39 protein-coding genes and 1 riboswitch are annotated in these 41,116 nt (G+C 42.7%); of the genes, 27 read left to right on the plus strand and 12 right to left on the minus strand.

Annotation, left to right across the window (positions count from 1 at the left end):
- Positions 1 to 21: 21 nt before the first annotated feature.
- Both AS888_RS26595 and AS888_RS01625 read right to left on the minus strand, forming a co-directional pair.
- Positions 22 to 147 (minus strand): hypothetical protein, encoded by a 126-nt coding sequence (locus AS888_RS26595; protein ID WP_260320080.1) that lies wholly within the window; start codon positions 145 to 147, stop codon positions 22 to 24.
- A 407-nt stretch (positions 148 to 554) separates the two neighbouring features.
- Entirely contained in the window at positions 555 to 1,667 is a 1,113-nt protein-coding gene (locus AS888_RS01625) for a mechanosensitive ion channel family protein (RefSeq protein WP_260320081.1), read from the minus strand.
- A 183-nt stretch (positions 1,668 to 1,850) separates the two neighbouring features.
- Between AS888_RS01625 and AS888_RS01630 the strand changes: the two genes are divergently transcribed.
- Positions 1,851 to 2,939, plus strand: a complete 1,089-nt coding sequence (locus AS888_RS01630; protein ID WP_260320082.1) for an undecaprenyldiphospho-muramoylpentapeptide beta-N-acetylglucosaminyltransferase — start codon at positions 1,851 to 1,853, stop codon at positions 2,937 to 2,939.
- 54 nt (positions 2,940 to 2,993) lie between these two features.
- The gene (locus AS888_RS24815) at positions 2,994 to 3,137 is read left to right on the plus strand and encodes a DUF2639 domain-containing protein (RefSeq protein WP_081092263.1); all 144 of its coding nucleotides are present in this window, start codon (positions 2,994 to 2,996) and stop codon (positions 3,135 to 3,137) included.
- Positions 3,138 to 3,182: 45 nt separating this feature from the next.
- On the opposite strand, the gene AS888_RS01635 is transcribed toward AS888_RS24815, so the two are convergent.
- The 4 genes from AS888_RS01635 to AS888_RS01650 all read right to left on the minus strand — a co-directional run bounded on the left by AS888_RS01635 (position 3,183) and on the right by AS888_RS01650 (position 6,105).
- Complete coding sequence (locus AS888_RS01635; protein WP_061140467.1) at positions 3,183 to 3,866, minus strand: LrgB family protein; 684 nt, start codon at positions 3,864 to 3,866, stop codon at positions 3,183 to 3,185.
- Positions 3,841 to 4,233, minus strand: a complete 393-nt coding sequence (locus tag AS888_RS01640) for a CidA/LrgA family protein (RefSeq protein ID WP_061140468.1) — start codon at positions 4,231 to 4,233, stop codon at positions 3,841 to 3,843. Before AS888_RS01640 ends, AS888_RS01635 begins: the two co-directional genes overlap by 26 nt.
- Before the next feature lie 186 nt (positions 4,234 to 4,419).
- A complete protein-coding gene (locus tag AS888_RS01645) occupies positions 4,420 to 4,974 on the minus strand; it encodes a GNAT family N-acetyltransferase (RefSeq protein WP_061140469.1) in 555 nt (184 codons plus the stop codon).
- Between the two features lie 351 nt (positions 4,975 to 5,325).
- The gene (locus AS888_RS01650) at positions 5,326 to 6,105 is read right to left on the minus strand and encodes an undecaprenyl-diphosphate phosphatase (protein WP_061140509.1); all 780 of its coding nucleotides are present in this window, start codon (positions 6,103 to 6,105) and stop codon (positions 5,326 to 5,328) included.
- A 210-nt stretch (positions 6,106 to 6,315) separates the two neighbouring features.
- On the opposite strand from AS888_RS01650, the gene AS888_RS01655 reads away from it, so the two are divergent.
- The 5 genes from AS888_RS01655 to dapF all read left to right on the plus strand — a co-directional run bounded on the left by AS888_RS01655 (position 6,316) and on the right by dapF (position 10,908).
- Positions 6,316 to 6,636 (plus strand): DUF4870 domain-containing protein, encoded by a 321-nt coding sequence (locus AS888_RS01655; protein ID WP_061140470.1) that lies wholly within the window; start codon positions 6,316 to 6,318, stop codon positions 6,634 to 6,636.
- Positions 6,637 to 6,819: 183 nt separating this feature from the next.
- The gene (locus AS888_RS01660) at positions 6,820 to 7,614 is read left to right on the plus strand and encodes a hypothetical protein (protein WP_061140471.1); all 795 of its coding nucleotides are present in this window, start codon (positions 6,820 to 6,822) and stop codon (positions 7,612 to 7,614) included.
- A 90-nt stretch (positions 7,615 to 7,704) separates the two neighbouring features.
- A complete protein-coding gene (locus AS888_RS01665; protein WP_061140472.1) occupies positions 7,705 to 8,280 on the plus strand; it encodes a beta-class carbonic anhydrase in 576 nt (191 codons plus the stop codon).
- Positions 8,281 to 8,434: 154 nt separating this feature from the next.
- Entirely contained in the window at positions 8,435 to 9,736 is a 1,302-nt protein-coding gene (locus AS888_RS01670) for an NCS2 family permease (protein WP_061140473.1), read from the plus strand.
- Between the two features lie 185 nt (positions 9,737 to 9,921).
- Positions 9,922 to 10,908, plus strand: coding sequence for a diaminopimelate epimerase (gene dapF / locus AS888_RS01675; RefSeq protein WP_061140474.1), 987 nt, complete (start codon positions 9,922 to 9,924; stop codon positions 10,906 to 10,908).
- A 268-nt stretch (positions 10,909 to 11,176) separates the two neighbouring features.
- On the opposite strand, the gene ligD is transcribed toward dapF, so the two are convergent.
- The gene (gene ligD, locus AS888_RS01680) at positions 11,177 to 13,018 is read right to left on the minus strand and encodes a DNA ligase D (protein WP_061140475.1); all 1,842 of its coding nucleotides are present in this window, start codon (positions 13,016 to 13,018) and stop codon (positions 11,177 to 11,179) included.
- Positions 13,019 to 13,170: 152 nt separating this feature from the next.
- Here ligD and ku point away from each other — a divergent pair, with 152 nt between their 5' ends.
- From ku to AS888_RS01735, 11 genes are all read left to right on the plus strand, one after another.
- A complete protein-coding gene (gene ku / locus AS888_RS01685; RefSeq protein WP_061140476.1) occupies positions 13,171 to 14,010 on the plus strand; it encodes a non-homologous end joining protein Ku in 840 nt (279 codons plus the stop codon).
- A 400-nt stretch (positions 14,011 to 14,410) separates the two neighbouring features.
- Complete coding sequence (locus AS888_RS01690; protein WP_061140477.1) at positions 14,411 to 15,061, plus strand: MOSC domain-containing protein; 651 nt, start codon at positions 14,411 to 14,413, stop codon at positions 15,059 to 15,061.
- 110 nt (positions 15,062 to 15,171) lie between these two features.
- Positions 15,172 to 15,270, plus strand: a riboswitch (SAM riboswitch).
- 103 nt (positions 15,271 to 15,373) lie between these two features.
- Positions 15,374 to 17,221, plus strand: coding sequence for a bifunctional homocysteine S-methyltransferase/methylenetetrahydrofolate reductase (locus tag AS888_RS01695; RefSeq protein ID WP_061140478.1), 1,848 nt, complete (start codon positions 15,374 to 15,376; stop codon positions 17,219 to 17,221).
- Entirely contained in the window at positions 17,214 to 20,663 is a 3,450-nt protein-coding gene (gene metH, locus AS888_RS01700; protein ID WP_061140479.1) for a methionine synthase, read from the plus strand. Before AS888_RS01695 ends, metH begins: the two co-directional genes overlap by 8 nt.
- Positions 20,664 to 20,762: 99 nt before the next feature.
- On the plus strand, positions 20,763 to 21,527 hold the full coding sequence (locus AS888_RS01705; protein ID WP_061140480.1) for a polysaccharide deacetylase family protein: 765 nt from the start codon (positions 20,763 to 20,765) through the stop codon (positions 21,525 to 21,527).
- A 77-nt stretch (positions 21,528 to 21,604) separates the two neighbouring features.
- Entirely contained in the window at positions 21,605 to 22,372 is a 768-nt protein-coding gene (locus tag AS888_RS01710; protein ID WP_260320083.1) for a dioxygenase family protein, read from the plus strand.
- 339 nt (positions 22,373 to 22,711) lie between these two features.
- A complete protein-coding gene (locus AS888_RS01715; RefSeq protein WP_311316456.1) occupies positions 22,712 to 25,591 on the plus strand; it encodes a 2-oxoglutarate dehydrogenase E1 component in 2,880 nt (959 codons plus the stop codon).
- A gap of 1 nt (position 25,592) precedes the next feature.
- On the plus strand, positions 25,593 to 26,879 hold the full coding sequence (gene odhB / locus AS888_RS01720; RefSeq protein WP_061140482.1) for a 2-oxoglutarate dehydrogenase complex dihydrolipoyllysine-residue succinyltransferase: 1,287 nt from the start codon (positions 25,593 to 25,595) through the stop codon (positions 26,877 to 26,879).
- A 234-nt stretch (positions 26,880 to 27,113) separates the two neighbouring features.
- On the plus strand, positions 27,114 to 27,869 hold the full coding sequence (locus AS888_RS01725; protein WP_061140483.1) for a DeoR/GlpR family DNA-binding transcription regulator: 756 nt from the start codon (positions 27,114 to 27,116) through the stop codon (positions 27,867 to 27,869).
- Positions 27,866 to 28,786 (plus strand): 1-phosphofructokinase, encoded by a 921-nt coding sequence (gene pfkB / locus AS888_RS01730; protein ID WP_061140484.1) that lies wholly within the window; start codon positions 27,866 to 27,868, stop codon positions 28,784 to 28,786. Before AS888_RS01725 ends, pfkB begins: the two co-directional genes overlap by 4 nt.
- A 4-nt stretch (positions 28,787 to 28,790) precedes the next feature.
- A complete protein-coding gene (locus tag AS888_RS01735) occupies positions 28,791 to 30,683 on the plus strand; it encodes a PTS fructose transporter subunit IIABC (RefSeq protein ID WP_061140485.1) in 1,893 nt (630 codons plus the stop codon).
- Between the two features lie 151 nt (positions 30,684 to 30,834).
- Here the strand turns inward: AS888_RS01735 and AS888_RS01740 are convergent, their stop codons facing one another.
- Entirely contained in the window at positions 30,835 to 31,248 is a 414-nt protein-coding gene (locus AS888_RS01740) for a hypothetical protein (RefSeq protein WP_061140486.1), read from the minus strand.
- A gap of 108 nt (positions 31,249 to 31,356) precedes the next feature.
- Complete coding sequence (locus AS888_RS01745; RefSeq protein WP_061140487.1) at positions 31,357 to 31,725, minus strand: VOC family protein; 369 nt, start codon at positions 31,723 to 31,725, stop codon at positions 31,357 to 31,359.
- A gap of 176 nt (positions 31,726 to 31,901) precedes the next feature.
- Between AS888_RS01745 and AS888_RS01750 the strand changes: the two genes are divergently transcribed.
- From AS888_RS01750 to AS888_RS01760, 3 genes are all read left to right on the plus strand, one after another.
- The gene (locus tag AS888_RS01750; protein WP_061140488.1) at positions 31,902 to 32,306 is read left to right on the plus strand and encodes a secondary thiamine-phosphate synthase enzyme YjbQ; all 405 of its coding nucleotides are present in this window, start codon (positions 31,902 to 31,904) and stop codon (positions 32,304 to 32,306) included.
- Positions 32,307 to 32,329: 23 nt separating this feature from the next.
- Positions 32,330 to 32,902 (plus strand): GNAT family N-acetyltransferase, encoded by a 573-nt coding sequence (locus AS888_RS01755; RefSeq protein WP_061140489.1) that lies wholly within the window; start codon positions 32,330 to 32,332, stop codon positions 32,900 to 32,902.
- Positions 32,903 to 32,994: 92 nt separating this feature from the next.
- Positions 32,995 to 33,594, plus strand: a complete 600-nt coding sequence (locus AS888_RS01760; protein WP_061140490.1) for a cell wall hydrolase — start codon at positions 32,995 to 32,997, stop codon at positions 33,592 to 33,594.
- Positions 33,595 to 33,663: 69 nt separating this feature from the next.
- On the opposite strand, the gene AS888_RS01765 is transcribed toward AS888_RS01760, so the two are convergent.
- The gene (locus tag AS888_RS01765) at positions 33,664 to 34,251 is read right to left on the minus strand and encodes a DUF2087 domain-containing protein (protein WP_061140491.1); all 588 of its coding nucleotides are present in this window, start codon (positions 34,249 to 34,251) and stop codon (positions 33,664 to 33,666) included.
- Between the two features lie 153 nt (positions 34,252 to 34,404).
- Between AS888_RS01765 and trhA the strand changes: the two genes are divergently transcribed.
- Together trhA and AS888_RS01775 are read left to right on the plus strand one after the other, a co-directional pair.
- Positions 34,405 to 35,049, plus strand: a complete 645-nt coding sequence (trhA, locus tag AS888_RS01770) for a PAQR family membrane homeostasis protein TrhA (RefSeq protein WP_061140492.1) — start codon at positions 34,405 to 34,407, stop codon at positions 35,047 to 35,049.
- A 117-nt stretch (positions 35,050 to 35,166) separates the two neighbouring features.
- A complete protein-coding gene (locus tag AS888_RS01775; protein ID WP_061140493.1) occupies positions 35,167 to 35,655 on the plus strand; it encodes a YusW family protein in 489 nt (162 codons plus the stop codon).
- 282 nt (positions 35,656 to 35,937) lie between these two features.
- Here the strand turns inward: AS888_RS01775 and AS888_RS01780 are convergent, their stop codons facing one another.
- Positions 35,938 to 36,510: a biotin transporter BioY gene (locus AS888_RS01780; RefSeq protein ID WP_061140494.1), complete on the minus strand. Its 573-nt coding sequence runs from the start codon at positions 36,508 to 36,510 to the stop codon at positions 35,938 to 35,940.
- Between the two features lie 260 nt (positions 36,511 to 36,770).
- Positions 36,771 to 36,971 (minus strand): hypothetical protein, encoded by a 201-nt coding sequence (locus AS888_RS26265; RefSeq protein ID WP_155645349.1) that lies wholly within the window; start codon positions 36,969 to 36,971, stop codon positions 36,771 to 36,773.
- A gap of 297 nt (positions 36,972 to 37,268) precedes the next feature.
- Here AS888_RS26265 and AS888_RS01785 point away from each other — a divergent pair, with 297 nt between their 5' ends.
- From AS888_RS01785 to AS888_RS01805, 4 genes are all read left to right on the plus strand, one after another.
- Positions 37,269 to 37,790, plus strand: a complete 522-nt coding sequence (locus tag AS888_RS01785) for an NfeD family membrane protein (protein ID WP_061140495.1) — start codon at positions 37,269 to 37,271, stop codon at positions 37,788 to 37,790.
- A gap of 17 nt (positions 37,791 to 37,807) precedes the next feature.
- A complete protein-coding gene (locus AS888_RS01790; RefSeq protein ID WP_061140496.1) occupies positions 37,808 to 39,340 on the plus strand; it encodes a flotillin family protein in 1,533 nt (510 codons plus the stop codon).
- A 655-nt stretch (positions 39,341 to 39,995) separates the two neighbouring features.
- The gene (locus tag AS888_RS01800) at positions 39,996 to 40,220 is read left to right on the plus strand and encodes a hypothetical protein (protein ID WP_061140498.1); all 225 of its coding nucleotides are present in this window, start codon (positions 39,996 to 39,998) and stop codon (positions 40,218 to 40,220) included.
- Positions 40,221 to 40,551: 331 nt separating this feature from the next.
- A complete protein-coding gene (locus AS888_RS01805; protein ID WP_061140499.1) occupies positions 40,552 to 40,992 on the plus strand; it encodes a cell wall hydrolase in 441 nt (146 codons plus the stop codon).
- Positions 40,993 to 41,116 lie beyond the last annotated feature (124 nt).

The following is a 41,116-nucleotide window of genomic DNA, read 5'->3' on the forward strand; positions in this document are numbered from 1 at the left end:
TGGCTTTTAGCCTGCGGTGTCTCACCTCGACACGCATTTCCCGCAGGAGTCTCGCACCCTCCGTTCCACTTCACTCTGCGTGAATACGAAAATGGCAGCCTGCTTGCTCCCCGTTTGATGATTTGGATGATGAAGGTTTCGTTTCACTGCAAGTGCTCGCTTTCCGCGGGCAGTCCGTGAGCCTCCTCGTCTTTTAGCCTGCGGTGTTTCACGTCGACACGCATTTCGCTCAGGAGTCTCGCACCCTCCGTTCCACTTCACTCTGCGTGAATACGAAAATGGCAGCCTGCTTGCTCCCAGTTTGATGATTTGGATGATGATCGTTTCGTTTCACTGCGAGTGCTCGCTTTCCGCAGGAGTTCTGTACCTCTTCAAGAATGACTCGGTAATATCATGACTTTTAAAAGATTATCTATGCGAATTAGAAGACGGCAAAAGTGAGTATCACTCTTTCATATCCCATATTCAAAAAGCCAAAAGGTTTCGGAATGAGACTTCCGAAGCCTTTTGGCTTACAAGAGCTACGACTTGCCGATTTAGGGCAAGTCTTTTTGTCAGTCGCGCATCGATTCAAATTCGTTCATTGCTTCTATATTTGAGTCTTTTTGGAGAATGAAGGCTTGGGAAGGAATGGCGATTTGGACTTCTTCCCGTTCGAGTATCTCCATTATTTTAAAGTTGACGTCTTCCTTGATGGATAAATATCCGCCAAAGTCAGTTGCATTGGTAAAGAAGTAAAGATAGAGATTGAAACCGGAATGACTGAATTCATCAAATTTGACGAGTATCGTTTCCGGATGCACCTCTTTGTGCTCAATCAGCATAGTCTCGATGTCTTTAATGACATTTTCCAGCTTTTCCTTTGGGGTTGTAACGTTCACACCCAAATGGAAGGCAATTTGGCGTTTCCCCATCTTGGACCAGTTGATGATCGGTTCGTTCGAGAGGGTCGCATTCGGTACGGTAACGAGCGCCTGGGCAAAGGTCCGCACTTTGGTGCTTCGGAACGTGATGTCTTCAATCGTGCCCTCCACACTGGGGGTTTTGATCCAATCGCCTATGGTGAATGGCTTCTCGGTAACGATGACGATTCCTCCGAAGAAATTGCTGACGGTATCCTTGGCAGCAAGAGCGAAAGCTAATCCGCCCAAGCCAAGTCCTGCAACAAATCCGTCGACATTGAATCCCCATTCTTCCGCAATGATGGATGCTCCAAAAGCGATGATGATCAATTTAATGATTTTTGTGAAAAACGGCAGGACAATTTGGTCAACTTCCAGGCCGAATTTGCTTACAAGCTTCGGAAATAAAATGGTCAAGATCGAACTGATATTGAAAATCGTCCAAAAGAATAGGAAAACAAAAAACGATCTGTAAATTTTTGATTTAAGTTCATCCGAAGGTGAGTCAATCGGAAAATAGTTCAAGGAAATAATGACACCGATTAATACGATAAGCCATCTTACCGGCCTTTCCAAAGCGAGCATTAAGTTGGCGGCAAATTCAATTTTTCGTTTTTCAGCAATTCGAAGAAAGAATTTGAATATATATGTAGTGAATACTTTCCGAAGTAAAAGAAAGATTAGGAAGATGCCGATTGTAATTCCTAATTGGGTCCAGGCATCGATTCCATCGAATTGATTTAGTGATTCAGAAACTTCTTGCAATGTATTACTCCTCCAATGTATCTTGTAGTATTGTAGAATACTAAGATTATAATATATCCATGCTGAAAAAGGAAAAATTATTGATGATTGAAGAGAGCGCGATCCACATAAATGCTTTTTCAAGTTATTAATGGCAAGGATATATGGTAATATGGATGCAAAGTGACTTTTTAAGTTTGGAAGGTGGAAATATTGACTAAGAAAATAGTGTTTACCGGTGGCGGTTCTGCCGGTCATGTATCAGTTAATGCAGCAATCATCCCAGAATTCCTCAAGCAGGATTGGGATGTTACCTATATTGGTTCAAAAAAAGGCATCGAAAAAGATATTATCGAAAAGGAATTTCCCGAGGTGCGTTATGAAACGATTTCCGTTGGGAAATTCCGTCGGTATCTTTCCATTGAAAATATGAAAGATCCTTTCAGGGTCATAAAAGGGATTTTCGATGCAAGGAAAATTTTAAAAAAGGAAAAGCCCGATTTCATCTTCTCTAAAGGTGGATTCGTTTCCGTTCCCGTCGTTTTGGCAGGAAGGATGCTGAGGATTCCGATCGCCATACATGAATCGGATTATACTCCTGGCCTTGCGAATAAAATTGCCATGCCACTTGCATCAAAAATATTCACGACCTTCCAGGAAACCGAAAAAGGCCTTCCACATGATAAGGCGATGTATCTGGGGGCTGTATTGCGGGATGGAATTTTCAAGGGAAACGCTTCTGCCGGCAAGGCATTCTGCGGGTTTACAAGCAAAAAACCGGTGTTGCTCGTCATGGGCGGCAGCCTTGGGGCAGTGAAAATCAATAACTTGATCACTGATAATCTCGATGTCTTATTAAAGGAATACCAGATCATTCACATTTGTGGAAAAGGACATGTGAAAACGGAATTGAAACAACCAGGATACGCACCATTCGAATTCGTCCATGAGGAGTTATTCGACCTTCTGGCGGCTGCAGATGTGGTCGTGTCAAGGGCTGGATCCAATTCAATTTTTGAATTCCTTGGTTTGCAAAAGCCGATGCTGTTGATCCCCCTAAGTGCCAATGCATCACGTGGAGATCAGATCCTCAATGCATCCAGCTTTGAAAAACAGGGTTTTTGTAAGGTCCTTCAAGAAGAAGAGTTGAATGACCGGGTTTTCAAAGACACACTAGCAGAATTGGTCGATCAATCCAATGCATATCAGGAGAAAATGCGTCAAAAACGTCCATTCAAGACTGCTTCAGAAATGTATGATTTATTACTTGAAGTCATGACAGCAAAAAAATAAGTATCAATCCCCTCCTTGAAGCATATCTATTTCTTGAACAGAGGAGGGGGCAGTATGGCTTATGAATATTCCAAGGGGTGGTTCATCCAGCAATTAAAAGCCGGAGGGATAAGCTATCACCCAATCGAGAAGAAAAAGCTCGAGCTTTATAAAACACATATTTTAAGGCGTTTATACGAAGACCTGAAGAAGAATTAACCATAAAAATAACCGCAACGTCATTGGCGTTGCGGTTATTTTTATTTAAAGGAAATGGCTGATGACAGGAAAGAAGCATGAAATCAGGATACCTGCAATCGCCATGGCCGCACCGGCAACAGCTCCGGTAAACTCGCTCTCCTGAGCCGCTTGCGCCGTTCCAAGACCATGAGCGATGGTCCCATATGCGATACCGCGGGCAAAGGGCATGGTAATGTTCAATTTATCCATCATTTTCGGAGCGATCATCGTTCCCAGCACACCGGTCAAAATGACGAAGGCTGCCGATATATTGGAATCACCGCCATAAAGCTCGGTGATTTCCACCGCGATTGGCACGGTTATCGACTTAACCGCCAAGCCTTGAAGGATGAATTGCGGTAGTGAAAAGGCCTGTGCAATGGTGAAGGCGATGGCCAAGGTGACCATAAGGCCCAATATCATCCCGCTAATCGCCGGTATCGCATATTTAACGATTATCCTTCTATTTTTATAAAGCGGAACAGCCAAGGCGACGGTTGCAGGGCCGAGGAAATAGGAGATGATATCCTTTGCTGGGGAATAATCATCAAAATCCAAACCGGTGGCCAATAAGATGAGAATGATGGTGATAGTACTGAAAAATACAGGCGTTGTAAATGGTGATGGGCGTTTGGCATATAATTTCCGTCCCATATAATAGGCAAGGAGAGTTATCAGGATGCTATAAGGTGTGATTAGCGCTGTCATGCTGATTGACCTCTCCTCTATGAGAAAATTTCTGAACGGTCCATGCGGAAACGATGAATCCGAAAATCAAGCTGACTCCAAGTGTGAGTGCCAAAGGCAAACCGAATTCAATAAATAGCCATCCCATGGTCATTAAACTGATGGAAATGGGAATAAAGAAAAAGGCGAGGTGCTTCACTAAGAATCCTGAAGCCAGTTCAATCCACTCGACCTTTAAAACCTTCGTTTGTAATAAAATGAATAATAAAATCATGCCGATGACATTGCCAGGGATGGGTAAATGAAATAAGTCAGCCAAATAATAGCCGAGCTTGCAAATGACGAGCAGCACGGTAAGCTGCACGGGAAAAGCCAATATTTTTTTCATGATTAAATCCTTTCAATGACGCTTTGAATATATCGTTGAATTGGTCAATTGTATTCATTATAAAAAAATATCCCTAAAAAGAATAGGGAATTCCAACATTCTTTTCGGTGCAGCTCTTGAAAACGGGAAAAAGAGCTATCCAAATTTGGAAGCTCCCATCCTATATATGAAAAGATTAGAAAATTTTTATGCTTCGAGTAATTGCTGTTCGTCATCATCATGCTGCCTAAGGATATGAAAGGTGTATAAATCTTTAGGGATTTCGAACAAATCGAAGATATCTCCTTCATGATTGATCTGATCATAAAGAGACTTTCTTGTATCATTGGCATTGACGGCATAAGGCAGCTTTTCAGCAGCTTTGATCGAACGGATATTCTTTTTGCGGATTCGCATGAAGACCGTCTCCAATCCGAGCTCAAAGAAAAGCTCTTTAAAGAAAGCGTCTTTTGCGATTGCATTATATCCTTTTCCATGATAAGACTTGCCAAGCCATGTGCCTAAGAAACCTGCACCATTTTCAATGTCGTATAAAGAAATGCAACCGATCGGATTTTCCCATTCGTCCAGGATCGTTCGTGAAATCAGTTCCCCAGCTTCTTCTGCCTCGATCGTTTGCTTAGTAATGAATACATATTCTTCATATGAATCTACTTTATGGCGCACGAAAGGGAAGACATCTGGATGCGTCATTTGTTCATAAAGAGAAAAACAATCTGAGAAATCTCTCTTTTTTAACATTTCCGTCCCTCCGTTTGAGGGCAGTTTTTATGCGTAGTCGCTGCCCACCCTCGAAATTTTTTAAGTCGTTCATCAAAAAATTTCGGGGTGGGAATCGAACCCACTAGAACCGGAAACCGGTGGCGCACCATTTGCCTTCCCTATTTTTATTGTCAGAAATTATATAAATCTAAAGAAGCTTACGAAGGTATAATACTAAAAAAAAATCGGTTTGGGAATAGGTTTTTTGCCTTTTTTTTTCGTCAAATTCCAACTTTTTTTCGACGTGAATAAATAGCGGGCAAACGCCTGTATTTCTCCCTTGAAAATGCGGTTTTTCACCTGTTTTTCAAGGAGGAAATGATACAATCCTTAAAACTTTCCTGTGTACTGCATGCATAAAATGATGGCTCCAAGCGCCCATACGTAAATGGAGAATATTTTAAGCGACCGTTTCTTTAGGAAGTCGATCATCCATACCACTGCGATATACCCAAAGATAGCTGCTGCAAGGGTCCCGACAAAAAGGGCAGTAAGGGGAAGCCGCTCAACCTCCCCTGTAAAAATGGGCTTCATCTGAAATACAATGCCGCCAGTAATGGCTGGAATCGAAAGCAAAAAGGAAAAATAGGCGGCAGTGGCCCTATCCAACTTGCAAAAAAGCCCGGCAGCTATCGTAAGTCCTGAACGCGAAAGCGCAGGCATGATCGCAGCAGCCTGGAAGGTTCCGATGATCAAAGCATCTTTGACGGAAATTTCATGGAGTGATTTTCCGCCCTTTCTGATTCCGTCCGCTACCCATAAAATCAATCCAGTCGCTAAAAATTCCCAGCCGATGGTCACACCTGTTTTTGAAAGGCCATCAAACCAATCGCTGAGTAAAAGGCCGGCAATCACTGCAGGGATTGTCCCGACAATGAGGACCAAGGTCAGTCTGGAAAAAGGATTTTTCAAAATGGAGAGGATATCATTCTTATAAACCACCAATAATGCCAGCAACGTTCCGATATGAAGCATGGTATCTAGAAAAATGCCTGCTTCATCAAGATGGAATAAATGCCTCCCCAAATATAAATGTCCGGTGCTCGATATAGGTAAAAACTCCGTCAGGCCTTGAATGACCCCAAGGATGAAGGCCTGGAATTCGTTCAGCAAATTCATCACTCCATTCCTGAAAATATCGGAAATTCCATTATTTTATCTTTATGCACCAGCTGGTTGAACATGTCCGCATATTTTGTCGTTGAGGATTTAGCAAAAAAGGTTCTCTCCTTTACTTTTCTTCGAATAAAATGAAAAGAAAATGAAACCAATCCTCATTTGATTCGTAATTATTCTTATAAGAGAGGAGGAGAAGACACTATGCCTACTAAAGATGAAAGAGTGTTTGCTGCCCTTATATATGTGATCAGCTTTTTCACAGCATTTATCGGTCCTTTAGTGATTTGGTTACTGAAGAAAGACTCATCACCGTTTGTGGATTATCATGGAAGGGAATATTTGAATTTTTTCATTTCCTACACCATTTATTCGATCGTAGCAGGGATCCTGACGATAGTCTTGGTTGGATTCTTGCTATTGCCGGTTATCGGCATCGCGTTAATCATATTCACGATCATTGCTGCCATTAGGGCTTATGAAGGAACGGATTACCGGTTCCCGCTGATTTTTAGGATACTATAGTAAGAGATAGAAGGATTCCGTTCATAACGGAATCCTTTTTGCGCCTGGAATAGGCAGATTAAAAAAGGGAATCGATCATCTGAAAGCGAATTAAGTGAACGAAGGGGATTGGTTGGCTGGCGCCTTGGAATGCTAGGTAGGCGGAGAAACTTTCTTAGTGAGGAGTGTGGAGCTGAATAGTATATGAATATACGAGAATATTATCAAAAGATGAGCCATTCCAATTTTCATGCTTCCTCGATATCTCTTGGGTTGGCCGTTATCTTTTTCATTGGCCATGTTGTCGGTTTGATCCCTGGCCCTATTATCTTGATTACGGCTCCGTTCATGTTAATTAGTATTGCCCTATATATCGTCCATCGAATATATGAAAGTCGAATCAAGGAATTGCCTCGTGATCTATATGGCACGAATCCCGGCTTATTGGATGCCGAACATATTTTGCTGACATTCTTGCCGGCACCGACATTGCGTTTGCTTCTATTTGCACCTGATGGTAACCTGATGGGCGAGATCCGGGATAGGAATATGAAGTGGTTCATGTGGATGGTACCTAATTTCTTGTCGATGCTCTTGGCCAAACGGTATGATCTAGTCAATCCTGAGGGTCACGTACTTGCCGAGTATCATATCGGGAGGGGGCTATTCAATGAAATGGCGATCATGGATGAAGAAGGGAGCCTCATTGGCTCCTATCAAGAAAAAAGGACCTTTATGAAAAACGAGGGAATGATCTACAAGGAGGATGGGACGGAATGGATGCCCATTGACACGCCGGGAAGTTTAAATTCATTTGAGATTGCAACGATAGATGGGAAAAAAATCGTAACCTACCAAGAAGGATGGATGCCTGTTGAGTGGGGAAGGCGATTTAAGACAAATACGCCTATCCTTACCTTTTCATCTCCTGTAGAAAAAATCCCCAGATTAATCATCTTCGGGTTTTGTGCCGCCGCCTTAAATCATCGTTCAAATTGACTACGACCATACCCTTTAGTAAATCTATTAAATATTTGATATAATAAAAGGGAAATACTTTTGCATAATTACATAAAAAGGGTGGTAAATATGAGTTTACTTAATGAGATTCTGGATTACAATGAACAATTTGTAGAAAAAGGGGAATATGTTAAGTATAAAACTGATAAGTTCCCTGAAAAACGAATGGTCATCATAAGTTGTATGGATACAAGGCTCGTGGAGCTACTGCCAAAATCGATGAATGTTAAAAATGGCGATGTGAAAATATTGAAGACTGCCGGGGCAATCGTCTCCCATCCGTTTGGAAGTGTGATGCGGAGTATCCTAGTTGCCATTTATGAGCTTAAAGCGGATGAAGTATTGGTCATACCTCACCATGATTGTGGGATGGCTTCCGTCGACGCGGATTCTGTCGTCGAAAAGATGGTCGCACGTGATATTCCGAAGAACACCATCGATACACTGGGAGCGGCTGGAATCGATATCCGCACCTGGCTTCGTGGATTTGATGATGTTTATGAAAGCTGTAAAAACAGTGTGGAAATCATAAAAAGCCATCCGTTGATCCCTAAAAACATACCTGTACACGGACTCATCATTTCCCCTGATACAGGGAAGCTGGAAGTGGTAGTCGATGGGTATGCTGCTGTAGAAGAAAAGTAATAGAGAGCTTTGTAACTGCCGGAACTATTTTCGGCAGTTTTCTTTATTTTTAACAATTCTATTTATTTTTTTCCGTAATTTTGATAAAATCGCCAAGTGTAGTTTGTCACTTAAACAAACGGGTGGGCGAGGGACAATTTAATAAGGATACAACATGAAGAAATTAAATTTGGAATCCCTTTTCCATTTTTCTAGCCATGGAACGAATGGAAAACGAGAAATCCTTGCCGGAATGGTAGGGTATTTTACGATCGTATATATCCTCATCGTGAATTCCCTGATCTTATCGGAAGCGGGCATACCGATTAATGGTGCGGTCATTGCCACCATCCTTTTATCCGCCGTAAGCTGCATCATGATAGGAATTTGGGCGAATGTCCCGATCCTCCTCGTTCCAGGAATGGGCGTGAATGCACTATTTGCTTATACGATGGTCCAAGGAATGGGTTTATCCTGGCAATCAGCGCTTGGTGCTGTATTTATCTCTGGAGTTATTTTCGTGATCATTGCTTTTACTAAATACTCCAGGTTAATCAGTGATTCTATACCAAGTTCGCTGAAAGATGCCATATCAGTTGGCCTAGGCTTATTCTTGATGCTGATTGGTCTTGAAAAGGGCGGGATTATCACGGAAGGTTCAACCTCCATCATTGCACTGGGAGATTTAAGCAACCCAGCTGTATGTGCTACGGTGCTGACCTTTTTGCTGGCAATTACGCTTTTCATCAAGAATGTGCCTGGTAATTTCATGATCACCATCCTGGCAGGCAGTCTTATTGCCTACTTGTGCGGGACGATTCAATTATCTGATATCCATTTTTCAGGGATGGATACAGCTTCTTATAGCGATCTTTTCTTTTCATTATCGTTCATGGAAGCGGACCGGATTGAGTTTTGGATAAGTGTCTTTGCGATGACGATGGTTCTTGTTTTTGAAAATATCGGTCTCGTACACGGACATGTAGACAGTATCAATCGCCAGGATGCTTATAAAAAGTCGCTTAAGGCGACAAGTGTTTCCGTTCTGTTATCAGGTATTTTCGGTTCAAGTCCTACCGTTGCAACAGTTGAAACGGCAGCTGGAATTGCATCTGGAGGCAGGACCGGATTGACCTCGGTTGTAACAGGCTTGCTTTTCATCCTTTCATTGCTATTTATCCCAGTGATAAAAGTGATCCCGGATAGTGCCATTGCGCCGATCTTGATCATCATTGGCATTTTGATGCTAGGGAACATTAAAAGATTGGATTTCAGCGATCTTACCGAGAGTGTACCTGCAATCATGATCATTACGATCATTCCATTCACGTACAGTATTGCTGATGGAATGGCATTCGGTTTCATTCTCTATCCATTCTTGAAGCTTGTAACCGGAAAGGCGAGAGAAGTTTCAGCCCCGATGTATGTGAGTGCGGCCATGTTTATCGTCTATTTCATCATCGGTTTGATCGGTTAATACTTTTGGAAGAGCGGTTGGAAAGGAGGATTTCTCCTGTCGGCCGCTCTTCCTTGCATAGTACATAATATTGAGGGATCGGATGATTTTTTTACTTTTCGCGATGACACATCGATTGTGAAAATGCTATGATATAGAATATTTAAAAAAATGATAATGACATGCATATTTAAGGAAGTGACAGGATGATTATTGAAGGGCTAAAAAGCCATGGCTCAGGAAATGATTTCTTAATCATTGATGAATTGACCACGAACTTGACGTTTACTGAACAAGAAAGAGAAAACTTAGCGAAGGCCCTTTGCAATAGGGGGAGACTTGGAGCAGACGGTATTTTGTTTGTGATGAAAAGTGAACAGGCTGATTGCCGGATGCGTGTCTTTAATGCCGATGGATCGGAAGCATCCATGTGCGGTAATGGACTTCGCTGTGTGGCAAGATATGCAAATGATGTGTTAGGACTCGACAAAATGATCGTCGAAACGATGAAAGCAAATTTACTCGTTGAAAAAACGGATGATATTTATAAGGGGATTCCAACGTTCAAGGTTGAAATTTCCCCCGTCAGTTTCAATGTTAAGGATTTGCCGCTCATCATTGAAAAAGAAACGCTGCAAAACGAACCATTGCCAGAGCTTCATTCTTCCCTTTTGTTTTCGGCATTGGCGGTTCCCAATCCGCATTTGATTACCCTTGTAGATAAGGCCATTTTACAAAGCGATCTGCAAGAGGACCTTTCCGTCAAGGTCAATCAACCGAATGAGCTTTTCCCTGATGGCGTCAATGTCAGTTTTGTCAAAGAACTCGAACCAGGCAGCATTTACGTAAGGACCTTTGAACGTGGAGTGGGCTTCACCAATGCTTGTGGAACGGCGATGTCAGCATCTAGCCTAGTAACCTGCTTTGCTGGATTGAATGAATTGGAGCGCGAAATTTCCGTATACAATAACGGCGGAAAAGTTAAATGCGTCGTGCACCATGATACAGAAAATCAAACCTATTTAATCGACCTAATCGGGAACGCAACCTATGAATTCAAAGTATCACTTGAAATAGACAAAAATCATCCCGAACAATTTGAAATACTCGAAAAAGACGAATTCGAAGAAGAAGCAAGCCTATATGCCAAACTGCAAGATGAAGTTCAAACCTATTTGCAAACTGCATTATAGACAAGACAAAAAGGATGCGAATCAATGGATTCCGCATCCTTTTTTTTGAAACGTAATCTTGAGCGAGTAGCTCTTTCAAGTGGCTCCAATAATGCCCAAACTGGCAAGTAAAGCACCCAAATTCGCAAGTAAAGCACCGAAATTTACGAGTATAGCACCCAAACTCGCAAGAAACCGCTCCCAATCGTGAGAAACCGTCCGAAAATGAAGAGAGAATGCCGTAAACTTACGGGTAAACACCCCAATTTTACAATTATAAGCGCCGATGCTAGTCTTTCTTTTGCTTGAGAAAGGCCAATACATCCTGGAAGGCAGTGCCATTATCGACATGGCGATATTCCCTGAAAGCACAGCCGTCCCTTTTGATACGGGTCGGGACGGTTAGGATGGTAAAGTTTTTTAGCTGGAGGTCTTCGTCCACTTCTTCCCAAAACAAAGGTGTAGCTACGCCTGCAAAACCATTCCCTCGTGGCGAATATGGCACTATGATGGTTTTTCCTTCACTGTGCTGGATAAAGTCCAAGTAAAGTCGATTATGCCGGTTCACTTTCAATCTTTCCATCGTAAAATCATTGGGGTGGGAACTTGTAAGGTAATGGCCGAGAAAATCGGTGAATATGCGTGTCTCTTGGTAAGTGAATTGGTCTTCGGGCAGCGGGATGTGTACCTGAAGCCCTTTGTTGCCGGACGTTTTAACAAAAGCTTCCATTCTTAATGAGTCCATCACCTTTTTTATTTCTTGTGCTGCCTTTATTGCTAGTGAAAAGTATTCGATCGAAGGAGGATCCAAGTCCAAGACGATTTCATCAGGTTTTGTTTTCCCCGCTTTTTGAAACGGGGCATGGAATTCCAAAGCCAGTTGGTTACCAAACCAAAGTAGCGTTTCAACATCGTTGCATAGCATATATTCAATATCTTCGTCCTTGAACGTTTTAATGAAGCCCGGCGCATAGTCAGGCTTGTTTTTCTGGAAAAATCTATCTTGATCGAGCGTGCCATGAGGATACCTGATCGTAGTCAATAGTTTTTCCTTTAAGAAAGGTAGGAAGAAAGCGGAAACTTCACGCAAGTATTGGAGGTATTCCACTTTAATCACGTCTTTGCCAGCCGTTGTCCATAATGGCTTATCACGGGAGGTTATTTGAACGGTTTCTGGAAAGGTATACTGGCTTATTACGAATTTCTCCCATGTGCATTCTTTTGGATCCAAGTTCAGAAGCCATTGGGAAAATTGGGGCTCGCGCAATTCATTTTCTTCATAAACATGTAAGCATTGCACTTCGATGCATATCGAAGGTTGGATATAAAAAAATTGGGCGTCCTCTCCAGAGGCATTTCGCTTGATTAAATCATGCAGGATCCCTTTATTTTGGGCACTCAGACCATTTTTGACGCTGCCAATTTTCATTACTTTTCCATCCTTGTATACCCCGAGGGAAACGTATCCATTTTCTTTATGCAATGCCGTGATGAAACAGGAAATGTCCTTCCAATTCTTCACTTTAATCCAGGCGGTGGTTCGCTTCCCTTCTTGCCAGGTTCCCCGTATTTCCTTTGCAACCACTCCCTCGCCATCCAAAAGGATTACTTCATTCATCGCGACATTCAAAGAATTGAAGCTCTTAATTATTTGTACTAAAGCTTTATCTGCTGGGTCAGGAGGACTAGGGAGGCCAAGTTCTTTTCCCATCTTCACCATCCATTCCCTGCGCTCTTCCATGGATTGATTTCTGATGTCCTTGCCCTTTATGCGCAGCAGATCGAACGCTATATAACGGCATGGGGAAAAATGAGCATTTTCAGAAATCAATAATGGGTTACGCAGGCGGCCACGCCATTGGATTTGAAAAAAGTCTGCTTTTGCTTGATTCGTCAGCCAGACCAATTCTCCATCCAACTGCAACGGTAGATACGCTTCAAGTTCCATTTCTTTTATGAATGTAACGATTTCCGGGAATAACGTGGATAATTCCTTCTCGTTTCGACTCTTGATGCTTATCGTATCGGAGTCAATCGTTAAGATGGCCCTAAAGCCGTCATATTTGACTTCATAACGCCAATCGTTAGAGACGGGCGCTTCCGGGTAATAAGTGGGCAGCATCGGTTTCATTTTGAAAAACACCTTCCGCAAATAAATGATTAACATTATTTTGCCAAAAAAACAACGGGTTAGAGTTGGCAAATTTTTTTTCGGTTTTTTTTTTACAAAGGGGAATAATAACTGTGTTCTCAAAATTAAAAATAAGTTATGAGGTGACCCATATGCATACAATGTGGAAGGGGAGCATATCATTCGGTTTGGTGAACATTCCGATTAAACTTCATGCGGCTACGGAAGATAAGGATATATCTTTACGGACACTGCACAAGGAATGTCATTCACCAATCAAATATGAAAAAGTGTGTCCGGTTTGCCAGAAAGAAGTGGGTAAAGATGATATTGTCCGCGCTTTCGAATATACAAAAGGAAAGTTTGTCGTTTTGGAGGACAATGAACTGGAACAGCTAAAAAAACAGAATGAAGAAAAAGCAGTGGAAATCGTGGATTTCGTGAAAATAGAAGAAATAGATCCGATCTATTTTAACCGCAGTTATTATATGTCCCCCAATGATGGGGGGATTAAGGCTTATTCCCTTCTAAGACAGGCACTTAAGGAATCCAATAAGGTGGGGATCGCCAAAATCATCATTCGCTCAAAAGAGCAAATGGCAGTCATTCGGGTCGTTGATAATACCCTTGTGATGGAGACGATTCATTATCCGGATGAAGTCCGCTCCGCAGCCGATGTTCCGAACATCCCTGCAAATGATGCGATCGTAAAAAAAGAAATTGATACGGCCGTGCTTTTAATCGATCAATTAACGTCGACTTTTGAACCAACCAAATACACGGATGATTATCGCACCGCTTTACTCGAACTGATTGAATCAAAGAAAACGGGACAGAAGACGATTGCAGCCAAAACGTCGGAACCGGCAGCAAACAATGTAACCGATTTAATGGAGGCGTTGCAAGCTTCCATTGACCGGACGAAGCATGAAGAACCGGAGAAAAGAACCACCCGTAAGAAGGCGGCAACGAAAAAAAAGAAACAAGCATAATACTAAAAAGCCAAGCGGAGTAGGAATGCGTCGCTTGGCTTTTTATTTGGGTTTTCGTTTAAGTGGAGATCGATGCAGGGCAAAAAAAATCGCTCCCTTAAGAGCGACAATGAGGAATTCAATCGTGAAATCAACATATAGGCGAACCGTTGTAGTTTTCGACTATATATTGTGTTCATATTCTATCATATTTAATTCTGAAATAGCAACAAAATTACGATAACTTACTGATGATTTTTTCTGGAATTCCATGATATTTCAACCAATTGAAAGCATGGGAACCGTTTTCGGTTTTTAAGTTTGGGATATTCTCCTATTCTTCTATAGAATCAAATGGATTTTTAGTATAATTTATTCATATAAGGATGGTATATACTAAATGAGGATAGGGAGACGAAGAATGGAAAACAAGAAAATAGTTTCACTTCAAGTCAGTAAGCCCAAACAAGAAACATTTGCGAATGTCAACATTTTTTCTGCCATGAATAAACAAGCAGTGGACACCGTGACTGTAACGAAATCTGGCCTAATGGGTGATGGGGTAGGCAATGAAAAGTTTCATGGAGGCCCTGATCGAGTCGTATGTTTTTATCCCTATGAACACTACGCATTATGGAATGAGAAGTTCAATAAAAGGCTTGATATTCCCGCGTTTGGTGAAAATGTAACCGTTGCAGGGATGACAGAGGATGCTACCTATATTGGTGATATTTATCAAATAGGCGATGCGATCGTCCAAATTAACCAGGGAAGGATCCCATGTTCGACGATTTCCCATTTTAACCGTGAGGCCGGGCTTTTGAAAATAGTTATGAAAACGGGTTTCACTGGTTATTTTGCAAGAGTGATCAAAGAGGGGACCATAAAGAAACAAGATGAAATTTTGTTACTCGAACGCCAGCAGGAAAAAATCACGGTTCAATTCGCAACTGAGGTGATCCTTCATGGACGGGACGGGGAGGAAGGAGCGAGTGCATTACTTGCTGTGGATTCACTCGCGGACGACTGGAAACAAAGGGCCGTAAAGCGCATTCAGGCTGTGCAGGACTGAATGAATTGTAGGGAAAATGAAAAAATGCGCGGTAAGGTATTGAAATTAACAGATTATTAAGGTAAATTAAATATAAATAAATTTTAAAATTTTATGAAAATTATATATCGATCTTATCGAGAGAGGTGGAGGGACTGGCCCGACGAAACCTCAGCAACCAGCTTAGGCAAAGGTGCTAAATCCAGCAAGCGGAGCTTGATAGATGAGGAGAATGTTCCAAGAAACCTTCTTCTTTGAGAAGGTTTTTTTTCTTTTCTCTCATACGCTTAGAATATGACAAAAACAGAATTGTTTTTGAGAGAGGGTGTAATAATGAATTTTCGTAAAGAATTGAAAGAAAGAATGCTGGTTGGAGAAGGGGCGATGGGGACTTTATTATACTCCTATGGCATCGATCAATGTTATGAGGAATTAAACTGTACGAATCCCGGTCAAATAGAATCGATCCATCGTGCCTATTTGGAGGCAGGTGCCGACATCCTACAATCGAACACGTATGGTGCCAACTTCAATAAGTTGAAGCGACATGGACTAGAAGATGAGGTAAGCAAGATCAATCGTCAGGGAGTCATCCTTGCCAAAAAAGCGGCAAAAGGCAAGGCCTATGTCTTCGGTACGATCGGGGCCCAGCGGAGTATAAGAAAATCGGATTTAAGCATGGAGGAAATAAAGCGAGGCTTTCGTGAACAACTTTACAGCCTGCTGATGGAAAGCCCGGATGGGATTCTCCTGGAAACCTTTTATGACCTCGAAGAACTGGAAACCGTGCTGGAAATCGTAAAAAAAGAAACGGAACTGCCAATCATCGCAAATGTTTCAATGCATGAATTGGGCAATCTCCAAAATGGGATCCATTTGAATGAAGCCTTTCAAAAACTCGAGCAATTGGGAGCCGATGTCGTCGGCGTGAATTGCCGACTTGGTCCGCACCATATGATTCGTGCCTTGGAAGAAGTGAGCCTGCCAAAGCATGCTTCGATTGCCATCTATCCAAATGCCAGTCTCCCGGATTATGTGGACGGCAGGCTCGTCTATAAGGCAGTGCCTGAATATTTCGGTTCGAGTGCCCTGGACTTACGTAAGCAGGGTGCCACGATCATAGGCGGATGCTGCGGTACGACTCCTCTGCATATTCAAGCTGTGAAGAATGCAGTTGGAAGCCTGGTTCCCGTGAAAGAAAAATTAACGAAACCCCGTGAAATAGAAATAATGGAGATCAGTGATAGAGAAGGAGAACTTCCTCTATATGAAAAGGCCAAAACAGAAAGGACGATCCTTGTTGAACTCGATCCACCGAAGAAGCTGGGAATAGAAACTTTCATGGTCGGGGCGAAGGCTTTGAAAAGTGCAGGGGTCGATTCGATTACATTAGCGGATAATTCACTTGCTTCCCCGAGGATATCGAATGAAGCGTTGGCAAATCTACTGAAAGATCAATTGAATGTGAAACCAATGGTACATATAACATGTCGTGACCGTAATTTAATCGGCCTGCAATCCCATTTAATGGGCCTGCAGACGGTAGGCTTGAATGAGATATTGATCATTACCGGCGATCCATCCAAGATCGGGGACTTCCCTGGAGCCACTTCGGTTTATGATTTATCCTCCTTTGACTTGATAAGCATGGTCAAACAATTTAATGAAGGCCTTTCCTATTCGGGTCAAAGCTTGGGCCAACGGGCAAATTTCAAAATTGCCGCCGCATTTAATCCCAATGTGAAGTACTTGGATAAAGCGGTGCAGCGTATGGAAAAGAAAATTGCCTGTGGTGCTCATTCCTTTTTGACACAGCCCATTTATTCAGTCCAACAGATGGAAGAAGTTCATGAAGCGACCAAACATTTGGAAACGCCGATTTTTATCGGTATCATGCCCTTGACAAGCACGCGGAATGCCGAATTCATCCACAACGAAATCCCAGGCATCAAATTGCCTGACAATGTCAGGAGAGCGATGGCATTAGCCGGGGATGATCCTGTAAAGGCAAGGATAGAAGGCGTGAGCATTGCAAGGGAGCTAGTGGACGCAGCAAGGGATAAATTCAAGGGAATCTATTTAATCACCCCATTCCTTCGTTATGAAATGACAGCCGAACTTACCAAATATATAAGGAAAGCCGATAGTAAACAAACATCAGAGGTGGCAGTGCATGAATAAAAAAGCGATACAAGAACAGTTGGATTCCAAAATTCTCCTGCTTGATGGAGCGATGGGAACCATGCTTCAGGCAGAGAATTTGACGGCAGCGGATTTCGGAGGCGAGCAGTTCGAGGGATGCAATGAATATTTATCGCTGACGCAGCCGCAACTCATCCAATCCATCCACGAAACTTATTTGGCAGCAGGTGCAGATATCATCGAGACAAATACTTTTGGTGCGACAAGCATCGTTCTTGATGAATACCAAATAAGCACGATTGCATACAAACTTAATAAAATTTCCGCAGAGCTTGCCGTCAACGCTTGTGAAAAGTATTCAAAGGATAGCTGGCCAAGATATGTAGCAGGCTCGATGGGGCCCACGACAAAAACCCTATCGGTAACAGGGGGAACGACTTTCGATGTTTTAACCGACTCTTACGAAGAGCAGGCACTCGGTCTCTTGGACGGCGGTGTCGACCTTTTATTGGTGGAAACGTGTCAGGACATGCTTAATGTCAAGGCGGCCTTTTCTGGAATAAAAGCCGCCTTCGCCAAAATCGGAAAAGAAGTCCCGGTGATGATATCCGGTACGATCGAACCGATGGGCACTACACTTGCCGGCCAGTCGATAGAAGCTTTCTATTTATCGGTCGAACATATGAAACCTATTGCTGTCGGCTTGAATTGTGCGACAGGACCGGAGTTCATGATCGATCATATCCGGACGCTTGCAGAGATTTCAAATAGTGCCATCAGCTGTTACCCGAATGCCGGCCTTCCGGATGAGGAGGGACATTATCATGAGTCACCGGTTTCCCTTGCGGAGAAAATGAAGCAATTTGCCGAAAAAGGCTGGGTCAATATCATCGGAGGGTGCTGCGGTACGACACCTGAGCACATAAGGGAGCTTTCCAAGGCGCTCTCCGGCCTGCAGCCCCGCGTAAAGGCTGAATCTGCTCATGGCCACGCCGTATCAGGCATAGAGCCGCTCATTTACGATGAGTCAATGCGTCCTTTATTCGTAGGAGAGAGAACGAATGTAATCGGATCAAGAAAATTCAAGGAGCTGATCCGTGGAAAACATTACGAGCCAGCAGCCGAAATAGCACGAGCCCAGGTGAAAAAAGGTGCACATGTCATTGATATTTGTCTCGCAGACCCGGATGGCGATGAGCTCGGCGATATGAAGGAGTTCGTGGAAGAGGTCGTCAAAAAGGTGAAGGTGCCCTTGGTCATCGATACGACGGATGAAGCCGTCCTTGAGCAAGCATTAAAACATTCACAAGGAAAATCGATCATCAATTCCATAAATCTTGAAGATGGTGAAGAACGTTTTGAAAAAATCGTACCATTTATCCATCAATATGGTGCCGCCGTCGTCGTCGGAACCATCGACGAAACGGGGATGGCCGTCAATGCTGAACGGAAAATCGAAGTGGCCACACGTTCTGTCGACTTGCTTGTCAATAAATATGGTCTAAACAAAAGTGATATCATTTTTGACCCGCTTGTATTTCCTGTCGGTACCGGAGATGAGCAATATATCGGATCTGCATTGGAAACGGTGAAAGGAATCAAGGCAATCAAAGATAAGTTTCCGGAATGCTTGACGATACTTGGCATCTCGAATGTTTCATTCGGATTGCCCGCACGGGGCAGGGAAATCCTGAATGCCGTTTTCCTTTATCATTGTACAAAAGCAGGCCTCGATTACGCTATCGTGAATACGGAAAAGCTTGAACGCTTCGCCCTGATACCTGATGATGAAGTGAAATTGGCTGAAGCCCTCCTTTTCGAGACATCCAGTGAAACCTTGGCCACCTTTACTGAATTTTACCGTGGCAAAAAAGCGGAGAAGAAGGATGATGGTGTCGTCCTGCCATTGAACGAGCGGTTAGGCAACAATATTATCGAAGGGACGAAGGAAGGCTTAATTGAAGACTTGAATAAGGCCATAGAGCGCGGCGATGCTCCACTGGAAATCATCAATGGCCCATTGATGGCTGGAATGAGTGAAGTGGGGCGATTATTCAACGACAATCAGCTTATTGTCGCGGAAGTGCTTCAAAGTGCAGAGGTGATGAAGGCGGCAGTGTCTCATCTTGAGCCGCTGATGGAGAATTCCGAAGATAGCGCGAAGAAAGGGAAGATCCTTTTAGCGACTGTCAAGGGGGATGTGCATGACATCGGCAAAAACCTAGTGGATATCATTCTCTCGAATAATGGGTATGAGGTCATTGATCTTGGTATTAAGGTTGCGCCACAGCAAATCATTGAAGAGGTCCGGAAACATGAACCAACGATCATTGGACTATCAGGCTTACTAGTGAAATCGGCACAGCAAATGGTCTTGACGGCCCAGGATTTGAGACAAGCGGGCATAGATACCCCAATCTTGGTTGGAGGGGCTGCCTTGTCCCGTAAATTCACCGATTTTAAAATATCACCAGAGTATGGCGGTCCTGTGCTATATTCCAAGGATGCGATGGATGGGTTGGCGGTAACGAATATTTTGCATGATACGAACAAAAAAGTCGTGTATTTGGAGGAGCTTGTCGAGAAACGAGAAAAATCGAAAGCAAATGCCGCCATTGCTGCCACGCTGGAAAGACCGGAGCGGAGGCAATCGACAGCTGCCCCTTTAAGCAACGTTCCTGTTCAAAAGCCTCGTGATACGAAGCGTCATGTTCTGAAAAACTATCCATTGGATGTCATCCAACCTTACATTAATCGGCAAATGCTGATTGGACATCACTTGGGATTAAAGGGTAAGGTAGCTGATCTGCTTAAGCAAGGGAATGAAAAAGCCGTACAGCTGAATGACCTCGTCGATGAATTGATTGAATTTCTAAAAGCGGAACCGGATTATGGGTTGAATGCCATATATCATTTTTTCCCTGCCCAAAGTGATGGGGACAGGCTCTTGATATATAATCCCGATAATCATCTGGAGGTATTGGAAACGTTCGATTTCCCGCGTCAGGACACGAATCCTCATCTTTGTTTAGCGGATTTCGCCAAGCCCGTCTCATCGGGGGAAATGGATTTTGTTGGCTTTTTCCTCGTTACAGCCGGTAAAGGAATCAGGAAATGGGCAGAAAAACTGAAGCTTGAAGGTGACTTCCTGAAAAATCATGCCCTGCAGTCACTTGCACTCGAAACGGCCGAGGGTTTTGCCGAAAGGATACACCAATTGATGCGCGATGATTTAGGGATAAGCGATCCAATTGATATGTCCATGAAAGAGCGGTTTGCAGCCAAGTATACCGGACAAAGATTTTCATTCGGTTATCCCGCTTGCCCCAATCTCGAAGACCAGGAGAAGCTTTTCCGCCTCCTTCAGCCAAGTGACATTGGTGTTGAATTGACCGAGGGATGCATGATGGAGCCAGAGGCTTCCGTTTCTGCGATCGTCTTCGCTCATCCGGAAGCACGATACTTCAATGTCGATCGTTAAATGCATGGATAAGGCAGCGGTATTTTTTTCCGCTGCCTTATTGCGCATGAAACCCCTCCGTTAGTACATCTTAAGGGTCAAGAGGAAGGGGAGCGAACGATGAAGAATCTGCTTGGTTTTTTTGTTTCGGTGGTATGTTTTTTTATTATATGTATGCTTTTGCCTGGTTCAGGGGCGCATGTCCATGCATATGTCCCCGAAGAGATGACCCCGCTCGTTAAAAGTAAACAAAACCAGAAAATCGCTTATTTAACTTTTGATGATGGACCTTCATTGAATACGATGGATATCTTGGATATCTTGGATCGTTATCATATTAAGGCCACATTTTTCGTGATGGGCAATGAAGAACCATATGCAAAAAAAGGATACGAGGAAATGAAATCCCGAGGACATGCGATTGCCCTGCATTCCTATACACATGATTATTCAATCGTCTATAAGTCGCCAGAAAGCTTCTTCCAGGATTTGAATCGACTTGAAGCAAAGCTGCACAAGGAGTTCGGCATAAAAAGCCGTATTGTCCGCCTGCCTGGCGGCTCGAATAACCTTCTGCGGCACCAGGCTGCAACAAGGCCCATCATAAATGGAATCCTGCAACAATTATCGGAAAAAGGATATATATATGTCGATTGGAATATCGATTCGACGGATGGCATCAGTCCATCGATAAGTGAACAGCAAATTATTTCTTCAGTACAAAAAGGGACGAAAGGTCAAAAGCATGTTAATATCTTATTGCATGACATCAATAGTATGAAAAATACCGTGAAGGCATTGCCGGATATAATCGAATACCTTAAAAAAGAAGGCTATTCCTTTGATACGATTGATGAGACAACCCCGAAAATACAATTTAAATGATGAACACTTGGTTCATATATAGTAAATTAGGGATGGGGTTAAGAGATTTTATTGCGAAAGGATTTATCGTTTTTATGATGCCATCATTGTTTTTATCACATGGTACACCGTTATTGGCTTTGGAAAAGAATAGCTACACCGCTTTTTTGAAGGATTATATGAAGGCTATGAATAAACCTGCTGCGATCGTTATTTTGTCTGCACATTGGGAAAGTGGAGAGCAGATGATTTCGGCAGTGAGGAAGCATCAGGTCATTTACGATTTTGTTGGTTTTTCCGAAGAAATATTCAAAATAACATATCCTGCTCCAGGGTGTTTGGAACTGTCCGATCGGATATTGACCTTATTGTCGAGGATAGATATATGGGGGGAACTTGATGATAGGCGCCCTTTGGATCATGGGGCATGGGGTCTGCTGCACATCATGTATCCGGAAGCCGATATTCCGGTCGTATCGTTATCCATCAATCCTGAACTTCCATTAAATAAGCAATATGATATCGGAAAAGCTTTGGGGGAACTGAAAGAGGAAAATGTCCTTATCATCGGAAGCGGTGGTATCGTACATAATTTTTCCCATATTCAGAAGGATATGAATGTAGCGGAGGGCTGGGCCATCAATTTTGAGAACTGGGTCGAAGGGAAAATCAGGAATTGGGATTTGGAAGCTCTGTTTAATTATGAACAGAAAGCCCCGTATAGCCTGGATGCGGTGCCTACCAAAGAGCATTACATACCTTTGATCATCGCAATGGGGGCAGGAAATGAGCATAAAAAGGCGGCTCTGCTGCATAGGAGCTTTCAATACGGAAATTTGAGTTTAACAGCTTGGAAGTTTGATTGATTATAGTGGTTTTTCGCCTAGTAATATATACCCGCCAACGATCAAATATACAAAAATACATAAATCTTTTTTTAGCGAAAAAAGATTTAAATGAGCAAAAAAGTCAATTAAAGGCGCATATTGGCGAATTAAACAGAAATATAGTATCAAAAAGGTTGCATAAAGTCGTTTAACCTTTGGATATTTCGACAAAAACATGTTAATATAACATCTGAAAACGTTTTATCCTTTAAAATTTTATTATTCATTGACCAAAGTTATTTAATTATCATTTCATATATTTGGGGAATAGTTAGAAGATAGAAATTTGGGGATGGATAAAACGAATTGAAAAAAACTATGAGAGAAATTTGGGGGTTTACAAAAATGACCATCAAGGATGCTAAGGCATACGACCCATGGAAAGCTTTTTCAGGTCCAAACCTTGGGTATGTCATGGAGCAATACGATCTATTTCAAGCCAATCCGGAAGAAGTAGATCCGGAGCTGAAAAACTTTTTTGAAGTATCAGGTCCTCCTTCATTCGATGTATCAGCAGAAACAACAATCGGAAGTGCACCAATCGCACAAGCTGGAGAAGTTCTTCCAATGAAGAAAATTATGTCTGCAGTGAAGCTAGCGGAAAACATCCGCGCTTACGGACATCTTGCTGCAAACATTTATCCTTTAAAAGAAGAAGCACTGGATACAGAACAAATTCACTTTGAAAAATACGGCTTAACTGCAGATGATTTAAGAAAGATACCGGCTGACCTTATTTGTCCAGAATCACCAAAGGACGTAAAAGACGGTTACGAAGCCGTACAATACTTAAAACAACTTTATACTAAAACGATAGCCTTTGAATTTCACCATGTTAATGACTTGGAAGAAAAGCAATGGCTTACAGATATGGTCGAATCCGGAAGCATGTTCCCGGAAGTGACTAAAGAGAAAAAAGAACTGTTACTGAAGCGGCTGAATGAGGTGGAAGGGTTTGAAAAATTCCTTCACCGCACATACGTTGGGCAAAAACGTTTCTCTATAGAAGGACTAGATATACTAGTGCCGATTTTAGATGAAATGATTTCACAGACGGTTCAAAATGGAACGGGCAATGTAAATATAGCCATGGCTCACCGCGGACGCTTGAATGTGCTCGCACACGTCCTAGGAAAGCCATATGAAGTCATCTTCTCGGAATTCCAACATTCGCCTAATAAAGATTTGGTTCCTTCTGAAGGTTCTACAGGGATTAACAATGGGTGGACAGGTGATGTTAAGTACCATTTAGGTCTTGATAAGCAGATCACCAAAGCCAACATACAAAAAGCAAGGATCACTCTTGCCAATAACCCAAGCCACTTGGAAGTAGTCGGTCCAATCGTGGAAGGGTATTCCCGTGCGGCACAAGAAGACCGTTCGGCGAAGGGATTCCCAGTACAGGACATTTCCAAATCGCTGGCAATCCTGATTCATGGTGATGCAGCGTTCCCTGGTGAGGGAATTGTACCAGAAACATTCAACTTAAGCCGTTTACGCGGTTATCAAGTTGGCGGCGCCATCCATATCATCGCCAATAACATGATTGGTTTTACAACGGAAAGTGAAGATTCGCGTTCAACTAAATATGCCAGTGATTTGGCTAAAGGCTTTGAAGTGCCGATCGTGCATGTGAATGCAGATGATCCTGAAGCATGTATGGCTGCCGTTAACCTTGCCAACCAATACCGCGAGAAATATAAAAAAGATTTCTTGATCGATTTGATTGGTTACAGACGTTTCGGCCATAACGAAATGGATGAGCCACTGGTGACTCAACCTGAAATGTATGCCTTGATCCATAAGCATCAAACGGTTAAAGACCTTTATAGCAATAAGTTGGTTCACTCTGGTGAGTTCACGGAAGAAGAAGTGAAAGCTATCGCTGAGCAGGTGGATACAAGACTTGCTGACGCCTATGCGAAAATTTCCGGAAACAAACCGGAAGCTTCCAAAGAGTGTAACCCTCCTGGCATTATCGAAAAAGGACTTCCGACGATCGAAACCGGTGTTCCGAAGCAAGAACTGGTTTCCATAAACGAAGAACTTGTTCAGTGGCCGGAAGGATTCACACCTAATAAAAAACTAGGAAAGATTTTATCACGCCGCTTGGATTCCTTTGCTGCTGAAGGTAAAATCGATTGGGCTCATGCCGAGACGCTGGCTTTTGCGACCATTTTGAATGACGGTACGCCAATTCGTTTGACAGGACAAGATTCAGAGCGCGGAACATTCGCACAGCGTAATATCATGTTACATGACAGTGTGAATGGAAAGACTTATTCACCACTTCACACACTTGAAACGGCCAAAGCTTCTTTCGCTGTTCATAACAGCCCGCTTACTGAAACGGCCGTTCTGGCTTATGAATATGGGTATAATGTATTCGCACCTGAAGCACTTGTACTATGGGAAGGCCAATTTGGAGATTTCGCCAATACTGCACAAGTCATCTTTGATCAATTCATCGCTGCCGGCCGTGCAAAATGGGGTCAAAAATCAGGACTTGTCATGCTGCTTCCGCACGGATATGAAGGACAGGGACCAGAGCACTCAAGTGCACGCCTTGAACGTTTCCTTCAATTGGCGGCTGAGAATAACTGGACCGTTGCCAATTTAAGTTCGGCAGCCCAATACTTCCATATCCTTAGAAGACAGGCCAAGATTTTGGATCAAGAGCAAGTACGCCCGCTTGTCATCATGACACCGAAGAGCATGCTTCGTAATCAAGTGATGGCTTCCGCAGCTGCAGAATTCAGCGAAGGCTCGTTTGAATCGTTCGTAGAAACGAAGACATTAGGCAAAAAACCTAAATCGGTTGAACGCATTGTCTTCGCATCAGGTAAGTTGGCGGTTGAACTTCGTGAAAAAGCGGCAGCTGAAAAAAATACGGATTGGCTGCAAATCATCAGTATCGAAGAGATTTATCCATTCCCGTTCACTGGTGTTCAAGAAGCATTGAAAAAATATACGAATCTTAAAGAAATCTTCTGGGCTCAAGAAGAACCAAAAAATATGGGAGCTTGGACATTTGTCGAACCACGCCTTAATGCAGCGGCACCTCGTAACCTTTCCGTAACATATATAGGAAGGAAGCGCAGATCAAGCCCGGCTGAGGGAGATCCACTTGTCCATAAAAATGAACAACAACGGATTATGACTCAAGCAATTACACGCAATAATGAGGGGGAGAAATAAAATGGCTGAAGTAAAAGTACCTGAATTAGCAGAATCAATTTCTGAAGGATCTATTGCGCAATGGTTAAAACAACCCGGTGACCATGTTGAAAAAGGAGAATATGTCCTTGAACTGGAAACGGATAAAGTAAACGTAGAAATCATTTCAGATTATACGGGTACACTTTCTGAACATTTAGCAGAAGAAGGCGACACTGTCCAAGTTGGACAAGCGATCGCCATCGTCGATGAGAATGGATCAGCTGCAGCAGCTCCGAAGGCGGAAGCTCCAAAAGCAGAAGAAGCTAAGGAAGCTAAAGCCGAGCCAGCCAAAAAGGAACAAGCCGCTCCTGCTCAAGAGGCTCCGAAAGCAGAAACGAAGGAAGCAACATCCACTCAACAAGTTATTGCTTCACCAGCTGCAAGGAAATTGGCTCGTGAAAAAGGGATTGACTTGACTCAAGTGCCTGTAGCCGACCCGCTAGGCCGTGTACGTGTACAAGATGTAGAAGCTGCAAGCAATGCACCAGCAGCACCTACAGCACCGGCAGCGGCAACAAATACAGCGCCAGCAGCTAAACAACCAGCAGCACCTGTTGAAGTGAATGATGACCGTATTGAAGTGGTTAAGATGACTCGCCGTCGTCAAACCATTGCCAAGCGTCTAGTTCAAGTACAATCCGAAGCAGCCATGCTTACAACTTTTAACGAAGTCGACCTTTCTGCAGTAATGGAATTGCGCAGCCGCCATAAGGATTCTTTCGTGAAAGCGAATGATGTTAAACTTGGCTTCATGTCATTCTTCACTAAAGCAGTCATTGGCGCCTTGAAAAAATATCCGCTATTGAATGCAGAAATCAAAGGCGACCATATCCTGAAAAAGAACTTTTACGATATCGGTGTAGCTGTATCGACTGATGAAGGTTTAGTCGTTCCCGTTGTTAGGGATGCAGACCGCAAAAGCTTTGCTGAAATCGAAAAGAACATTTCGGATTTGGCTGTTAAAGCGCGTAACAATAAACTGGGTCTTTCTGATTTATCAGGTGGGACTTTTACCATCACAAATGGCGGGACTTTCGGTTCCCTATTATCAACACCGATCTTGAATGCCCCTCAAGTCGGGATTTTAGGAATGCATACAATTAAAACGCGTCCTATCGCTGTTGGAGAGCAAATCGAAAACAGACCGATGATGTACCTAGCATTATCTTACGATCACCGTATCGTTGACGGTAAAGAAGCAGTCGGCTTCTTAGTGGCCATCAAAGATATGCTTGAAGATCCTGAGCAACTTTTACTTCAAGGATAATAAATGAAATTATGTAAAAAACCTCTGTCAATATGACAGAGGTTTTTTCGCGAAAAAAAATAACTATATATTTTCATAGGTAAGAAATATGCATGCGTGGTTTATAACAATAACATGAAGGTTTGTGGATGATTTTAGTGTATAGTTGAATGAAATTGAATAATTTTAAACGTTTTTGATTGATTCTTTAAACGTTTTCATATATGATGATGGTATTAAAGCGAGGTGGATGGAATGTTAACGACTGAAAGACATGAATTCATCATATCAATTCTAAAAAACCAAGGAACGGTAAAGCTTCAGGAACTTGTCGATCAGCTGCACGCATCGGAGTCGACGATTCGAAGGGATCTAGTGCAGCTAGAAGAAATGAAGTTGTTGAAACGTGTGCATGGCGGGGCCTCCTTGCTACAAAGAAAGGGCCTTGAACCGACAACGGTGGAAAAGCAAAATAAAGCAACGGCTGAAAAGCGGCTAATTGCAAATCGGGCGTCCTCTTTCATCGAGAAAAATGATTGCATTTACCTTGATGCAGGTACGACAACGGCAGAAATGATTCCCTTTTTAAAAGAGAAGAATGTTACGGTCATGACAAATGGCCTTATGCATATTCCAAAACTGATCGAGCTGCAAATCAAAACCGTCCTAGTGGGCGGCACAATAAAATTTTCGACAAATGCAGTTATCGGAAGCAATGCTGGACAATTTTTGAATGAATACAGATTTGATAAATGTTTCTTGGGAATGAACGGCATCCATCAAGAGATGGGTTTCACAACCCCGGATCCGGAAGAAGCCCAATTGAAGAAGCTGGCAATCAGTCTCTCTAATGAAACGTATGTGCTTTGTGACAGCTCTAAGCTGAATGAGGCGACGTTTGCAAAGGTTGCTGATGTAAGCGATGCCATCATCATAACGGATGGGAATGATGAAGAGGCTGTTGCTCAACTGCAAAAAAATCCAAAGGTAAAGGTTGTGACCATTAAATGATTTATACAGTTACGCTCAATCCATCCATTGATTATTTGGTAGAGGTGGAAAACTTTCAAATAGGGAATGTGAATCGGACTTCTTATGATGCGAAATTCCCCGGGGGGAAAGGGATCAATGTTTCGCGTGTTCTTAAAAGGCTTGGAAATGTTACGACGGCCTTAGGCTTCATCGGCGGTCAAACGGGTGAGTTCATCAAACGATTTTTAAAGCAAGAAGAGATTTATACGGATTTTACGGAGATTGCGGGAGATACGAGAATTAACATTAAATTGAAAACGGGAGTCGAGACTGAAATAAATAGTCAGGGGCCCATCATTTCAAAAGGGAATTACCGGCAATTATTCAGCCAGATCGAGCAGTTGAAAAATGATGATATCCTCATTTTGTCTGGCAGCATTCCTTCAAGCGTCCCTGCCGAGGTATATGAAGCAATGGCAGAGACTTGTTCTGCTAACGCCATTAAAGTGGTGGTGGATACAAGCGGCAAGGAATTACTGAATGTCCTTCCTCATCGGCCCTTTTTAATCAAACCCAATCATCATGAACTGGGCGAGCTATTTGGTACAGAAATCAGAACAGTTGCCGATGCCGTTGAGTATGGGAATAGATTGGTGGAAGAAGGGGCCCAGAACGTGATCGTTTCCATGGCGGGAGCGGGTGCGGTGCTTTGCTCGAACGGACAGTGCTACTCGGCAAATGTGCCAAAGGGAAAAGTCATCAACTCGGTAGGTGCCGGTGACTCCATGGTGGCAGGGTTCATTGGAACCTATGAAAAGACCAGTGATCTATTAGCTGCCTTTCGCTTCAGTCTTGCGGCAGGAAGCGCTACTGCCTTTTCATCCGATCTAGGTACATTGGATAAAATTGAGGAATTATTGCCGCAAATCGATATCAAACAACTAACAGGAGGCTGACTCTATGAAAATCACGGACTTGTTAAAATTGGATACAATCATCATCGATCTTCAAAGTGCTACAAAGCAAGCTGTCATTGATGAATTGTCAGGGAAGCTAGCCGAGGCTGACCGATTGAATGATGTGGAGGCATTCAAAGCCGCCATCCTAAAACGTGAAGAACAAAGCACGACAGGAATTGGAGAAGGAATTGCGATCCCTCACGCTAAAACGAGCGCCGTGAAGATACCTGCCATCTGTTTCGGTAGATCTATGAACGGTGTCGATTACGAATCGCTTGATGGCATGCCTGCACATTTGTTCTTTATGATAGCAGCAAGCGACGGAGCGAATGCGGATCACTTGGAAACCTTATCACGCCTTTCTTCCTTATTGATGGATGAACAGTTCAGAGCCCGCTTGATCTCCGCATCCTCTGGTGAGGAGATCATTGAAATCATCAACCATAAAGAAATGGAAGCCGATGCAGAAGAAGAGGAAGAGCTGCATTCGAGCAATAGTGAAAGCGGTCCAAAAAACGGCAAGGTCCTCGCTGTTACAGCGTGCCCGACAGGGATTGCCCATACCTATATGGCAGCCGATGCGCTCAAGGCGAAAGCGAAGGAATTGGGTATCGACTTCAAAGTGGAAACAAATGGCTCAACAGGAATCAAGAATGCTTTGACCGCTGCAGAAATTGCAGAGGCGGATGCGATCATCGTAGCCGCTGATAAACAGGTGGAGATGGATCGTTTTAATGGGAAGCATGTGATAATCGTTCCGGTTGCCCAAGGAATCCGGAAGACCGAAGAACTGTTGACTAGAGCCGTGAAACAGGATGCGCCTGTTTACAAAGGAACTGGCCATGATAAAAGAGACGAAGCGGACTCAACTAAAAGCGGTCTGGGCATTTACAAACACTTAATGAATGGGGTAAGTAATATGCTCCCATTTGTAGTAGGTGGCGGTATCTTGGTTGCGCTTTCTTTCTTTTTTGGAATCGAGGCCGCTGATCCGACAAATCCGGAGTATAATCCGATTGCCAAAGCATTGAGCGATATCGGAGGGGGAACGAGCGGTGCCTTCTTCCTGCTTGTTCCTGTACTTGCCGGCTTCATCGCTTCCAGTATTGCCGATCGACCAGGCTTTGCCCCTGGTATGGTTGGGGGGCTATTGGCTGCACAGGCCCATGCCGGTTTTCTTGGCGGACTGATTGCCGGTTTCCTTGCTGGTTATGTCGTCTTGCTATTGAAGAAATTGTTTTCAAAGTTACCTCATACCCTTGAGGGAATAAAGCCTGTACTGCTTTATCCTGTTTTTGGGATGTTAATTACCGGATTGATCATGATTTTTCTCATCAATGAACCAGTGACGGCCATTAATCAAGGCTTGACCAATTGGCTCCAAGGATTATCTGGCACGAATGCAATATTCCTTGGGTTGATCCTTGGGGGCATGATGGCAGTGGATATGGGCGGCCCCCTTAATAAAGCGGCTTTCACTTTTGGCATTGCGGCTATCGAAGCTTCAAGTTTTGGACCGCATGCCGCAGTAATGGCCGGCGGAATGGTCCCGCCACTCGGAATTGCTTTGGCGACAACGTTCTTCAAAAGCAAATTCAGTGAAATGGAACGGAAATCAGGCTTTACCAACTACTTTATGGGCGCTTCATTCATTACAGAAGGAGCGATCCCTTTTGCGGCAGCGGATCCACTGCGCGTCATCGTCAGCAGTGTAATCGGTTCAGCGACTGCGGGGGCACTGTCAATGGCTTTTCATGTAACACTGCCTGCACCCCATGGAGGAATATTCGTCGTTCCGCTTGTTAATCATCCATTTCTCTATTTGCTGGCCATATTAATAGGCTCTCTCATCACTGCTTTACTTTTGGGTGTATGGAAAAAGAAACAGCTATGAATAAAAAGGGCGGGTCCAATTAAATTGGACCCGTCTTTTGGATGTTAAAAAGCTTTTGTTATTTCATCGCGCTAGGCATATTTATAAAGTCCTTGCTTTTCTTACATGGGCATTCCGAGGATAACTTCTTTCATGTCTGCCTGCCAGCCATTCAAGAAAGCTTAACATACAGTGTTTTCTTCACACCCCTTTCTTTAATGAAAAAAGACTTGCTAACACAAATCGTATATATGAATACGATTACTGACCAAATGAAATTCCCGGTAAAAGGGGGGTGATTATTGTAGAATGAAAGAATACAACTTATCATTCCAAATCCAAAAGAGTATAAAATCATTAACCAAAATCCCCATTTTCTTAAGCTCATATAACCATATATGACGATCAGTGAAAATATCGCCAATGTGATCCTGAATAATCGTTCCGGGAAGAGAGGTAAACCGAATCGCTCCGCCACACTAACATCATTAGCATTTGCATCGAAGAATAGTGCCGTGGCAATCAATACAACCGCGCCAAACAAATAAAAATAGCTGATCAACGTTACGCCTAAAGGTCTTTTCATGTATTCACCTGCTTTATATTTGTTCGAAGGATTCCACGGAATCTGATTGTCTTATGAAAATCCTCACACCATTATGGATTTTTCTTGGGTCCGGATTGGACACCAACATTATTTCCATTCCAAAATTTCGATCCGGTTTCCGAAGGGATCTGCTACATAAATGCGGTCTGCTCCAGGTAGCCTCTCATCTTCAATAAACGATATATCGTTTTGGTTTAAATGCTGTTTCAGTCCTGAAAGATTTTCAATTTCAAGCGCTGGATGGGCCTTTCGGGCAGGAATGAATGGTTCCTCTATCCCGATATGTATGTTGACCGAACCCGCTTCGAACCATACTCCCCCGTTCACTTTAAGGCTCGCGGGCTTTTCGACTTCCCTCAGCTTTAGAATGCCATGATAAAACTTCCTTGATATGTCCTCGCTGCCCTTGGGGGATGCTAATTGGAAATGATCGATCGATTTAAATTGGAATTCCATTATTCTACACTCTCCTTATTCATTATATTTCCAATTTTAAAACGAAAACTACAATAAGGAAAGCTTAATTAATCTATCGGAATCGATAAGCAGGCTTTATCGCCTAATCGAAGACAAAGGCATAAGTTTTACGCTACTGGGTATAGAAATAAAAAGAAAAAAAGGAGGGAACGTGAATGCTGAAGAAATATACGTTAAAAACGACAAAAAGGGATGATATGATCGATGTTTCAAACGATGTGCAGGCTTTCATTTCTGAATGCGGGATTCAAGAGGGCATAGCGCTCATTTATTGCCCGCATACGACGGCTGGAATCACGATCAACGAGAATGCCGATCCGGATGTCAAGAAGGATATGCTTAGAAGGTTGGACGAGCAATATCCTTGGGATCATACACTGGACTTACATATGGAAGGAAATACGGCGGCACATTTGAAATCAAGTACGGTCGGTTCTTCACAGCAGGTGATCATTCATGGAGGGAATTTGATTCTTGGTACATGGCAGGGTGTGTTTTTTTGTGAATTCGACGGACCGAGAGATAGACACTATTTCATTAAATTGGATGTTGACAGGTGAATTGGGAAAATGGAGGATAAAAAATGGAAGATGTTCGAATCGTGGGTAAAAGAGTTAGTTTACGAAATGTGAAGGAAGCCGATTTCAAATGCTTATGGAGCTTGAAATATGGGGAAGTTAGCCCGGAATGGAAGAAGTGGGATGCACCGTATTTTCCTTTGGAGCTCGTTGATTTCACTACGTTTATCGACAAAGAAACGAAGATGAAAGCGTTCGATGAAAAAATAGGGGCTTATTCAGAGCTTCTGCTTGAAATCGATGATCAAATAATAGGTTCCATTGTTTATTACTGGGAACACCAACCTTCACGTTGGCTTGAAATCGGAATTACGATTTTTGATCCAACGTATTGGAATGGAGGCTATGGAACGGAAGCGTTGATTCTGTACATAAGCTACTTGTTTGAAAATATTGAGATCGAAAGGGTTGGGCTGACCACCTGGTCAGGCAATCCGCGTATGATGGCTGTTGGGGAAAAGGCAGGTATGCAAATTGAAGGCAGGATGAGAAAATGCCGTTATCATGATGGCGTTTACTATGATTCAATCAGAATGGGACTATTACGTGAAGAATGGGAATCAAATAAGTCCGTGTAATTTTTTCCTTGATTTCCTTGGAAAAAATTTAGCGCTGTTTTCTCTTATATGGTCTGTTATCCTTGGTAGATGCTTAACAAGGAGGTTACAAGATGAAATTATCAGCAATAATAGCCGTGATAATGACTCTAAGCGTCATCGCTATAGGAATCGTTTTTCCTAAAGGAACGACCAGTAAAGCTTCTGATGGAGCAACCAAGCATGTCATCAAACAAGGCGAATCGATATGGGACATTGCCAAGCAGTATGGTGTACCGATCGCGAAGTTGAAAGAAGCCAATCATAATGTCAACAATGTTGCCGAACCTGGTAAAAAATTGATCATTCCACATGTAATGAGTGAAAAAGATAAAGAATTATTAGCAAGGCTTGTGCATGCAGAAGCCAAAGGGGAACCGTACAGAGGTAAGGTGGAAGTCGCAGGTGTAGTATTGAATCGTTTGGACAGTGATGAATTTCCCGATACTGTAAGGGAAGTGATTTACCAAAAAAATCAGTTCTCTCCTGTCGGTGATGGCAGTATCAACCGACCTGCCGGAAAAGACGCCAAGAAGGCCGTTAATGAAGCGTTGGCCATTCATGGCTACACAAATGATGCCTTGTATTTTTGGAATCCAAGCATCTCGGACAGCAAATGGATGAAAAAATTGGAGGTCATCAAAGTCATCGGCGGCCATCATTTTGCCATTTAAAAGAATTGACCTTGAGTAAACCGGCTCAACCCATCATGGGAGGCCGGTTTTTTATTGCCATGAAGCATGTTACTCGATAGTAGCCCACATCTCGCGTGGGTTCAGTTCATAAATGCCGTTTTCCCTATACATGATGCTGCCGATGATGAACTCACGTCTTATCGTTGCGTGATCATCATGAAAGGAGTGAATGAACGCATTCAGTTCTTTTTCCTTATATTTACGGCCGCTTTCCAAGAGGCTTGCCATATGATAAAGAACGATCAATTTCTTTTTCCTCTGGGCTGGGATGGTTTTTAATCGGCTATCTGCTGTTAGGAAATTTTCAAGGATCTTTTTATGATCTCCTGACAGTTTTTTATTGTCCATTTTATTGGATTCCCCCTCATAAGAAATCATTTCAGGTAATGCTCGTGAATAATGCTGAAGCACATCATCATTCAAATAATAATATACCGAATTTTTTTCCCGCCGATCTCTCACTAAATTGACCTCTTTCAATTTCGTCAAATGGTGTGAAATGGTAGGGGCTGTCAGGTTCAAGATGCCTGCAAGTGCCTGACCGCGTTTTGGACCATTTGCGAGAATGGATATAATCCGTATCCTCGTCACATCCCCCATTGTTTTATGGAATGCGACCAATTTTTCAATTTGCACATGGATTCCTCCTGATTAGATTATTGTCTAATTAGATACTAATCTAATCAGTTTTCGATTTCAAGTTAATATTCACTTTTCTACATGGCTTTTACTTAACTGATGTATAATAAAGATATGAAAAATGTTAATGGAAGAGTTAGGAGCTGTAACATGGCCAATACACATGTGTATACAAGAAAAGAAGAAGTGGTCAATGCGATAACTCATGGAATCGGTGCGTTATTAAGCATTGCCGCCCTAGTGTTCTTGATCATTTTCTCTGTTCAGGAAGGACCGGCTTGGCATGTCGTCGTTTCAGTCATCTATGGCGTCTCCATGCTTATTTTATATATTTCATCTACTTTGGTTCATAGCTTTCCGGAGGGGAAAACAAAAGATATCTTTGAAATCTTCGATCATTCAGCGATTTACCTATTCATTGCAGGAACATACACACCCATCATGCTGATTGTGGTTCAAGGATCCCTAGGTTGGACGTTGCTGGGAATCATTTGGGGAGTCGCAATCATCGGCGTCGTCTTCAAGGCATTCTATGTGAAAAAGTTCTTATTCCTTTCAACGATCCTTTATATCGCCATGGGATGGATGATCGTTATTGTATGGGGCCCTCTTACTGCAACGATGCCTTCTGCCGGCATCCAGTTGCTGATTGCAGGGGGACTGCTTTATACGTTTGGCGCGATCTTCTATGTATGGCGCGTTTTTCCCTTCCACCACGCCGTTTGGCATGTATTCGTTCTTGGGGGCTCGGTCACACACTTTTTTGCTGTATTGTTTTATATCCTTCCACTATGAGTCATTCTGACTTTCCTTTAATTTGGCCTACCTTCGGAAATCTAAAAGGTTTTTGGTTTTAAAAGACTTCTTTTAGGAAATAGATAAGGTATACAACTTGCTAAGGAGGAATTGACAATGAAAAAACAATTGAAAGTATTATCAGTCCCGTTTGCGGCCATGCTAGTTTTGGCTGGGTGTGGGGAAGACAAGGACGAAGTGAAAAATCCACCGGTGCAGGAAAATGAAAACCAAGCAGACACGAATACTGAAACGGGAACGGATAATAATAATGAAAAGCTACCATTCACATTCAAGGATTTCCAATTGGAAGTCGACTATCCAGGCAATGATAACGACTATGAAGCGGAATATGATACTACAGGGGCCCAAACGGAAGCTTCAATTGAAGATGAAGCGAACAAACACAAAGTTCTTGGTGATGAAGCCATGAAAGAGTTGACTCCTATGTTAGAAAAATTGACCTTCACGAAAGATTCCACAGATGAAGAAGTCATTCAAGAAGTGACTAAAGTGTTTAATGTGAAGGATGGCTATGAAGAGTTGGATTTAGAGGTCGTTTTTGATGATGGCACGAAAAAAGAGTATAAAGCGAATAATAAATAACAGGAAGAAAACCTAATAAAACCTATCCTTCATAAATGTGAATGCTTGCTTATATTTCCTCAATGGTTGTCAAAATGCCTACCGTATAGTAGAATGGGTACGGTTAGCAAAGGGGATCATATATAATTGCAAATTTCGGACTTATGGGGATAGGGCCGCAATGGACACTAAAAAAAAGATTCTTATCTAAGAGTCTTTTTTTTTTTTTTGAGGTTACGGTAAAAAAAGAAGGAAGGGTACCGATAAACGGCCCCTTCCTTCTTGCTTTGCCCCGATTTGATCTCAACGGGAAAGTGTCGCATTGTTTTTTGGAAGCATGTTGGCCGACGCTAACCTGGAACGAATCGTAATTCCAAGCCAAGATGCAAGGAAAGCCTTCAGGACCCCGACAATGATGAATGGAGCAAAACCGCTGGCAAATGCCACTGTCCAAGATAGCGAACTCATATACTTCAACCAAACCGTTCCGATTATCAAAGTAAGGATCATTCCGATTATATTTGCAAGGAAGGCCATTGGTACAGTGAAGCGGGTTTTTTCCAATATTAGGCCAGTTATATAAACTGTAGGAATATAGGATAATAAATAACCGCCAGTTGGACCGAATATTTTGGCTAGACCGCCGGACATTTCGGCGAAGACCGGCACTCCTGCCGCTCCAATGAATAAATATAGCAATACGGAAGAAGTTCCGTAACGCGACCCAAGGATGGTCGCTGCCAGTCCCACAGCCAGTGTCTGGCCTGTAATTGGTACCAATGGAAGAGGGATCGTAATTTGTGCGAGGATCCCGATAAGTGCTGCAAACAAAGCTGTAACCATCATCATTCTTAACTTCTCATGACTTTCCTTCATCGTGCTTCCCCCTATTGTAAACCTATTGATTTTAAAGTTAACATATATAGAATTTTAATATGTTCCGCAAGCACTGTCAATAACAATATGCATCGTGGAACCTCAGGCAAGCAGAAAATGCTCAACTAGTCCGGAAATAGCTTGGAAAAATATCTCCAAGCTCCTTTTGTGATTGAAATTCTTATGTAGGCCAACGAAATCGCAGCAGTGGAGGTGCATAAGCTTCGGGAGTACCGTTCAACAGGGCAGTATGATAGATGTCAAATACTAAGTAAATGCAAGGTATTTTCTAGTTTAGTAGAACGACCCTTCTTTTCTCCAACCCATGAATCCGTGTTTTCAACTGGTTCATGCTCCACCATTAGATGTAATCTATTCATGTTTTGAACTTCATTTTCAAAAAAGGAAACAACAAGCTGTTGAGGAAGGTAATCTTCATCGATGCTATAGCTTGTCTTCAAAAGAAATGGCAGTCATCGGAATAAAGGGGATTTCCATTATTTCCCCTGAAATAAATACACCAAATGCTTGCGACTGTCGGGTCGATGAATCTTTTATAAAACCTGGAGTAACGAAAAATGGATGAAATCTTCTAAAGGTGGGAGAAAAATGAAACTTTTTTGATCTGTTGTCCGTATTAAAGGTATGCAAAATAATTGGAGGGGATTATAAAATAGAACATATTCATGAATAGGTAGCAAACTGTCATTCAGGAACGGAAAAGCGGCCTGGAAAATCAAATTTAAAGGATGAAAAAGATGGAGTTATTTGGAGTTCCATTAGAGACAATCTATTTATATGGGTTAATTATATTCGGGGGGCTAACATTCTTATTTATTTTGTTTAATGATATATTCTCTGGTCTCGAATTGCCCGATATATTTAATCCGACACTCATTTTCAGTTTTTTAACGGTCTTTTTTGCAAGTGGTTTTTTGCTTGAATCGGTTACAGGACTGAATAGTGTGATGATTGCCGTGATTTCCCTGCTAATTTCACTTTCGATCGTCACCCTGTTGAACGTATTTGTGTTGATTCCCATTTCATCAGCGGAGGAAAGCTTAACCTTTCATGACAACGATTTGAGAGGCAGGGTCGGCAGGGTCCTGACATCAGTCCCCGTTAATGGATTTGGGGAGGTATTGATCGAAAGCATCAGTGGAAGCATTGCGAAGACTGCGGCCAGTTATAAGAATGAAGAAATTGTTTCGGATACAAAAGTCTTGATCATCGAAGTGAAAAACGGGGTAATCTATGTTATGCCCCACGAGAATGAATAACGGGTAGGAGGTCTTTTATGTTTAGTTTAATTTGGATTGTTGTTGCCATTGTGGCATTTTTATTGATCGCACTTATTGCTGTTTTTGTGACGAAATACCGTACTGCCGGCCCTGATGAGGCATTGATTGTGACCGGAAGCTATTTGGGAAGCAAAAATGTTCATGTTGACGAATCGGGAAATAAAATAAAGATTGTCCGCGGCGGGGGTGCTTTCGTGCTGCCTGTGTTCCAGCAAGCGGAACCATTAAGCTTGCTATCTAGCAAACTTGAGGTCTCGACCCCAGAGGTATATACGGAACAGGGCGTTCCTGTCATGGCGGATGGTGTCTCTATTATCAAGATTGGCGGTTCGATCACGGACATTGCCACAGCGGCTGAACAGTTTCTCGGTAAATCGAAAGATGACCGTGAACAAGAGGCACGCGAGGTGTTGGAGGGTCATCTTCGTTCCATCCTTGGTTCGATGACTGTCGAGGAAATTTATAAAAACCGTGAAAAGTTTTCCCAGGAAGTGCAAAGGGTGGCCTCGCAGGATTTAGCCAAAATGGGGCTCATTATCGTATCGTTCACGATTAAAGATGTCCGCGATAAAAACGGATACCTGGAATCCCTTGGTAAGCCAAGGATCGCCCAAGTGAAGCGGGATGCCGATATCGCTACGGCTGAAGCAGAGAAGGAAACGCGGATCAAGCGGGCCGAAGCATCGAAGGAAGCCCAGCGCGCCGAGCTTGAAAGGGCGACTGAAATAGCCGAAGCCGAAAAAATCAACAAACTGAAGGTAGCGGAATTCAGGCGTGAGCAGGATATTGCCAAAGCCCGTGCTGACCAAGCTTACGATCTGGAAACCGCCCGTTCCAAACAGGATGTAACCGAGCAGGAAATGCAAATCAGGATCATCGAACGGCAAAAGCAAATCGAGCTGGAGGAAAAAGAGATCCTTCGCCGTGAAAAGCAATATGATTCCGAAGTGAAGAAGAAGGCGGATGCCGACCGTTATGCAGTCGAGCAGGCTGCCTCCGCAAATAAAATGAAGCAGATAACGGAAGCGGATGCGGATAAATATAAAATCGAAGCCATGGCACAAGCGGAAGCGGAACGCGTTCGTATGGACGGTCTTGCAAAAGCGGACGCACAAAGGGCACAGGGTACGTCAGAAGCGGAAATCATCCGCTTGAAAGGGGTGGCAGAGGCGGAGGCCAAGCAGAAGATCGCCGAAGCCTTCGAACAGTTCGGTCAGGCTGCCGTCATGGACATGATTCTGAAAATGCTGCCGGAGTACGCCAAACAAGTGGCAAGCCCGCTTAGCAATATCGACAAAATTACTGTCGTGGATACAGGCGGAAGCGGTGCAAGCGGTGGGGCCAATAAAGTGACGGGCTATGCAACGAATTTAATGGCCACATTGCAGGAGTCACTAAAGGCATCTTCAGGCATTGATGTCAAAGACTTGCTTGAGAATTTCTCGGGGAAGCGCAATATATCAGTAGCGGCCATCAAACAAGAAAATCCTGAAGTGAACATGGATATGGTAGCAGGCAAGGAAGAGTAACCGGAGGAAATAAAAAGGTATCGGAGTGAGGATCATTCCGATACCTTTTTATATTGTTTTGGCAAAGAGACGCTAAGGTTATACAAGATGTTGATGCAATCAAGCGTCTTAACAAAATCCGTTACAAGGCTTTCAAGAACATGACAAAAGTGAGAGAACCAGAAGGTGAATTTTTTCGTATGCTGCTGAACTTAAGCTCACTGGAGTTACTGATACTCGAAGCACTAAAGCACTAAAGCAAAACTCTCGGTAATGATACGTAAGACCGTATCTCCAGCTTTGGCCGATCCATAACGATTAACGAAGCTGCTGAATCAAGTAAAACGACATACAGCTATGACATCACAAATTTGGTGGATTTTTATTTGGGGACAAGGAAAAGGGTAATGGTGTTCAAAAGAGAATTAAAAATTTTAACTGGTTCTAGTGTTAAAATTTCAGCCAAACCCACATACATCACCGTATCGCTGTTTAATGTGTTCTCATGCTGTTACTTCATTTTAAATCTTTTGTACAAGTGTGCACAATAGCACTTAATGTAAGAAGAAATTATCTCCTAAGTAATGAATAAGCTCATAGATGTTCAGAAAAGACAAAGATATACAGGTACCCATTTTTTAAAAAGCAATATGATGTCTTTGAAGGAGTGAAGACTATGCCATGGCAACAAAAAATTAATTTTTTAATTGGTCAGCCTGTTGGAATTTCATTAGCAAATGGACAAGGCACATCAGGTGTATTGTGTGGTACATCTGACAATAAGCTTCTTGTCATTGAATATTTGTATCAAGCTCAATTTGCCTTAAAACAATATGATTTTCATATGATTCAGGATATAAATGGATTTCCTCCTTGTCAGAACCCAGAACCGTTATATTAATGAAATGTCCCACTATAGAGTGTAGTATGTGTCAACTCTAACCTTAGTCCTATGAACCAACGGGTGAGTTAGCTGTAGATCGGAGCGGCCTTAAGGCAGCTTTTCTTATGCACCATCGAGGCTGGATAGATCAGCTCTTTTTCTTTATATGGTAAAGGAAAGGAATGGTCAGACAGGCAGGTTATTTTAATACTCCACTGTAAAAGGTTTAGTGGAATAAAGGGTGAAAAGAATGCCATATTTCTCACTTTACTTAAACTAAGGATTCTTTTGTATATTCAAGGACATGAATGCATGCTTTTTTTCATACTCTATTTTTAGAGGTGAGAAAATGGCAAGAGTAGCTTACCGAAGTGCAGACGTTGATTTAATGGCAAGAATGATGAGGGCGGAGGCTGAAGGCGAAGGAAACCAAGGGATGCTATATGTTGGAAATGTGATTGTTAACCGTGTTGTTGCGGACTGTACGGACTTTAATGAATTGAAAACAGTTCGTGATGTCATTTTTCACGTACAGGGAGGCAATTACTCATTTGAAGCTGTTCAAAAAGGTAATGTATTTTATCAAAGACCGAGAGAATCTGAAAGAAGGTTAGCAAGGAGAAATTTGGATTCTTGGAGAGAGCACCCAGCGAAATTTGCTCTTTGGTACTTTAATCCATACGGTCCATGCCCTTCAACCTGGTATAACCAACCCTTTACTGGTCAATTTAAACAACATTGTTTTTATGAACCAGCACCTGGAACATGTGCGAGTGTTTATATCGGCTAGTGAAAGTAGGACCATTAAAAATGGTCCTTTCAGACTGTAGACAAACTCGATGAAAATCGAGTTTGTCTATTTTTATGGCCTGTACAATTTAGACGTTGATTTCCACTCCAGGCACTCGCTTTCC

It is taken from the genome of Peribacillus simplex (genome assembly GCF_001542915.1).
GTDB lineage: Bacteria > Bacillota > Bacilli > Bacillales > DSM-1321 > Peribacillus > Peribacillus simplex_B.

Coding starts and splice junctions, on each gene's coding strand:
- AS888_RS01805 (WP_061140499.1), top strand. CDS start 40,552: ATGGCAAGAGTAGCTTACCGAAGTGCAGACGTTGATTTAATGGCAAGA.
- AS888_RS01750 (WP_061140488.1), top strand. CDS start 31,902: ATGCTGAAGAAATATACGTTAAAAACGACAAAAAGGGATGATATGATC.
- AS888_RS01695 (WP_061140478.1), top strand. CDS start 15,374: ATGAATTTTCGTAAAGAATTGAAAGAAAGAATGCTGGTTGGAGAAGGG.
- odhB (WP_061140482.1), top strand. CDS start 25,593: ATGGCTGAAGTAAAAGTACCTGAATTAGCAGAATCAATTTCTGAAGGA.
- AS888_RS01645 (WP_061140469.1), bottom strand. CDS start 4,974: ATGTTAAAAAAGAGAGATTTCTCAGATTGTTTTTCTCTTTATGAACAA.
- ligD (WP_061140475.1), bottom strand. CDS start 13,018: ATGAAACCGATGCTGCCCACTTATTACCCGGAAGCGCCCGTCTCTAAC.
- AS888_RS24815 (WP_081092263.1), top strand. CDS start 2,994: ATGGCTTATGAATATTCCAAGGGGTGGTTCATCCAGCAATTAAAAGCC.
- AS888_RS01790 (WP_061140496.1), top strand. CDS start 37,808: ATGTTTAGTTTAATTTGGATTGTTGTTGCCATTGTGGCATTTTTATTG.
- AS888_RS01690 (WP_061140477.1), top strand. CDS start 14,411: ATGGAAAACAAGAAAATAGTTTCACTTCAAGTCAGTAAGCCCAAACAA.
- AS888_RS01715 (WP_311316456.1), top strand. CDS start 22,712: ATGAGAGAAATTTGGGGGTTTACAAAAATGACCATCAAGGATGCTAAG.
- dapF (WP_061140474.1), top strand. CDS start 9,922: ATGATTATTGAAGGGCTAAAAAGCCATGGCTCAGGAAATGATTTCTTA.
- AS888_RS01735 (WP_061140485.1), top strand. CDS start 28,791: ATGAAAATCACGGACTTGTTAAAATTGGATACAATCATCATCGATCTT.
- pfkB (WP_061140484.1), top strand. CDS start 27,866: ATGATTTATACAGTTACGCTCAATCCATCCATTGATTATTTGGTAGAG.
- AS888_RS01800 (WP_061140498.1), top strand. CDS start 39,996: ATGCCATGGCAACAAAAAATTAATTTTTTAATTGGTCAGCCTGTTGGA.
- AS888_RS01635 (WP_061140467.1), bottom strand. CDS start 3,866: ATGACAGCGCTAATCACACCTTATAGCATCCTGATAACTCTCCTTGCC.
- AS888_RS01740 (WP_061140486.1), bottom strand. CDS start 31,248: ATGAAAAGACCTTTAGGCGTAACGTTGATCAGCTATTTTTATTTGTTT.
- metH (WP_061140479.1), top strand. CDS start 17,214: ATGAATAAAAAAGCGATACAAGAACAGTTGGATTCCAAAATTCTCCTG.
- AS888_RS01780 (WP_061140494.1), bottom strand. CDS start 36,510: ATGAAGGAAAGTCATGAGAAGTTAAGAATGATGATGGTTACAGCTTTG.
- AS888_RS01725 (WP_061140483.1), top strand. CDS start 27,114: ATGTTAACGACTGAAAGACATGAATTCATCATATCAATTCTAAAAAAC.
- ku (WP_061140476.1), top strand. CDS start 13,171: ATGCATACAATGTGGAAGGGGAGCATATCATTCGGTTTGGTGAACATT.
- AS888_RS01785 (WP_061140495.1), top strand. CDS start 37,269: ATGGAGTTATTTGGAGTTCCATTAGAGACAATCTATTTATATGGGTTA.
- AS888_RS01660 (WP_061140471.1), top strand. CDS start 6,820: ATGAATATACGAGAATATTATCAAAAGATGAGCCATTCCAATTTTCAT.
- AS888_RS01640 (WP_061140468.1), bottom strand. CDS start 4,233: ATGAAAAAAATATTGGCTTTTCCCGTGCAGCTTACCGTGCTGCTCGTC.
- AS888_RS01710 (WP_260320083.1), top strand. CDS start 21,605: ATGCCATCATTGTTTTTATCACATGGTACACCGTTATTGGCTTTGGAA.
- AS888_RS01670 (WP_061140473.1), top strand. CDS start 8,435: ATGAAGAAATTAAATTTGGAATCCCTTTTCCATTTTTCTAGCCATGGA.
- AS888_RS01745 (WP_061140487.1), bottom strand. CDS start 31,725: ATGGAATTCCAATTTAAATCGATCGATCATTTCCAATTAGCATCCCCC.
- AS888_RS01705 (WP_061140480.1), top strand. CDS start 20,763: ATGAAGAATCTGCTTGGTTTTTTTGTTTCGGTGGTATGTTTTTTTATT.
- AS888_RS01775 (WP_061140493.1), top strand. CDS start 35,167: ATGAAAAAACAATTGAAAGTATTATCAGTCCCGTTTGCGGCCATGCTA.
- AS888_RS01755 (WP_061140489.1), top strand. CDS start 32,330: ATGGAAGATGTTCGAATCGTGGGTAAAAGAGTTAGTTTACGAAATGTG.
- AS888_RS01760 (WP_061140490.1), top strand. CDS start 32,995: ATGAAATTATCAGCAATAATAGCCGTGATAATGACTCTAAGCGTCATC.
- AS888_RS01665 (WP_061140472.1), top strand. CDS start 7,705: ATGAGTTTACTTAATGAGATTCTGGATTACAATGAACAATTTGTAGAA.
- trhA (WP_061140492.1), top strand. CDS start 34,405: ATGGCCAATACACATGTGTATACAAGAAAAGAAGAAGTGGTCAATGCG.
- AS888_RS01655 (WP_061140470.1), top strand. CDS start 6,316: ATGCCTACTAAAGATGAAAGAGTGTTTGCTGCCCTTATATATGTGATC.